Annotated in this window: 41 protein-coding genes, 2 tRNA genes and 1 other RNA gene (2 of these 44 cut by a window edge); 18 read left to right on the plus strand and 26 right to left on the minus strand. The window is 60.3% G+C overall.

Translation table 11 applies throughout. The features are described 5' to 3' along the window. The 5 genes from HMPREF2927_RS02615 to HMPREF2927_RS02635 all read right to left on the minus strand — a co-directional run. Positions 1-2,388, minus strand: the 5' portion of a protein-coding gene (locus HMPREF2927_RS02615) for an HAD-IC family P-type ATPase (protein WP_070685255.1). 171 nt of this gene lie to the left of the window's left edge; 2,388 of the gene's 2,559 nt are visible here — the first part of the coding sequence; its start codon is at positions 2,386-2,388; the stop codon falls past the left edge of the window. Positions 2,389-2,646: 258 nt separating this feature from the next. After that, positions 2,647-3,417: a heme ABC transporter ATP-binding protein gene (locus HMPREF2927_RS02620; RefSeq protein ID WP_070685257.1), complete on the minus strand. Its 771-nt coding sequence runs from the start codon at positions 3,415-3,417 to the stop codon at positions 2,647-2,649. Then, positions 3,414-4,493 (minus strand): FecCD family ABC transporter permease, encoded by a 1,080-nt coding sequence (locus tag HMPREF2927_RS02625; protein ID WP_070685259.1) that lies wholly within the window; start codon positions 4,491-4,493, stop codon positions 3,414-3,416. Before HMPREF2927_RS02625 ends, HMPREF2927_RS02620 begins: the two co-directional genes overlap by 4 nt. Further along, the gene (locus HMPREF2927_RS02630) at positions 4,493-5,656 is read right to left on the minus strand and encodes a heme/hemin ABC transporter substrate-binding protein (protein ID WP_070685261.1); all 1,164 of its coding nucleotides are present in this window, start codon (positions 5,654-5,656) and stop codon (positions 4,493-4,495) included. Before HMPREF2927_RS02630 ends, HMPREF2927_RS02625 begins: the two co-directional genes overlap by 1 nt. Before the next feature lie 183 nt (positions 5,657-5,839). After that, complete coding sequence (locus HMPREF2927_RS02635) at positions 5,840-8,188, minus strand: HtaA domain-containing protein (RefSeq protein ID WP_070685263.1); 2,349 nt, start codon at positions 8,186-8,188, stop codon at positions 5,840-5,842. Between the two features lie 238 nt (positions 8,189-8,426). Between HMPREF2927_RS02635 and HMPREF2927_RS02640 the strand changes: the two genes are divergently transcribed. Continuing rightward, positions 8,427-9,089: a biliverdin-producing heme oxygenase gene (locus tag HMPREF2927_RS02640; protein ID WP_070685265.1), complete on the plus strand. Its 663-nt coding sequence runs from the start codon at positions 8,427-8,429 to the stop codon at positions 9,087-9,089. A 138-nt stretch (positions 9,090-9,227) separates the two neighbouring features. On the opposite strand, the gene purL is transcribed toward HMPREF2927_RS02640, so the two are convergent. The 7 genes from purL to HMPREF2927_RS02675 all read right to left on the minus strand — a co-directional run bounded on the left by purL (position 9,228) and on the right by HMPREF2927_RS02675 (position 19,558). Continuing rightward, entirely contained in the window at positions 9,228-11,546 is a 2,319-nt protein-coding gene (gene purL, locus HMPREF2927_RS02645; RefSeq protein WP_070685267.1) for a phosphoribosylformylglycinamidine synthase subunit PurL, read from the minus strand. A 25-nt stretch (positions 11,547-11,571) separates the two neighbouring features. Next, positions 11,572-12,384, minus strand: coding sequence for a phosphoribosylformylglycinamidine synthase subunit PurQ (gene purQ, locus HMPREF2927_RS02650; RefSeq protein WP_070685269.1), 813 nt, complete (start codon positions 12,382-12,384; stop codon positions 11,572-11,574). Between the two features lie 5 nt (positions 12,385-12,389). Next, positions 12,390-12,641 (minus strand): phosphoribosylformylglycinamidine synthase subunit PurS, encoded by a 252-nt coding sequence (gene purS / locus HMPREF2927_RS02655; protein ID WP_005507194.1) that lies wholly within the window; start codon positions 12,639-12,641, stop codon positions 12,390-12,392. Positions 12,642-12,864: 223 nt separating this feature from the next. Continuing rightward, on the minus strand, positions 12,865-13,818 hold the full coding sequence (locus HMPREF2927_RS02660; RefSeq protein ID WP_070685271.1) for a 3-methyladenine DNA glycosylase: 954 nt from the start codon (positions 13,816-13,818) through the stop codon (positions 12,865-12,867). Between the two features lie 116 nt (positions 13,819-13,934). After that, on the minus strand, positions 13,935-15,230 hold the full coding sequence (locus HMPREF2927_RS02665) for an aspartate kinase (protein ID WP_070685273.1): 1,296 nt from the start codon (positions 15,228-15,230) through the stop codon (positions 13,935-13,937). Positions 15,231-15,417: 187 nt separating this feature from the next. Further along, on the minus strand, positions 15,418-16,590 hold the full coding sequence (recR, locus tag HMPREF2927_RS02670; RefSeq protein WP_070685274.1) for a recombination mediator RecR: 1,173 nt from the start codon (positions 16,588-16,590) through the stop codon (positions 15,418-15,420). Positions 16,591-16,768: 178 nt separating this feature from the next. Beyond that, entirely contained in the window at positions 16,769-19,558 is a 2,790-nt protein-coding gene (locus HMPREF2927_RS02675) for a DNA polymerase III subunit gamma and tau (RefSeq protein WP_070685275.1), read from the minus strand. Between the two features lie 217 nt (positions 19,559-19,775). Between HMPREF2927_RS02675 and ffs the strand changes: the two genes are divergently transcribed. The 3 genes from ffs (at position 19,776) to HMPREF2927_RS02690 (ending at position 20,622) form a co-directional block, all read left to right on the plus strand. Further along, an RNA gene (gene ffs / locus HMPREF2927_RS02680) (signal recognition particle sRNA small type) lies at positions 19,776-19,872 on the plus strand. Between the two features lie 199 nt (positions 19,873-20,071). Continuing rightward, a tRNA-Ser gene (locus HMPREF2927_RS02685) sits at positions 20,072-20,160 on the plus strand. Positions 20,161-20,298: 138 nt separating this feature from the next. After that, positions 20,299-20,622, plus strand: coding sequence for a type II toxin-antitoxin system VapB family antitoxin (locus HMPREF2927_RS02690; RefSeq protein ID WP_070685277.1), 324 nt, complete (start codon positions 20,299-20,301; stop codon positions 20,620-20,622). 90 nt (positions 20,623-20,712) lie between these two features. On the opposite strand, the gene HMPREF2927_RS02695 is transcribed toward HMPREF2927_RS02690, so the two are convergent. After that, positions 20,713-21,408 (minus strand): TetR/AcrR family transcriptional regulator, encoded by a 696-nt coding sequence (locus tag HMPREF2927_RS02695; RefSeq protein ID WP_049340301.1) that lies wholly within the window; start codon positions 21,406-21,408, stop codon positions 20,713-20,715. A 109-nt stretch (positions 21,409-21,517) separates the two neighbouring features. Continuing rightward, on the minus strand, positions 21,518-22,585 hold the full coding sequence (locus tag HMPREF2927_RS02700; protein ID WP_070685279.1) for an alpha/beta hydrolase family protein: 1,068 nt from the start codon (positions 22,583-22,585) through the stop codon (positions 21,518-21,520). A gap of 271 nt (positions 22,586-22,856) precedes the next feature. Here HMPREF2927_RS02700 and HMPREF2927_RS02705 point away from each other — a divergent pair, with 271 nt between their 5' ends. The 6 genes from HMPREF2927_RS02705 to HMPREF2927_RS02730 all read left to right on the plus strand — a co-directional run bounded on the left by HMPREF2927_RS02705 (position 22,857) and on the right by HMPREF2927_RS02730 (position 29,868). Continuing rightward, positions 22,857-23,585 (plus strand): queuosine precursor transporter, encoded by a 729-nt coding sequence (locus HMPREF2927_RS02705; protein ID WP_070685281.1) that lies wholly within the window; start codon positions 22,857-22,859, stop codon positions 23,583-23,585. 107 nt (positions 23,586-23,692) lie between these two features. Next, positions 23,693-25,147 (plus strand): amino acid permease, encoded by a 1,455-nt coding sequence (locus tag HMPREF2927_RS02710; RefSeq protein WP_070685283.1) that lies wholly within the window; start codon positions 23,693-23,695, stop codon positions 25,145-25,147. 233 nt (positions 25,148-25,380) lie between these two features. After that, positions 25,381-26,886, plus strand: coding sequence for an amino acid permease (locus HMPREF2927_RS02715; RefSeq protein WP_070685285.1), 1,506 nt, complete (start codon positions 25,381-25,383; stop codon positions 26,884-26,886). 345 nt (positions 26,887-27,231) lie between these two features. Further along, the gene (locus tag HMPREF2927_RS02720) at positions 27,232-27,783 is read left to right on the plus strand and encodes an acyl-CoA thioesterase (protein ID WP_083311148.1); all 552 of its coding nucleotides are present in this window, start codon (positions 27,232-27,234) and stop codon (positions 27,781-27,783) included. 85 nt (positions 27,784-27,868) lie between these two features. Beyond that, on the plus strand, positions 27,869-28,975 hold the full coding sequence (locus HMPREF2927_RS02725; RefSeq protein WP_070685287.1) for a phosphoglycerol transferase: 1,107 nt from the start codon (positions 27,869-27,871) through the stop codon (positions 28,973-28,975). Positions 28,976-29,166: 191 nt separating this feature from the next. Beyond that, the gene (locus HMPREF2927_RS02730; RefSeq protein WP_070685289.1) at positions 29,167-29,868 is read left to right on the plus strand and encodes a RodZ family helix-turn-helix domain-containing protein; all 702 of its coding nucleotides are present in this window, start codon (positions 29,167-29,169) and stop codon (positions 29,866-29,868) included. A 149-nt stretch (positions 29,869-30,017) separates the two neighbouring features. On the opposite strand, the gene HMPREF2927_RS02735 is transcribed toward HMPREF2927_RS02730, so the two are convergent. The 5 genes from HMPREF2927_RS02735 to HMPREF2927_RS02755 all read right to left on the minus strand — a co-directional run bounded on the left by HMPREF2927_RS02735 (position 30,018) and on the right by HMPREF2927_RS02755 (position 35,697). Next, positions 30,018-30,527 (minus strand): SRPBCC family protein, encoded by a 510-nt coding sequence (locus tag HMPREF2927_RS02735; protein WP_070685291.1) that lies wholly within the window; start codon positions 30,525-30,527, stop codon positions 30,018-30,020. 32 nt (positions 30,528-30,559) lie between these two features. Next, positions 30,560-31,870: a tRNA guanosine(34) transglycosylase Tgt gene (gene tgt, locus HMPREF2927_RS02740; protein WP_070685293.1), complete on the minus strand. Its 1,311-nt coding sequence runs from the start codon at positions 31,868-31,870 to the stop codon at positions 30,560-30,562. Between the two features lie 114 nt (positions 31,871-31,984). After that, on the minus strand, positions 31,985-32,923 hold the full coding sequence (locus HMPREF2927_RS02745; RefSeq protein ID WP_070685295.1) for a Dyp-type peroxidase: 939 nt from the start codon (positions 32,921-32,923) through the stop codon (positions 31,985-31,987). 148 nt (positions 32,924-33,071) lie between these two features. Next, positions 33,072-34,340: a glycoside hydrolase family 76 protein gene (locus HMPREF2927_RS02750; protein WP_070685297.1), complete on the minus strand. Its 1,269-nt coding sequence runs from the start codon at positions 34,338-34,340 to the stop codon at positions 33,072-33,074. A 163-nt stretch (positions 34,341-34,503) separates the two neighbouring features. Continuing rightward, positions 34,504-35,697, minus strand: a complete 1,194-nt coding sequence (locus HMPREF2927_RS02755; RefSeq protein ID WP_083311150.1) for a pseudouridine synthase — start codon at positions 35,695-35,697, stop codon at positions 34,504-34,506. A gap of 574 nt (positions 35,698-36,271) precedes the next feature. Here HMPREF2927_RS02755 and HMPREF2927_RS02760 point away from each other — a divergent pair. Next, complete coding sequence (locus HMPREF2927_RS02760) at positions 36,272-36,856, plus strand: TetR/AcrR family transcriptional regulator (protein WP_070685299.1); 585 nt, start codon at positions 36,272-36,274, stop codon at positions 36,854-36,856. A gap of 274 nt (positions 36,857-37,130) precedes the next feature. On the opposite strand, the gene HMPREF2927_RS02765 is transcribed toward HMPREF2927_RS02760, so the two are convergent. Next, positions 37,131-42,734 (minus strand): DEAD/DEAH box helicase, encoded by a 5,604-nt coding sequence (locus HMPREF2927_RS02765; RefSeq protein WP_070685301.1) that lies wholly within the window; start codon positions 42,732-42,734, stop codon positions 37,131-37,133. A 148-nt stretch (positions 42,735-42,882) separates the two neighbouring features. Here HMPREF2927_RS02765 and HMPREF2927_RS02770 point away from each other — a divergent pair, with 148 nt between their 5' ends. Continuing rightward, positions 42,883-43,470, plus strand: a complete 588-nt coding sequence (locus HMPREF2927_RS02770) for a malonic semialdehyde reductase (RefSeq protein WP_070685303.1) — start codon at positions 42,883-42,885, stop codon at positions 43,468-43,470. 163 nt (positions 43,471-43,633) lie between these two features. Here HMPREF2927_RS02770 and HMPREF2927_RS02775 read toward each other — a convergent pair whose 3' ends face one another. From HMPREF2927_RS02775 to HMPREF2927_RS02795, 5 genes are all read right to left on the minus strand, one after another. Next, complete coding sequence (locus tag HMPREF2927_RS02775) at positions 43,634-44,563, minus strand: DUF4232 domain-containing protein (RefSeq protein ID WP_070685305.1); 930 nt, start codon at positions 44,561-44,563, stop codon at positions 43,634-43,636. A 2-nt stretch (positions 44,564-44,565) separates the two neighbouring features. Beyond that, positions 44,566-44,886 (minus strand): 2Fe-2S iron-sulfur cluster-binding protein, encoded by a 321-nt coding sequence (locus HMPREF2927_RS02780; protein WP_070685307.1) that lies wholly within the window; start codon positions 44,884-44,886, stop codon positions 44,566-44,568. Positions 44,887-45,168: 282 nt separating this feature from the next. Beyond that, complete coding sequence (locus tag HMPREF2927_RS02785) at positions 45,169-46,443, minus strand: cell wall biosynthesis glycosyltransferase (protein ID WP_070685309.1); 1,275 nt, start codon at positions 46,441-46,443, stop codon at positions 45,169-45,171. Further along, positions 46,443-48,038 carry a DNA repair protein gene (locus HMPREF2927_RS02790; protein WP_070685311.1) on the minus strand — a complete coding sequence of 532 codons (1,596 nt, stop codon included), beginning with the start codon at positions 48,036-48,038 and terminating at the stop codon, positions 46,443-46,445. Before HMPREF2927_RS02790 ends, HMPREF2927_RS02785 begins: the two co-directional genes overlap by 1 nt. A 399-nt stretch (positions 48,039-48,437) precedes the next feature. Then, positions 48,438-48,513: transfer RNA gene (locus HMPREF2927_RS02795), tRNA-Arg, on the minus strand. Positions 48,514-49,013: 500 nt separating this feature from the next. Here HMPREF2927_RS02795 and HMPREF2927_RS02800 point away from each other — a divergent pair. The 3 genes from HMPREF2927_RS02800 to HMPREF2927_RS02810 all read left to right on the plus strand — a co-directional run bounded on the left by HMPREF2927_RS02800 (position 49,014) and on the right by HMPREF2927_RS02810 (position 53,523). Further along, the gene (locus tag HMPREF2927_RS02800) at positions 49,014-50,864 is read left to right on the plus strand and encodes a phosphoenolpyruvate carboxykinase (GTP) (RefSeq protein WP_070685313.1); all 1,851 of its coding nucleotides are present in this window, start codon (positions 49,014-49,016) and stop codon (positions 50,862-50,864) included. 375 nt (positions 50,865-51,239) lie between these two features. After that, a complete protein-coding gene (locus tag HMPREF2927_RS02805; protein WP_070685315.1) occupies positions 51,240-51,710 on the plus strand; it encodes an RrF2 family transcriptional regulator in 471 nt (156 codons plus the stop codon). A 631-nt stretch (positions 51,711-52,341) separates the two neighbouring features. Beyond that, a complete protein-coding gene (locus tag HMPREF2927_RS02810) occupies positions 52,342-53,523 on the plus strand; it encodes an FAD-binding oxidoreductase (RefSeq protein WP_070685317.1) in 1,182 nt (393 codons plus the stop codon). 155 nt (positions 53,524-53,678) lie between these two features. On the opposite strand, the gene HMPREF2927_RS02815 is transcribed toward HMPREF2927_RS02810, so the two are convergent. Then, positions 53,679-55,085 carry a phosphomannomutase/phosphoglucomutase gene (locus HMPREF2927_RS02815; protein ID WP_070685319.1) on the minus strand — a complete coding sequence of 469 codons (1,407 nt, stop codon included), beginning with the start codon at positions 55,083-55,085 and terminating at the stop codon, positions 53,679-53,681. 137 nt (positions 55,086-55,222) lie between these two features. Here HMPREF2927_RS02815 and manA point away from each other — a divergent pair, with 137 nt between their 5' ends. The 3 genes from manA to HMPREF2927_RS02830 form a co-directional block, all read left to right on the plus strand. After that, entirely contained in the window at positions 55,223-56,410 is a 1,188-nt protein-coding gene (gene manA, locus HMPREF2927_RS02820; RefSeq protein ID WP_070685321.1) for a mannose-6-phosphate isomerase, class I, read from the plus strand. 298 nt (positions 56,411-56,708) lie between these two features. Next, positions 56,709-56,978: an ACT domain-containing protein gene (locus tag HMPREF2927_RS02825; RefSeq protein WP_070685322.1), complete on the plus strand. Its 270-nt coding sequence runs from the start codon at positions 56,709-56,711 to the stop codon at positions 56,976-56,978. Between the two features lie 10 nt (positions 56,979-56,988). Further along, on the plus strand, positions 56,989-57,671 hold the 5' portion of the coding sequence (locus HMPREF2927_RS02830; protein WP_070685324.1) for a PFL family protein. 673 nt of this gene lie beyond the right edge of the window; 683 of the gene's 1,356 nt are visible here — the first part of the coding sequence; it begins with the start codon at positions 56,989-56,991; its stop codon lies off the right edge, out of view.

A 57,671-nucleotide genomic window follows, 5' to 3' on the forward strand; every position in this document is an offset into this window, starting at 1 on the left:
CACCAGAATCGGCACGAACAGCGCCGCGAAGAACACCGCCAGCAACGCGCCAAACAGCAGAACACGAGCACGGTTGAACGGACGAGCCACCGCAGCCAAGTTCCACAGACCCATCATCACCAGGGTAATGAACGAAGCCGTCTGAATCTGACGGATATCCTCAACACCCATGCCGCGAGCCGTGAACGTCACCGCCAACAGCATCGCAACCACAATAATCGAGTTCGGAACCGTGTAATTCAGCACGCGGCGCAAGAAGCCCGGCACGTAACGGCGCGAATTCGGCAGCAGAGTCAACGCGAAGGACGACGCACCCACAATCAAGAAGTCCGCAGTCGAGTACTGACGCGGCAAGAACGGGAAGGTCAAACCGAAAATACTGAACAGAACACCCAGAAGAATCGCGAAACCAGTCTTCGTCAAGAACAGGTTCGCCACCATCTCAATGTTCGTAATGACCTGACGGCCCTGCTCCAACGCAGCCGGCAGAGACGAGAACTTACCGTCCAGAAGAACCAGGCGAGAAACAGCCTTCGTCGCCGGAGCAGCGTTACCCATCGCAATACCCAAGCTTGCATGCTTAAGCGCCAGAGCGTCATTAATGCCGTCACCGGTCATCGCCACCACATGGCCGCGCTCCTTCAGAGCAATCACCATGTTCTTCTTCTGCTCGGGCGACACACGACCGAAAATATTGTGAGTAACCGCAGCCTCAGCAAGCTCCGGACCGTCCTCAGGCAGAGTCGACGCATCAACCGCGCCCGCAGACGTATCCATGCCCGCAGTCTTCGCAGCCGCAGCTACAGTGAACGGGTTATCACCCGAGAAGACCTTCAGAGTCACACCCTGACGGTGGAAATACTCCACAATTTCAGGCGCATCCGCACGCACATTCTCACGGAAAATCACGAACAGAACCGGGGCAGCATCCGACGGGATCTTCTGGATTGGCTCATCCTTCTCATTGCGAACCACCGCAGAAGCATGCGCCAAAACCATCGTGCGCAGACCCAGCGCCGCCAGCTCAGCGGCACGCTCACGCTCAGCGGTGCCCTTGGCGAGAAGTGCCTCCGGAGCACCCAGAAGCCAAGCACCCGAATCCTTAAACTCAATCGCGCTAAAACGCAGCGCCGACGAGAACGGCACAATACCGCTCACCGAAGCCGAGGAAGCATCCGGGAAACCGCCGGTCAGAGCCGCCGCAGTCGGGTTCGCGTTCTCATCGTGACCGAACCACGCCAGCGCCTCATTCCAACCGGCGGGCAGAGAAGCACGCCAGGAAGTGTGCTCAGCCGAGTCAGCATCGGGGCCCTCAGCCTCAGCAACGGTGTCCAGCGGGCGCACCGAATCAAAAATCACGCCACCCTCGGTGAGAGTGCCGGTCTTATCGAAGCAGACCACGTCCACACGAGCCAGAACCTCAACCGCAGGCTGCTCCTGCACCAGGATGTTGTGTTTACGACCCAGCGCCACAGCCGCCGCCGCAAACGCCAGAGTAGTCATCAGTGCCAGGCCCTGCGGAATCATCGAAGCAACCGAAGACACCACCGCAATAGAAACCTGCTCCCACAGGTGGTTCTGCTGCACGGTCTCCAGGCCGCCAGCGGCCTGAATCTGACCCCACGACACCACAGGAATAATGACCGCAAGACCCACCGTAATCCAGCGGACCACACGGTTCAGCGCATCACGCAGCTCGGACTGAATACGTGAGAACTGGCGCGCCTCATCAGAAATCTTGCTTGCACGAGAATTAGCACCCACGTGAGAGAGCAGGACGCGGCCAGTACCACCCAGCACACTCGACGCCGACAGCACCATATCGCCGGGGCGCTTAGCAATCGGGTCGTTCTCACCGGTCAGCAGGGACTCATCCAGCTCCAAAGAATCGGAGGTGAGTACAACAGCATCCGCCGGAACCTGATCGCCGCGCTTGAGGATGACAACGTCACCCTCAACCAGCTGCTCCATCGGAACCTCAACGCTTTTGCCGTCACGCACGGCAGTAGCGGGGGAGCGGTCCAGCAGGGAGATGCGGTCCAGCTCAAGCTTCGCCTTGTACTCCTGCACAAAACCAATCACCACGTTAGCGATAACAGCCCCCAGGAAGAGCAGATCAGCCCAACGCTGGTACATGATCACCACGGCACCACAGGCACCCAACACAAAGTTGAAGACCGTGAACAGGTGCGCACGCATAATGCTCCACAGCGTGCGAGAAGACTTATTGTTCTGGGTATTGACCCTACCCTCAGCAGTCAGGCGGGCAACATCATCGCTGCTCAAACCGTGCTGGGCAATATCGAAAGATCCGCTATGCGGTGTTTCAGAATATTCGGGAATGTAGCCGGCAACGGCAGGCGCTGCCGTTTTCTGCTGAGGATCCATGCGGGGGTCTCTTTCTCGAATGGATGGAATGCTGAACTGAATAGAGTTCAGTATTGCGGACACTACCTTTCAGTGTATCCGTGCAGGAGGGGATAAAGATAATCTCCGCCCTGTAATGAACTGATATTTACAGCCATTCCAGAACGGAGATTTAATATATGCGAATACTGGCATATTTTGAGGTGGAAAGTGTTTGCGGGATGGTTCACTAACGCCCTATAAAATCAGCGCGCCAGCAGACTCAGCACGCTAGCAGACTCAGCGTTCCGGCAGAATCAATAAACGATTCGTCACCGGATGCCTCAACACCTCAATCGGATGCTGATACACCTCAGACAACAACTCCGCCGAACACACCTGCTCAGGGGCGCCCGAAGCAACCACCTCACCACCACGCAACAACACCATACGGTCAGAATACGCAGCCGCCACATCCAAGTCATGCAGCACCGTCAACACGGCAGCACCCTCAACAGCCAACTCACGGCTCACCCGCAACGTCTGCTCCTGATGCGTAATATCCAACGCCGCAGTCGGCTCATCCAAAAGAATCAGCGGGGTCTGCTGAGCGAACACACGCGCCAAATGCGCACGGCCACTCTCACCACCGGACAGAGTCGTAATATCGCGATCCGACAAATGAGTCACCGACGTACGCTCCATCATTGAAGCAACCACGGCGTCATCCTCTTCAGCGCGCTCCGTGCCCTTCCACGGGGTGCGGCCCATCTGAACCACCTCATGCACCGTGTACGAAAACGCCACATTCAACTTCTGCAACAGCATCGCACGCTGACGCGCCATCTGACGGGCAGGAATTGAACCCAGAGGGGCGCCATCCAACAGAATCTCACCGCCACTGGGGGCAATATCACCAGCAATCACACCCAACAGAGTCGACTTACCGGCACCATTAGGGCCAATCAGCGACACAACCTCGCCCGCAGCAACAGACAAAGACACATCATTCAAAATCTGACGCCCACCAGCGTTAAAACACACACCGGACAGGCTCAACAATTCACTCACGAAGCACCTCCGCCCTGACCCAGGGAACGACGCAACAACACGAAGAACGTCGGGCCGCCCACCAAAGCCGTAAAAATACCAATCGGCAAATCAGCAAAAGGTACCAGCGTACGCGCACCCAAATCAGACAGCGCAATCAACAGCGCGCCGCCCAATGCCGAAGCCGGCAACAACACACGATTCGACGGACCCAAAATCATGCGCAACAGGTGAGGAATAATCAGACCAATAAACGCAATAATGCCCGCATACGCCACCGCAGCACCCGTCAACAAAGCCGTCGCCGCAATAGACACCGCACGCAGGCGCTCCACGTTCACACCCGAATGCTGCGCCGCACGCTCACCCAACGCCAGAACATCCAGCGAAGAAGCCATCACAAAACACGCCACCAAGCCAATCAGAATAACCGGCCACACGCTCGCCACAGCCTTCCATGTGGAACCGTTCAGCGAACCCATCTGCCAGAACACAATCTGATCGCGGCTCGTCGTATCAGCAATAAACATGAGGAACGCAATAATCGCATTCGCCACCGCAGTCACCGCAATACCCGTCAAAATCATCGACAGGACCTTCGCACGACCCGAAGAACGCGACAGGAAATACACCAGCGCAGTAGCCGCCAACGCACCCACAAACGCGAATGCAGGAGTCGTGAAAATACCGAAGAACTGCAGGTTCAACACAATCGACAAACACGCGCCAACCGCCGCACCTGAGGAAACACCAATCACGCCCGGCTCAGCCAACGGGTTACCAAACACCGACTGCATCACCGCGCCGGAGGTACCCAAAGCGGCGCCCGCCAGCACGCCCAACAGCACACGCGGGAAACGGATATTCCACAGAGTGCTATCCGCCAGCTGCATCGCCGGGTTCTCCGGTGCCAGGCCCAGGCGGCGGCCCACAGAAGCAACCACCTGATCAATCGGGATATTGTACTGACCCAAACCCGCAGACAGCACCATCACAACGCACAGCGCCACCGCCAAAAACGTAAACGTCAGACCGGCACGACGCCGACGCGAAGCGCGATAATCCCGCGCACCCGTAGCACTCTTCACGGCAGCCACTACTGGGCCCCCGCAGGAGTCGAGTACGCAGCCTTAGCCAGCGAGAGCAACACCGCCGGAGTATTCGGGCCATAGGACAGAATCTGGCCGTCGCCCATATCAATAATGCGCTTATTCTTACCAGCAGTCGTCTCACCCACACCCGGGCGAGCCAAGAAACCATCCAAACCGCCGGTGGACTTAATGCCGCCGCTCATGGTCAGAATGACATCCGGGTTCAGCTTCACCAGCGCCTCACTGGTCGCCGGAATAATATTCGTCGCGTTCTGCTCAGACGCCACATCCTTGCCGCCAATAGCCTGAATCAAATCGTCAGCGCCCGAACCCTTGCCGAGCACAAAGAACACGCCAGCAGTACCGCGCACGTACAGGAACGCGAACGACACCTGCTGTGCACCCTTCGGGGCGACGTCCTTGAGCACCTGCAGGGCATAATCCAGGTCCTGCTGCACGCGGGTAGCAACCTGCTCGCCCGCCTCCGGAACACCCAGTGCCTGCGAAACAGCCTTGAGCTGCGGAATGATCTTATCCATACGACGCTCATGATCGAAGACCACCACGGTCACGCCCGCTGCGCGCAGCTGATCCACAATCTCAATCGGGCCGTTGCTCTTATCCCACAGCACCAGGTCCGGGGAGGTCGCCAGAATCGCCTCAGCGTTCAGGTCGTGACCGTTCTGGGTCACCAGCGGCAGGTGAGCCAGCGACTGCTCCGTCGAGGAGGTGACACGGCCAACCAGACGACCGCCCAGGCCCAGCGCAATCATCTGCTGAGCCAGAGTGCCGTACAGGTCCAGTGCCAGCACACGGTCAGCGGACTTAACGGTCACCTCAGTGCCGTTGAAATCCTTGAACGTCACGGGGAAAGCCGGAGTGGGGGTATCGACCATCGGCTGAATTTCGGGGGTATCCGCGGCGCTATTGGGGCCGCGCAGAGCCTTCTGATCTGGGGCAATAGAAGAACGCAGCTGATCGGCAAGGCTCTCCAAAACGGTGCGGGTGCTCTGCTCATCCACCACAGCCTGCGAAGTACTTGAAGAAGCGGCAGGGTTCTGAGTACCCACACCGCAAGAGCTCAGCAGGAACGCGGAAGTGATGGAGAACGCCGTATACTTCACTGCATCGCGGCGGTTCAGGGCAGAAGAAGAAAGGGAAGAAAACATCGTCGTCTCACAGAAAAAAGGGAACTAGAAAAACTGGGGTAGGCGCCGGGGTAAAACCTGGTACCTGAAGCGGGGGTGCAGTGAAAATCTGCACCCCCGCATGGGCCGTGTCGGCTCACCGGTGAACCTTATGGTTGAGTCTCACGGGCAAGCCGACAGCGTGGGCATCCTCGTGAGGTGCCGTTATGCCTTCTTGCGGCGGCGAGTGTATACGACGGTACCCGCGCCGGCTGCAACAGCGATGAAGCCTGCAACCAGGGTGCCCTCAACACCGGAGGCGCCGGTGGAAGCCAGAGGCTTGCCGGTGACCGGGTCGCAACCCTCACCCTCGTAGACAGTCTCGGACACGGTCTTGGTGGTGGTCTTCGCGCCGTTAATCGCCGCGGAGAAGCTCAGCGGAGCCATGTCCTTACCGGCGTCGTAGAAGCCAGCAAACGCCTTCGCGCCCTCAGCGGTCAGGGTGGTTGCCGCACCGTTGACGCTCACAGCGTCAGCGGAGCTCTGCAGACCCGAAAGATCCACCTTCAGCAGTGCCACCTCACCGTAGTTAGTTGCCTTGCCGGAGGGGTCATTGCTGTTCATGGTCGCGTAGAGAGTGCCGGAATTACCGTTAATCTCAAGGCGCGGGTTCGCAATGGTGGTGTCCAGAATGCCGTGGTGACCGGTGAAACGAACCGAACCGCTGAAGGAGATGGAACCCTTACCGCCCTTGAAGGTGCCGGTGCCGTTAGACCAGTTGAACGCATCCGAAGAGTAGGAGGTGCCGTTCAGCTCCCAGCTACCGTTCGCGATGCCGCCGCGCACGTAGTTGCGGAAGGAATCACGCACGCCCCAGCCAAGGTTTGCGCTCTTAATGGTGCCGTCGGATGCGCCCTGCTCCTGCACCTCGCGGGTGCGGGTGACGGGTACGCAGACAGGCTGTGCCGGGTTGTTGCTGACAGAACTGTTCGAGGAGAAACCGCCGTTAGAAATGCTGCCGGAGGTGCCTGCCGAACCATTAGAACCGGAGCCGTTAGCGCCGGAGTTACCGGAGGCGTTCGAGGAGCTGTTATCGGAGGAGCCGTTCTCAGAACCCTTGTTATCGGAGGACTTATTCTCAGAGACGCGGGGAACCTCAACGGTGTTCTCCGCGGTCTGCTCGCTGAGCTTTACGGAGAAGCTCAGCGGCGCCATGGCGTTGTCGGCACCGCGGTACTGGCCCGCGAAGAGCACGTCGGAACCTTCAGCGGTGAGCGCGACTGCTGCGTTCTGTGCGGAGAAGACGCCGTCCTTCACGCTCGCGCCGGAGAGGTCCACCTCGGCGATAGCCAGGCCGGTCTTAGAAACGGACTTGCCGTCGCGGGTCAGCGCGTCAACGTCAGCAACCAGGGTGCCCTTGCCGTTGACGACGACCAGGCGCATGTTCTTGATGGTGCTCTTGAGCTGACCGTTGTGGCCGGTGAACTCTGCGGTGCCCGCGAAGTTGATCTGACCGGTCTTGGTCTCGGGGTTGTACACGCCGGATGCCTGAGTGTACTTGAAGCCGCCAGCCGCGGTCTTCTCCATGCCCTCAACGTTCACGGAGCCGTGCGCGAAGCCGGTCAGGTACTTCAGGAAGGACTCGCGGATATCCCAGCTGAGGGTGCCGGACTCGACGACGTTGCCGGTGACCTTTTCTTCACGCTTGGGCTCGGTGGTTGCGGCGGGGGAGGAGGGAGCTGTGGAGGTGGGAGCTGCGCTCGGTGCTGCAGAAGTGGGCTCTGCGGGCTTGGGTGCCTCGCTGGTCGGTGCGGAGGAAGGCTCTGCGGTCGGCGCAGCACTCGGCTCGGCGCTGGGTTCAGTGCTGGGCTCAGGGCTCGGCGCGGGTGCTTCCTTGGTCACGATGGTTGCGGAGAAGCCGAGTGCATCCAGCTCCTGACCTGCCTTGTAGAAGCCCGCGAAGGCGCCGGTTGCCTCTTCGGAAAGCTTGACGCGGGTGCCGTTTTCCTCGTCAACGCTGGGCAGGGTGATGGTGTTACCCTCAACCTTCAGACCGGAGGCGTTGAAAGTGCCGAGGGTCATGTTCTTGGTTTCGACCAGGTCGTTCGGGGTGGTGTTGCCGTTGTAGGGGCGCGACTGAACGTTGGCGCGCACGGTGCCCACGCCGTCCTTAATGGTGACGGAGAGGTCGGAGATGATGACTTCCAGCAGACCGTGGTGAGCGGTGTAGTGAATCGAGGAGCCGGTGAAGGTGACCGAGTATTCGCCGTTAGCTACGGTGCCTTTGGCGGAGGTGAAGTGGTAGGAGCCGTCTTCGTTGGTGGTGACGCCGGTCAGTTCCTGGGAGCCCTGGGAGAAGGCGCCGTTGATGTAGGAGCGGAAGGACTTCTTCAGGCCCCAGTTGACGGTGACGTCCTGCAGGCTCTGCTCTGAAGCTGCGGTTACCTCACCGGCGCTGACGTGGGAGTTGGTTTCAGCTGCGAAGGCTACGGGTACGCCAGCGACGCCGCTGAGACCGATGGTTGCTGAAGCCAAGAACGCCCAAGTGCGCTTGGTGAGAGAGGGGGTAGACATTCGGTGTCTCCTTGGATTCTGTGATTGTGGTGTTCGTATCAAGTCTAGCCCTATTAGCCTATGTTTGTGTAACTTAATGCCTAGGGTGACTTGTGTATGAGGTTTACCTTAGCAAATTTTTTTGTGAGAGCTATTGCCAAAACCGGTTTTTGGTGACAATATGTCATTAACAGGTTTTGGTGACATCGTGTCACTAAAACATTTATTGTTCACCCACAAGCCACTTTAGGAACTCACCATGACTGTGACCGCCCCCGAAACCACCCAGGAACGCTTCTCCGCACGCCTGAAGGAAAGCACCAAACATGTCCATGACAACGCCGAACACTCCACCTTCATGGAAGACCTCATGGGCGGCTCCCTCAACACCGAGGCATACCTGCGCCTCATCAACCAGTACGTGCACATCTACGAAGCACTCGAAGCAGTCTCCGAACACTACCGCGCAGAACCCAGCCCCATCACCGAACCCTTCACCCACCCCGGCCTCGACCGAGCAGAATACATCCGCGCAGACATCCGCGCACTCGGCCAGGAAGGTGACATCGACGCGCCCCTGCCCGCAACCGCAGAATACGTAGAGCGCATCCGCGCCACCATCAACTCCCCCGAACGCTACCTCGCACACCACTACCTGCGCTACCTCGGCGACCTCTCCGGCGGCCAGGCAGTCGCAGCGCTCGTCACCCGCCACTACGGCATCCCCGCAGAAGCACTGAGCATGTACCGCTTCACCGAACTGCCCAAGCCCAAGGTCTTCAAGGACGGCTACCGCGAACTGCTCGACAACGCACCCCTGACCGACGAACAGCGCGAAGCCCTCATCGAAGAATGCATCGAAGGCTTCCGCATCAACGCCTCGCTGTTCGCACAGCTGGGCCGCAAGGTCGCCGAGGCATAAACACCGAACACCTCAACGCTCAACGCCTAAACACTCAAGGCACAAGTTCGCTGGCACAAGCCAGCGGGCATAACAAAAGGGGCGGATGCTTTCACAAGCATCCGCCCCTTTCGGCGTTAGTCTCAAACTAGTCGAAAACTAGCCCTTCGCAACCTCACCGAAGTAAGAAGCGAGAGTACCCTCGTGAGCTGCACGCAGCTCATCCAGGTCAATGGAAACCTCATCCTGGAAGTCCAGAGCGTTCGACTCAGCATCCACCACACCAATACGTGCGAAGGGGAACTGGCGAGCGGTGCACATATCTTTGAAGCGCACCTCCTCAGAACGCGGAACCGAAACCACAACACGGCCCAGGGACTCCGAGAACAGCAGGGTGAACAGGTCCACGCCGTCACGCTCAGCAACCTCACCCAGACCAATGCGGGCACCGGTGTTGAAACGCAGGCAAGCCTCCGACAGAGCAGCAGCCAGACCACCAGCAGACACGTCGTGCGCGGCATCAATCATGCCGTCACGAGACATGTTCACCAGCATGTCACCCAGCTGACGCTCCAGAGCCAGATCAACCTTCGGCGGCTGACCGCCCAGGTGACCCTTGAAGCGAGCCCACTCGGAGCCGTCCAGCTCATCGCGAGTGGTACCCAGCAGGTAGATAGCCTGACCGTCATGCTCAGGAGCCCAACCCGACGGGGTGCGGCGGGTGACGTCATCCATCACGCCCATCATCGCCACCACGGGGGTCGGGTTAATAGCCTTACCACCGGTCTGGTTGTACAGGGACACGTTACCGCCGGTCACCGGAACACCCAGCTCCATGCAGCCATCAGCCAGGCCGCGAACAGCCTCAGCGAACTGCCACATGACGTCCGGATCCTCGGGAGAACCGAAGTTCAGGCAGTCAGACACAGCTACGGGGCGTGCACCAACGGTCGCAACGTTACGGTACGCCTCAGCCAAGGACGCGCGAGCACCCTCGTACGGATCCAAGTAGGTGAAACGCGGGGAGGCGTCGGTCGCCAGAGCAACACCGAGGTTGGTGTTCTCGTCCACGCGCACCACGCCGCCGTCGTCCGGCATGGACAGGGCGGTGTTGCCCTGAACGTAGCGGTCGTACTGGTTGGTGATCCAGGACTTGGAGCACATGTTCGGGGAGGCCATGAACGCCTTGATTGCCTCGCCCAGCTCCTTACCGCGCGGGCGGGAATCGTCGGCAGCCGAACCGGTGAAGTGGTTAGCCTGAACGTCATCCTGCCACTCGGGGCGTGCGTAAGGACGCTCGTAGGTCGGGCCGTCGTGCGCAACGGTGCGGGGGTCAACATCCACGATGACCTCGCCGTCCCACTCGATAACCAGGCGGCCAGAGTTGGTGACCTCACCGAGGAAGGAGTACTCCACGCCCCACTTGTTCATGATCGCTTCGAAGCGCTCCACGTTCTCGGGGGAGACAACAGCCATCATGCGTTCCTGAGACTCAGACATCAGAATCTCGCCGGGGGTCAGGGTGGGGTCACGCAGCAGAACCTTGGTCAGGTCGACGTGCATGCCGCCCTCACCGTTAGAAGCCAGCTCGCTGGTTGCGCAGGAAATACCCGCAGCACCCAGGTCCTGAATACCCTCAACCACGGAGCCCTTGAACAGCTCCAGGCAGCACTCAATCAGAACCTTCTCAGCGAAGGGGTCGCCCACCTGAACGGCAGGACGCTTCGAGGGCTTGGTGTCATCGAAAGACTCGGACGCCAGCACCGACGCACCGCCGATGCCGTCGCCACCGGTGCGTGCACCGAACAGAACAACCTTGTTGCCCACGCCCGATGCGTTCGCCAGGCGGATGTCCTCGTGACGCATAATGCCCACAGCCAGTGCGTTGACCAGCGGGTTTGCCTGGTAGCAGGAATCGAACTCAACCTCGCCGCCGATGTTCGGCAGACCCAGGGAGTTACCGTAACCACCAATACCGGCAACCACGCCGCCAATAACACGGGCGGTGTCCGGGTGATCAATCGCGCCGAAACGCAGCGGATCCATCACAGCAATCGGGCGTGCACCCATGGAAATAATGTCACGCACAATACCGCCCACACCGGTCGCAGCACCCTGGTAGGGCTCCACGTACGAGGGGTGGTTGTGGGACTCAATCTTGAAGGTAACAGCCCAGCCGTCACCAATATCGGTCACACCGGCGTTCTCACCGATACCGACCATCAGGTCCTTCTTCATCTCATCGGTGACCTTTGCACCGAACTGCTTCAGATGAACCTTAGAAGACTTGTAGGAGCAGTGCTCGGACCACATGACCGAGTACATTGCCAGCTCAGCCGCGGTAGGACGGCGACCAAGAATCTCCTTAATATCCTCGAACTCGTTCTCCTTCAGACCCAGTTCAGCCCAGGGGAGTTCGGTGTCCGGGGTTGCCGCCGCGTGCTCGACGGTGTCGAGGTTAAACTGCTTTTCGCTCATAACTTCTTAGAATCCTTGTCGTGCGTTAGCGGGCGTTAATCAGGTTGGCAAGAACGGAGGTGAACACGCCGAGACCATCGGCGCCACCGCGCAAAGAAACCTCACCAAAACCGGAAGAGGAAGGACCGAAGCCAGGCTCCACAGCGTGCTCCGGGTGCGGCATCAGACCGACCACGTTACCGCGCTCATTGCTGATACCAGCAATGTCATTACGGGAACCGTTCGGGTTGAAACCAACGTAGCGGAACACCACGCGACCCTCAGCCTCCAGCGCTTCCAGAGTCTTCGGGTCAGCAACATACTGACCGTCCTGGTTCTTCAGAGGGACAACAATCTCCTGGCCAGTAGCGTAATCGCTCGTCCAGGAGGTGGAGTTATTCTCGATGCGCAGAACCTGGTCACGGCAAATGAACTTGCGGTGATCGTTCTTAATCATCGAACCGGGCAGCAGGTGAGACTCAGTCAGAATCTGGAAACCATTGCAAATACCTAGAACAGGCAGGGGAGCGGAACCGGAGGTACCAGCAGCGTTAGCGGCATCAATCACCGAACGCATCACGGGAGCCTTCGCAGCAATAGCGCCAGCACGCAGGTAGTCACCGTAGGAGAAACCGCCAGGAATAATGACGGCATCAACGTTCTTCAAATCAGCGTCGTCGTGCCACAGCTCAACGACGGTACCGCCAGCCAGACGGACAGCACGCGCAGCGTCACGGTCATCCAGGGTGCCAGGGAAAGTCACCACGCCAACGCGTGCGTCAGCGAAAGCGGGGTTCGGGGAGTAGATAGAGAAGTCGCCAACCAGGGGGACTTCAGTGGGTGCGAGGGACTCTGCCATAGGTATTAGTCCTCCAGAACCGAAACGTTCACAACGTCTTCGATGACGGGGTTCGAGAGCAACTCTTCAGCAGCCTTGCGGGCAGCCGCGAGGTGCTCCTCGGTTGCCTCACCCTCGACGGTCAGCTCGAAGCGCTTACCCTGGCGAACATCAACGAAGGAATCAACGCCGATACGGGGCAGCTCGTGAGAAATAGCCTTACCCTGCGGGTCAAGAATTTCGGGCTTGAGCATAACATCAACAACAATACGGGCCATGTGTGGGCACTCCTTGGGTGCGTGGGTTCTGTATGAGCCGTATCTCATTCTACCCCAGTACAGCGGAAAGTGAGATGACGAGACCACCAATTACCAAATAGAGAGCCCCAAGTCACCCTTTTCTCACGCACTGGGCACCAAACCCACAGGCCACAGCACCAAAAACGCAATCAGCCCGCGCCACCAACCAGCTACTCACCGCACGGTCTACTCGCCGCCCAGCCTACTCACTACTTAGCGGCGGCAGGTAGCGCTCGCACACCTGCAACAGGCGCTCACGCAGCTCAATCGAACGCTCCGACAGCTCACGCTGAATCCGCACGTACTCAGCCTTACCCTCGGTCGTCTCCACCGGAATCGGTTCGTATCCCCAGTCGCGAATATCGTAGGGGGCTGCGCGCATATCCAGTTCGCGCGCATCCCACGCCAGGTCGAAACAATCCATGACCAGAGTCGAATCAACCAGCGGAAGCAGCTTATACGCCCATTTGTACACGTCCATATTCGCGTGCAGGCACGCGGGCTGCTCCAGCACGCGCTGCGTCTCGCGGGTCGGCTGCAGCTCGTTCATCGGCGCAGCCTGCGGCATGAAGAAACGGAACGCATCAAAGTGCGAGCAACGGATGCGGTGCTCCTCCACCACGCGGTCCGTACCCTCCGCACCCAGGCGCAGTTCCAGGTAGTCGTGGCGGATATTGTTCTCCACCGACTTGTACGCCATCGCCCACTCGTGCATGCCGAAGCAACCAAACTGACCCTTCTTTGCCGCGGTGTTGCGCAGGATCTCGTGGGTGAAGGCGAGGGCGGTAGCGCGGCGCTCCACAAAATCGGTGACGTCCACCGTGACGGCGGATGCGGCGTCCGCCTGGGCACGCGCAACCTCGGGGGTGCAGCCTGCGTCAAGGAGCTCCTGCTCGGTTGCGGGTCGGTAGAAACGCCAGGAGGCGCGCTCGGGCGCATCCAGCAGAATGACACCGGCGCCGGGATGCCAGCGCTTGAACTGGCCGGGCTTGAGTGTGTAGTAGGTGAAGAGGAAGTCTTCCACGGGGTGCACTTCGTGGCGGGCGCGACGCTGCGCAAACGGGTCGGCGTAGCGGCCGGCACACGCCTCATGTGCTGCCTCTGCGGCACGCCATTGGCGGGCATCCATCACCTGGGAAAAAACAACACTACTCATGCTTCTAGGGTAGAGCACCCGCACGCCCACAAATACACAGACAAAAGGGAGGGGCGGCGCCGGATCAAACCAGCACCGCCCCTCCCGAAGCGTACAGCTCACAAACGAGCTAAACCCTAGCGGCCAGTACCACCGTAAACAGTAGCCTCACCCTCAGCATCCAGACCGAACGCAGTGTGCACCGCACGAACAGCCTCATCCAGCTTGCTCAGCTCAGTAATCACCGAAATACGAATCTCAGACGTCGAAATCATGTCAATGTTCACGCCAGCAGTCGACAGCGCATCGAAGAAAGTGAACGAAACACCCGGGTTAGTCTTCATGCCCGCGCCAACCAGCGATAGCTTACCCACAGACTCGTTGTAAATAACCTCCTGGAAGCCCAGCTCAGCCTGCGCAGCCTTCAGCGCCTTCAGCGCAGCATCGCCCTGAGCCTGATCCAGAGTGAAGGAAATATCGGTCACGTTCGGGCGGTCAGTCGGCACGTTCTGAACAATCATGTCCAGGTTAACCTTCGCCTCGTTGAGCAGACCGAACACCTTCGCTGCCGAACCGGGAACATCCGGAACACCAACAACGGTAATCTTCGCCTGGCTACGATCGTGTGCAACACCAGAAATCAGGGGCTGTTCCAAGGGAATCTCCTTCAGATGGGTGGGGGTCAGTTCCGCGGAGTCCTCCGGGATTACAATGGTGCCTTCAAGGTTCGAGAACGAAGAACGCACGTGAAGCTTCAAATTAAAACGGCGAGCATACTCGACACAGCGCAGGTGCAGAATCTTCGCACCGTTCGCCGCCATCTCCAGCATCTCTTCACTGGTGACAGTATCCAGCTTATGCGCGGTCGGAACGATACGCGGGTCGGCAGTGAACACGCCGTCCACATCCGAGTAAATCTCGCACACATCAGCCTTCAGAGCAGCAGCCAGAGCAACAGCGGTCGTATCAGAACCGCCACGACCCAGAGTCGTAATATCACCGCTCTGACGGTGAACACCCTGGAAACCAGCAACAATCGCAATATTGCCAGCTTCAATCGACTCACGGATACGCTCCGGGTTGACCTCCACCAGACGTGCAGAACCGTGCACGCCGTCGGTAATCATGCCAGCCTGAGAACCGGTGAAAGACTGGGCCTTAGCACCCAGGTCGTTAACAGCCATCGACAGGATGGCAGTCGAAATGCGTTCACCGGCAGTCAGCAGCATGTCCAGCTCACGGGAAGGAGTGACATTGCTGGTGACCTCTGCGGCAAGGTCGAGCAGCTCATCGGTGGTGTCACCCATAGCGGACACCACGACGACCACATCGTTACCTGCCTTCTGAGTGTCCACGATGCGGCGGGCAACGCGCTTAATACCCTCCGCATCCGCTACGGAGGAACCGCCGAACTTTTGGACGATCAGGCTCATAGAATTCTCCAGGTCAGTTACTTGTGTGCCACCGGCAGACGCCGGCTCCTCATTTATAGTAGACGGCGTTCAGTGCAAGCGGCGAACTGTGCACCCGTATGTATTGCCCCGTGAAATATTACGTAGTATTACGCGGTGGTGACGCGGGATGCTGAGGCGGGCACAGCACGCCCGCGGAGGCTAGTTTTTAGGTCCACGGGTTCACGTACGTGACACCCGGCAACGGCGGAACATCCGGCTTCGGGGTGCGCAACGGGGCGTTCTGAATCGAGCGGATCTTCTCCTCATAGTCCGGGGTGCGGAACACCTCCGGCGCATCATCTGCCTGCTCGGCTACGGGTGCCTCAACCGGTTCGGAGGCGGCGCTCGCCGGAGCCTCCTCGCCGGAGTCTTCACCCAGGTCGGGGGTTGCTTCTGCTTCTGCGGATTCAAGTGTAGAGCCCGCATCGGAATCGGTGGGGGAGCCCTCACGGCGGGATTCCTCGTTACCGGATTCCTTGTCGCCTGATTTCTCAGCCTCCTGCAGAACCTGCTCAATCAGCTGCTCATCCACCGTGCCCTGCACACCCTCAGCGGCGGGCGCCTCCGTGCGGGAGCCGGCAGAATCTTCAGAATCCAGGTCATCAAACATGCTCGAATTCCAGCGGCGACGACTCTGCTTCGCCTCCTGAGCCTGAACCTGAGCCGCCTGCTCACGCTCCTGCTCCTCCTCGCGGTTCACACGCTCAAAATCCTCGGCGGCAGTATGAGCCACCGCCGTGCCCTCGCTAATGACGCGGCGGCCCTCCAGCGCGCGGCCCAGGGTAATCTCGTCCGCGTACTCCAGATCGCCACCGACCGGAAGACCCGACGCCAGACGCGATAGGCGCACACCCAGCGGCACGAGCATGCGCGAGAGGTAGGTTGCGGTCGCCTCGCCCTCAAGGTTCGGGTCCATCGCCAGAATAATCTCCTGGATACGCTCATCCGCCAGGCGGGACACCAACTCACGAATACGCAGCTGCTCAGGCCCCACACCCGCCAGCGGGTTAATAGCACCACCGAGCACATGGTAGCGGCCGGTGAAAGAACGGGTACGCTCAATCGCCACCACATCCTTGGATTCTTCGACCACGCACAGCACGGACGGGTCGCGGCGCTCATCGCGGCAGATTGTGCACAGCTTCGTCTCGGAGACGTTACCGCACTCCTCGCAGAAGCTGACGCTGGTCTTCACCGTGGAAATGGCGTTGGCTAGGCGCGCCATATCGACAGCATCCGCATTCAGAATGTGAAAAGCGATGCGCTGAGCCGACTTGGGGCCCACACCCGGCAGGCGGCCGAGCTCGTCAATGAGGTTTTGAACTGCTCCCTCGTACATGGCTTCTCCTTCAGATGCGGTGCGTTGTGCTGGTGCGTTGGTGCGCTGTTCTTGGGCGACGTTATGAGTATGCACCCAACCCCTGACAGTTTAGGGGCGTATCGCGTAGCGAGTATGCGGCTGGAATGAGTGCGCCCGCCATCGGTGCGATGGCGGGCGCGGCACCTACAACCCCGGATTAGGGCTGGTGCAGGGGGCGTTCATCGATGACGGTGCCACCAATAATTTTTTCGATAGCGCGCAGACCGATGAAGGTGCTGTTTTCGACCTTCTCATCATCCTCAGAGACGTAGTCCTCATCGGATGCGGCGCGTGCCGGGCGAGCCGGTGCCACCGGTGCGCTAGGAGTCGGTGTGGCAGGTGCGTTAGAAGCCTGCGATGCCGGCTTCTCATCGCTTGCCGGAGCAGTATCGGCCGGAGCTGCCTGCGGTACCTCTGCCAACGGACCAGCCGGTGCGAGGGCGCCCACCGGGGCAACCGGAGTAACGAGGGGACCTGCCGGTGCTACAGGCTCAGCGGGCATTGCGGGTGCAGTCGGCATTGCGGCCGCAGCAGGTGCCTCAACCGGTTCAGTGTAGGCAGGCTCATCCTCAAAAGGGGGCTCCTCCTCATACGGAGGTTCCTCCGCGTGAGGAGGCTCCTGCGAGAACGGGGGTTCCTGTGCTTGCTGGGGTTCAGGAACGCCCTCCTGCTGCGGAACTCCACTACCGGAGGCAGCAAAGGAATCACGCTCACCAAAACCGCCCGCCGGAGCAGTCGGAACCTGCTGACCTGCCGGAACCTGTGGAGTAACCGGGGGCTCAGGCGCAAGCGGACCAGCCGGAGCCAGCGGCGCAGCCGGTGCAGCCGGGGCAACCTGCTGAGGTGCCTCCTCGGGGGCGCTCTGCGGAATCGGGGCAACCTCCCACGCGCCCAGGGGCGCATCCACGCTCGTGGACTCGGGGGTGTTTGCACCGGTCAGCGGCTGACCGTGGCGACGCCACGCATCCTCACCGCCGCGCGGACCATCAGCCAGAGGCGCCGGCTGAGCGGGGTACGGGGGAGTCTGCTGAACGGGCGGCTGAGGCGCCTGCGGGGCGGGAGCCGCCGGAGCCGCAGGCTGTGCCGCGGGCGCTGCAGGTTTGACCTGTGCGCCGGGCTTCGCCACCTGAGCGTGAATGGTCACCTGACGGCGCAGGAACTCACTCACGCGGGCGGTCAGCTCGGGCACAAAGCCCTTGACCGCGCGCAAAGTCGCAATGTCGGCGCTCACGTACAGGGTCGCGCCGTCCATGCGGGCGGGGCGAACCTTCATCAGCTGCTCCGCCGCACCCGGAACGCTCATTCGGTTAAGAATGGCACGCCAATTACCCTGAACCGCTGCCAGCGGATCGTTCGGGTTAAGCTTCAGAGGTGCGGAGGGGGTACCCGCCGCAGCGGCATCAGCTACAGAAGAAGCGGGGGTATCCGGTGTCGCCGGGGCGTTACCCGCCAGGGGAGCGCCAGCCGAAGCTGCAGGTGCCTGAGTTGCAGGGGCCTGCGCGGTCGGTGCCAAGGGGGCGGCGCTAAGGGGTGCGCCAGCCAGCGGGGGAGCACTCGGGCTGGCATGCTGAGAACTGTCCTGCTGAGGGGCAGAATGCGGGGCAGTCGCCTCCTGAGCAGGGGCGCTAGGAGTCTGCGCATTAGGCGCCTGAATCTGAGGAGCCGGGGTCTTAGGCGCCTGGGTCTTAGGAGTCAGGCCAGCCGCCACCATACCCGCCGCACGAGCAGCAGACATGCCGCCCTCCGCCGGAACCGAACTAGCAGTACCAGAAGCCACGCGACGCTCCAAAACCTGTAGGCGAGAAGCCAACGCCGCAACCTCCGCACCACCGGCAGAACCCTCCACAGCAGGCAGAAGCAGACGAGCACACAGCAACTCCAGCTGAAGCTGCGGATTCGCCGCACCCGTCATACCATTCAGAGTCTCATTCGCCGTACCCGCAGCAACCGTCAGCTCACGCTCGCCCAAAGCCTGAGCCTGCTGAGCCAAACGCTCCAACTGATCCTGCGGAACACCCTGCAAAATCTGGCCGGCAGCCTGTGGAACAGCCTTCACCACAATCAAATCACGCAGACGCTCCAGCAGATCCTCCACAAAACGGCGAGGATCCTGACCGGTAGCCACCACACGAGATACCGCACCAAAGAGAGTCGGCGCATCCTTCGCACCCAATGCCTCAATGACCTCATCCAGAAGCTGCGCGTGGGTATAACCCAGCAGCGCCACCGCACGGTCATACTCAATACCGTTCTGCGAAGACGCACCAGCCATCAGCTGATCAAGAATCGACAGCGAATCACGCACCGAACCGCCACCAGCACGAATCACCAGCTGCAACACACCCGGTTCAACCGGCACCTGCTCCTGATCGCACAGACCCTGCAGGAACGGCAGAAGAACCTCCGGCGGAACCAGACGGAACGGGTAATGGTGAGTACGCGAACGAATCGTACCCAGCACCTTATTCGGCTCAGTCGTCGCGAAGATAAACTTCACGTGCTCCGGCGGCTCCTCCACAATCTTCAGCAGCGCATTGAAACCCTCACGGGTCACCATATGCGCCTCATCAATAATGAAGATCTTGTAACGGTCACGGACCGGTGCCAAAGTAGCGCGCTCACGCAAATCACGGGCATGATCCACACCGCCGTGGCTCGCCGCATCCATCTCAATCACGTCAAGAGAACCGCCACCATCACGCGAGAGCTCACGGCACGAATCGCACACACCACACGGAGTAGGAGTCGGACCCTGCGCACAGTTCAAGCAACGCGCCAAAATACGCGCCGACGTGGTCTTACCACAACCACGCGGACCCGAAAACAGGTACGCGTGATTCACACGGTTCTTCTCCAAGGCGACCATAAGAGGTTCGGTCACGTGCTCCTGCCCGATAACCTCAGCAAAGGTTTCGGGGCGATAACGACGATAAAGGGCAGTGCTCACGGCAACCTCTTCAACTCGGGGGTGCGGATAGGACAATCCCTACCATTTTAGACGCTTTACCCCCGGCCCGAGTGGCCGACAGTCACCGGTGAACACGCCACCACACCACCGCCACCGTGACGCCTACCATGGACGCTTACCCGGGTGGCAAGGTACGCCCACAGAAATACCGCGGACGCGCCGAATTCCCAAGAACCCAAAAATCCGGTACACTGGTTCTTGCCTCTTACGTGGCGTTATCTTGGAAAACTCCCCCAGGACCGGAAGGTAGCAAGGGTATTCGAGCTATGACGGGTGCGTAGGAGGTCTTTTTTACCCAAAAAACGGGTAACTACATAGTCATGCACCCGTCTATGCACTGCGTGCCCGCTCCGCTGGCGCTCCGCCCAAAAACAGGGGCACGAGCATCCATAAATGTGCTTTCTGTTACTTTTCCCATCTAGGGCTTGCATGCTTCGCAAAAGCATAGTAAAGTTTTATTCGTTGCCTACGCAATGCGTAGAAAACATAGCTGGAGGATTCGCCTAGCGGCCTATGGCGCACGCCTGGAACGCGTGTTGGGTTAACAGCCCTCGGGGGTTCAAATCCCCCATCCTCCGCCACCGATCCCCGGTCTTAGATTCTAAGACCGGGGATTTTTTATACCCCTTGGTACTATTTCTTCAGAACCCCACGGTTACATCAGAACCTCACGGTTACACGTGCCGCCGAGGCGCCCCATACCTGCAGAAAGCACCACCATGATCTTCAAAAAAGTAGGCGACAGTCGCCCCTACCCCCAGCACGGCATGACCCACGCCGACTGGGGAGGAATCCCGCCGCAGCAGGTACGCCTCGACACCCTCATCACCACCCAAAAAACCCTCAACCTCGAGACCCTACTCGCCGAAGACTCCACCTTCTACGGCGACCTCTTCCCGCACGTGGTCAAATGGGGAGGCGAACTCTACCTCGAAGACGGCGTGCACCGCGCACTGCGTAACGCCCTGCACTGCCGCGCCGTCATGTACGCGCGCGTACTGGACCTGGACTCCATCTCCCCGGCACTGTTTCCCGGCGCGTAAAAACCCACCCGAATACAGAAAATGCCGCGGACCGATGCGAGAAGCATCAGGTCCGCGGCATTATATGTCGCTATTCAGCCCGCTAAACCATTAGGAAGCGACCTTCAGGTTTGCCTCCTGCACCGGAGACTGCTCAGGCAGAGACTCCTCGGAGTCCAGACGAACAGGGTTACCTTCGGCATCGAAACGTGCACCCAGACCCATCTGAATAAAACGGATAGTATTCAGAATCTGGCGCTCACGGGTTTCCTCATCCGGTGCATCCTCGGCGCGACCGGCGCTTGAAGAGAGGGAACCGTGCACGAGCATCGCCAGTTCGCGAATGTCGTTCTTCGGAATGTAGTTCTCGGCAATGGCGGCAGAAAGAATATGCGCGAGCACCATCTGTAGCTCGTGAACGTGCTTGCCGAGCTTCGCGTAGGACTCGGGGGAGAGCATGGAGCGCATCGCAGGGCCCGGAGGCAGGTGGCGGCGCGCCAGGTCGTTGATCTGCAAGCGAATGTAGACCGCGAGCTGGTCAATCGGGTTTTCGATACCCTCCAGGCCGACGCGCAGCTCGTTGAGGAAGCGTTCGGTCTCGTCCAGGGCGTAGGCGACCAGCAGTTCGCCCATGTCGGCAAAGTAGTTGTAGACCGCGGTGCGGCCGATGCCGGCGTTCTTGGCGACGTCGGTCATGGTCAGGCCGGAGAGGCCGCGGTTGTAGAGGATCTCGCCGAAGGAGTTGAGGATGGCGCGCTTGGTGTTTTCGCGCTGGGCGGCGTTGGTTGCTGCAGAAATACGGGGCATAGTGACACTCTACCCCAAATCGTCAGCAAATGACGAATTTATCGAATGTGTCACCAAGAAATTTGCCCAATCCATGCGAATTTTCACAAATATGACAGAACGACCGGCACTACAAGAAGCCCAAACGCGTAGCCGCCGCCAAATCAGCACCCACCAACGACGCAATCGGATACCCCGTATGGCCACGCCCCGGAGTCACCTGCAACAAAGTCCGCGCCCCCAAACCCTCGTAGAACGCGCTACCCTCCTGCACCGCAATCCGCGCCGACCAACTCCCCTCAGAACTCGTCGCCATACGCCACCGACCCGACGGCGAACGCCCATCCAGCACACCCACATGCCAGCTCATCAACAGATGCGCATGCGAAGAAGGATTCAGCGCAGCCCGTTCACGCACCCGAACCGGCACGCCGTCAGCACCGCCTCCACCGATGAAGGTCGCGCCGCCTCCTCGAATCCAGTCAATATCGTGCGACAACAGCTCGTAGCTGAGAAACTCCGCACCGCCCGAATAACCCGCAAGCCAGACGCGGCTCATATCCACCTTGTACGCCAGGGCAATCTCCTCAATGAGGGCGCGAACCATCCTGCCGTTCGAGCGGGCACGAACCCACCAGTTATAGGTCAGCGGAGGCGCATAAGAATCACCATCGGCCAGCCGCGGCTCCCGCAAACTACCCGGCGACAGCACCGGCACCGACAGCAAGTTGAACTCAGCCGCCACCTGCGCCAACTCGGTACGCAACGGGGAGTCACGGCGCAACAGGCGGCTACCCACACGGGAGAGATGGTCGCCATCAAAATAGAACAGCACACCGGGCGCAGACTCAGACTCGGACAGAAGGTGCAGGTTGTCGACCCGATAGTAGATATTGCGCCCGCGATGCGTAAACGACCGGTAGCCGAGCAGCTCAGACGAAGCCAGAAACATCGGCTCCAACAGGGAAAGACCGGTGCGCACAGCCTGCGCCGCATAGGTGACCAGCGGATGCAGACGCGGAATATGCGCGCTCAGCCGCCGCTGGTTACGGTGCCGCCGCCTCCGCGCTCGCCGTATAGAGCCCCGAATCGAGCGGCGCACCGAGGCACGCAGCGCACGCCCCGCCTCCAGCGGGGACGCCACCTGCCCGGTACGGTGAGCTCCGCTGCGGTGAACTCTGCGGATCAGACTCTTCATATCTCCATTGTAGGTGCGGGGGTTCTACTGCCGCCGGGATGAGGAGGGTCCGCAGGCACCCGCACCGGATAGCCGGACGGATATAGCGTCCACACTCTTGAACGAAGCCCACAAACCTGCCGCCGGCACGGCATATAGGTACTATTAGATAGGCTCGGGTGGCAGACGAGCCGGTGAGTAGCGCCCTGCATAGCGTGCTCACCCACCACGCGTGAGGGCTCGTACCTTACGTGAAGAAACACATCGCATGAAGAAAGACTTGGGGAAAGTAATGGCTAAACCCGTTAGCGAATCTAAGGCTCAGACGAGCACCGTTACGGTGCCCTGGGCTGGTCGCCGCGGCTACTTTGATCTGCTGCTGGGCGCATCCTGCGTCATCCTGATCATTTCGAATATTGGTGCAACCAAGGGCGTGGAGTTCGGTCCGCTGCCCTTCGAACTGCCCCTCATTGGTAACACCATCGTCACCGACGGTGGTTTCTTCCTTTTCCCTCTCGCCTACGTTATTGGCGACCTTCTTTCTGAGGTGTACGGCTTCAAGCGTGCCCGCCGCGCGATTGTGGCCTCCTTCGCCTCAGCCGCTTTTGCTGCCCTGTGCTTCCTGCTGATCGTGCACCTGCCCGCTGCGAGCTTCTACACCGGCCAGGAGGCGTTCGCGCAGGTTCTCGGCCCGGTTTGGCAGATTTTTGCGGGCTCCCTGCTCGGTTACCTCTTCGGTCAGACCCTGAACGCCTGGGTCATGGTGGCAATGAAGAAGGCAAGCAAGGGCCGTTTCCTGTGGCTGCGCATGATCGTCTCCACCCTGGTCGGTGAGCTGCTCGATACCGTCATCTTCTGCTCCATTGCGGCACCGGTGCTCGGCATCTCCACCATGGAAGCATTCATCAACTACGTACTGATCGGCTATATCTACAAGTGCCTGGTCGAGGTGATCCTCATGCCGATCAGCTACCCGATCATTGGTTGGTTCAAACGTCACGAACTCGAGTACGTGGCATAAGCTAACCTCCTGACAGCTGATGTGCAGAGCCGCCCGGCCTAACGACCGGGCGGCATTGCCATTTCAGCTTTATTCAATACACAGCATGTCTAAGAAAGAGATACGTTATGTCTAAACTGCAGGGGAACACCCCCGAGCAGTCGGAGAAGAACGACTCGTTGAATCGTTCCCTCTCCCACGGCCAGTTGACCATGATTGCGATGGGCTTGGCGCTGGGTACGGGCCTGTTCCTGGGCTCCTCCTCCGCCATTAAAATTGCGGGCCCCAGCGCAATCCTCTCTTACGCTATTGGTTCGATGATTGCGGCAACCATTGCTGCGTGCGCGGGCGAAATGTCCGTGCGTCACCCCGTCCAGGGCGGTTTCGGCACCATTGCGAGCCGATACCTGAACCCCTTTAGCGGCTACCTGACTCGCTGGGCGTATTGGGCGTGCACCGTGCCGCTGGCTGGTGCTGAGCTGGTGGCGGTTGGCCACTACATGGCGTACTGGTTCCCGGACGTTCCCCTGGCTGTGTTCGTTGCTCTCTTCGGTGCGATTATTCTGGTGCTGAACCTGGTGAGCGTGAAGTCCTTCGGCGCCCTGGAGTTCCTGCTCTCTTCGATTAAGGTTTCTGCCGTCATCGTGTTCATGGTGATTGGTGTACTGCTGGTGTTCGTGGGTCTGCCCGGTCACACTGCGGTGGGTACCGCAAACCTCGTGAATGACGGCGGCTTCCTGCCTAACGGCCCGGCATCCATCTGGATTTCGATGGCTGTTGTCATGTTCTCCTTCGGCGGTGTGGAAATGATTTCCCTCTCCGCAGCGGAGGCGAAGGACCCGGCACGCTCGGTGGCAACCAGCGTGAAGGCAATGATTTGGCGCCTGTCCACCTTCTACGTGGTGTCCATGGCAATTATTCTGTGCCTGGTGCCCTGGCAGACCGCCGCACAGAACTCGGAGCTGACCGAGTCGCCGTTCGTGCTCGTCTTCTCTGAACTGGGTATCCCCTTCGCAGCGGACATCATGAACTTTGTGGTGCTCGTTGCTGCGCTCTCTGGCGCTAACGCCTCCCTGTATGCGGCAACCCGCCTGCTGCACGCCCTGGGCTCTGACCGCATGGCTCCCGCAGTGGCTGCCCGCACCTCCTCGCGCGGCGTACCGGTCGTGGCTCTGCTCATCTCCTTCACCGGCGTTGTCGTGGCAACCGTGATGGCTGTTGCCAAGATTGGCGACATCTTTGCCCTGCTCATGGCGCTGGTGACCCTGTGCATCCTGATTGTGTGGATCATGATTCTGCTGACCTACCAGGCGTACAAGAAAGACCAGAAGGACGCCTCCTCTTTCATCGTGCTGGGTGGCCGCGTCACCGCTGGTCTTGCCCTGGCGGGTGTTCTGGCGACCCTGGCGGCAATGTTCATGCTGCCCGGCTCGGGTGTTCAGGAATCGATCATGGTCGGCATCGTCTTCTTCGTGCTGATTTCTATTGGCTACGCCATCTCGTCGAAGGTTCAGGGCGGCTACAAGCGCCCCGATTTGGACGCTATGCATGCCGACGAGAACACCAGCGTGGCACAGCACTAAATAGCGTGAAAGCCTCGCGAGGCTAAAACATAAAAGGCACCGGATGGGGGGAGCACCCCCGTTCGGTGCCTTTTCGCTTTTGTACCCTAGAAGGCGCTGTTCTGAGCGGTGTGAGTGTGCCCGTAGAATAGTTAACTATTCGTACCCATCAACGAGGCTAGAAGCCGCAGACGCCGGGTGCGAGCACACATTGCACATCACGCCCCTAAGGCGTACTGACGGAAGGCACCTTCGTGTCCCACAACGACGATACCCGCAGCCACGCTGCAGCGGGGACCGCCGGATCGCGCACCCTGAAGCGTTCTCTGTCTCACGGACAGATGACCATGATCGTGATGGGTTCCGCGCTCGGTACGGGCCTCTTCTTGGGTTCGGGCACCGCCATTGCGATGGTTGGTCCCGCGGTCATTCTCACCTACGCTATTGGTTCTGCGCTCGCTTCGGTGATTGGCGCGGCAACCGGTGAAATGGCGGTTCGCTACCCTGTCCGCGGCGGTTTCGGTACTATTGCTACCCGCTATCTGGGCCCCTTCGCGGGCTTTTTGACTCGCATCGCATACTGGACGGCTACTGTTCTGATTGCTGGCGTTGAGCTGGTGTCGGTGGCGACTTACCTGAATTATTGGTGGCCGCAGCTTCCGCTGTGGGCGGGTATTGCCGCGTTTGGTGTGGCGCTGATTGTGCTGAACCTGACCAGTGTGAAGTCTTTCGGCATGCTGGAGTTCTTCCTGTCTTCAATTAAGGTCATTTCGATTGTTGCCTTCCTGCTGGTGGGCCTGTGCCTGATTTTCTTCGGTCTGCCCGGCCACGCCGCGGTGGGTACCGCGAACCTCTTCAATGACGGCGGCTTCATGCCGAACGGTCTCCAGTCGGTATGGCTGTCGCTGGCTGTTGTGATGTTCTCCTTCGGCGGTATTGAGATGATCTCGATCTCTGCTGCGGAGGCGAAGGACCCCTCCCGTTCGGTGCGTTCCTCGGCGAAGGCGATGATGATTCGCCTGGCGACTTTCTACGTGCTGGCGGTGCTAATTGTTGTTGCTATCATTCCGTGGCGTTCGGCCTCGGGCATAGGCGATGCGGTGGATGCTTCCCCGTTCGTTCTGGTCTTTGAACAGCTCGGCATTCAGGGCGTGGCGCACTTCGTGAACTTTGTGGTGCTGATTGCGGCACTGTCGAGCGCGAACGCAAACCTGTACGCGGGTGCGCGTCTGCTGCACTCCCTGGCGGCTGACGGCATGGCGCCTCGCCAGCTGGCTCAGGTGAACCGTGCTGGCGTTCCGGCTCGCGCAGTGTGGGCGTCGACCAGCGGCATGGTCATTGCTATTCTGCTGGCGCTGTACAGCCCGAAGGAAGCGTTCCTCTCCATGATTTTCGTGATTATGGTGTGCGCGCTGACCGTGTGGGTTCTGATTCTGTTCGCCTACATCGTGTACAAGCGTGTTGAGCCTGCAGTCAATGGTTTCCGCCTGTGGGGTGGCCAGTTCACCGCGGCGGTTGGCGTTTTGCTGCTCTTCGCGGTGTGGGTTGCGCTCTTCATGGTGCGTGGTTCTATGGTTCCGGCAATTGTGGGTGTGGGCTACTTTGTGGTGTTGAGCCTGCTGTACTTTGCTCGTATCCGCCACACTCACGTGATTGATGAGCAGACCTTTGTGGAGGCTCAGCAGGCAACTGCCGAGTACGACACCATGAAGTACGACGCTGATCATGCCCTGGAGACTGCGGCGAAGCTGGGCCGTTAAGGTTCTGTGGCTGCCGTGAGGGTCGGTGTTGGGGCCTGCAGAGACTCCAACACAGTAATAAACGAAAAATACGGAAAATTTCTGGAATTCCTCGTAACAAAACCGTAAAAATGCAGTTGGCCCTCAGGGTGGGTCTATCATAGACAGTGAACCGTATGATCTTGTATGCGTTCAAATGTCTGTGTGTTGGATGAGGCTCGAAAGCATCGTAGCTTTCGAGCCTCATCGCTTTAACTACCAAATATATTTCTAGCCCCCGAATCATCATCAGCTGATTCATTTGCTGTACCTTGCGGATTCGTACGAATAGCCGCCTCACAGCGGCGGGGGAGTAGAGTTAAAACCATGCAAAGCCAGGAAAAGAACCGCGAAAACACCCCTGAAAAGACCCTCGCCTCTGAGGTCGGTACCACCGATGAACTGCTGGTGCACGTACCCGCACGCTGGGGCGATATGGATGCCTACGGGCACGTCAACAACGTTGCCATCCTCTCGGTCATGGAAGAAGCCCGCGTGGCGCTCTTCGGCCCGCCGCCCTCCTCCGGGCAGAAGCCCACCGTGGCACCGCAGCCTCCGATTCCGCTTTTCGACCTGGTTGCCGAGGGTGTGCAGGCGCTTATTGCCGAGCACGGCATCCGCTACCTGGCTCAGCTGCCTTACACTGGTGAGCCCGTGCCGGTGCGCCTGAGCGTGGAGAAGGTCAGCGCCGCATCCGTGCGTATTGGCTACTCGATTCTCTCCCCGGTGGACGGCCGCGAATGCGTGCGTGCCTTTACCGTGCTGGCGTTCTGGGATTCGGCTGTGGGGCGTTTGACCCGTCTGAGCCCCGAGCAGCGTGAGCTGTTGAGCTCCTACCTGCCGCAGAAGTTAGGGGTAGATACCGGTGCTCCGCTGTAATAAACCGGTCTTGAACGGGGTCAAGCGTATGCTTTAAATACCTTCTGCAAAGGGTGCAAAAGGTTCATTCCCGGGAGAGATAACAATGTCGTTTCACCACACTCAGGCAGGCCTCGCCAGCTGGGGGTGCCGCACGATGCGCGCCACCGGATGCGCTGCCGCCCTGCTCCTTGCTCTGACCGGCTGCTTTGGAGGTTCTCAGAGCGAAAACTCTTCGTCGAGCCCCAGCCCCTCCAGCACGGCTAACCACTCGCAGTACCCGCTCCCTTCCTCCACCGCGTCACCGACGAAGAAGACCGAACCGACCGTCACCGAGACCCAAGTGTCAGCCCCCGCAGAGAGTGCCGAGGCGAAGGCGTCTGAATCCTCCGCACCCGCTGAGGCGAAGGCAACCTCTGCCGCGAACCCTACCGCCGCTGAGACTCCCCGCGTGCCCGAAAAGGTGGAGGCTGAACGCGCCTCCGCCGGCGAGCGCTGCGGACACATCGGACGCAAGGGCTACCTGAAGACCGGCGCGGAAATCATGGTGCTGCGCGGTACCGTGGACTGCGCCCACGCCCTGGACGTGCTGACCGAGTACATCACCACCCCGCGTGCCGACGACAATCTGACCGAGCACCAGGTTGCGAAGGTTCAGGACGCCACCTGCTACTGGAACCCGCAGTACGCGATGGCTGAGAACCGTCGTGAGGATCGCGGCGCCCCCGAGTGCACTATCGGTGAGGATGTCGCCTTTGTGGCTCGTCTGGAAAACCCGGATGCTCCCCCGATTCCCTTCCTCATGGAGCCCTCCTACTACGATTCCGGTGCCGGCTACTACCGTTTCAAGAGCGATGACGAGCGCACCCTCTGCGAGCTGAACCCCGCGGATGGAACCCTGGTGTGCGAGCGCCGCACCGGTGAGCAGACCGGTGACGGTGCGGTCGGTCGTACTTTTGCAGGTCCGGTGGAGGTGACTCGCATGAACTTCCTGACCGGCGCTAGCGAGGTGAATACCGCGAATGACTCCTCGGCTCTGCACGCGGAAACCACCACCGCAAACACGAAGATGATGCACACCTGGGATGTGGTGACTGTGCCCGCTGCTGATGGTAATCAGCTGACCTGTTTCGGCGAGATTGAGAATAGCTCGATAAGCTGCCATGACGGAAACGGCCACACTATTCTGGTGCGTGGCAGGCACGAAGGCTAAACACCCGCGCCAGAGTCAATGAGTTGTGAAGAGCTAAGGAGGGGCTCCCCGCAATGCCGGGGAGCCCCTCCTTTCGTGCTCTTGGGGCTGCCTCGCGAGTTCTTGAGATGTCATATCCGTATAGCTGGCTCACAGGTAGCGTCTTTAGAATACTGGTTAGGAACCCGAACCGATGACGCAGAAAGGTCACCATGCATCCGGCACAGAAGCACCAGACTTCTACCCAGGCTCGTTCTACTACGCTCCGCACCGCTCAGCGCTACAGCCCCGTAGCGCTCGGTGCTACGCTCCTGCTGGCGCTGTCGGCATGCTCCGGAGGCGCTACCACCGCTTCCCCGAGCGCCACCGCAACCCCTAGCCCCAGCGCTACGAGCGCGAAGGCAACCGCCAGCCCCACCCGCACCGCAACGGTCACTGAAAGCACCCCGACTGCCGGTACCGTGCACACCCCCACCGCGGCGGCTACCGTGAGCCCCGGAACCATCACCACCGCAAGCCCCGCGGCGACTGGGCAGGCGAGCGCGGCTGCGAGCTCTTCTGCTTCGGCGAAGTCGAGTGCTTCGGCAAGCGCGTCGAGCACCGCAAGCTTGTCCAGCTCGGATGTTCAGTCTGCGGGCGGTAGCTGCGGCAGCATGGACGCTACCGGCTACCTGAAGCACAACGCTACGGTTCAGGTGACCTCGGGTGCGGTGGATTGCCTGTTTGCGCGTGAGTTGATCCGCCAGTTTGTGGTGCAGAACCCTGCCGAGGTGACCGATAAGGCGAATGGTGAGCGTACCGTCATGTCGGCGCGTTGCTACTGGAAGCCGGGCGACGGCGTGGATCGTGCTACCCCCGAGTGCGTGTCCCTGGATGGTGGCAGCACCGTCATTACCGTGAAGCTGACCAACTAGTTTACGACTCACACCCGGCAGGGCACACCCCAGAAGGAAACACCCCCGCAAGGCACGGGTATTAAACACAAGCGCCGCGTTGACGAATGATTCGTCAACGCGGCGCTTTCGTGTCTCGAAGCTATCTCAAGCAGCTGGCGCGGCGGGTTTTAGAACTCTCCGCGGGCACGGGCGGCGAGCACGTCATCCAGGCGGGCGAAGGTCGAACGCCAGGTGGTGCGCACCTCCTCGTGGACCGAGGCGGGCATGGGACCAATCTCAATGACGATGCGGGTACCGGAACCCACGCCGTCGGCGGTAATCACGGTTTCGGGGAAGAAACGGTGACGCTGGTACACCAGCACGCTACCGGGGTTGCCCAGGTGGTCGGGCAGCTGCTCGGCGTATTCGAGCTCCTTGAACGGTTCAATGCTCAAAAAGCGGCTCTGCAGAATGCAGGATACCGAGGGGTCAACCTCGTTGATCATGGACAGGCGCTGAATGCCGCCGACGACGGGCTCTACGACAACGTCGGTGGGGCGCACGTGCCAGCCGGCGGGGCCGTACCAGCGGACCAGCAGTTCGGGGTCCAGGTAGGCGCCAAAGACATCCTCGACCGGGGCTGCGATCTCGTGGTCGAAGACGAGAAGCTCCTCATCGGGAACATGAGTGATGCTCATAGGGTTCTCCTTAAACGGGTTGAAGAGCGGGTTTAGGGCTTCTTGCCGGAGTAGTAGTTGCCGAGGAACTCGTCACGGTACTCGAAGTAGGTGCCGTCCTTGATGGCTTCGCGGGCGTCGTCCACCATGCGCACGATGAAGCGCTCATTGTGGATGGAGGCGAGGGTTGCCGCCAGACGCTCGTCCGCCTTGAAGAGGTGACGCAGGTAGGCGCGGGTGTAGTGGGTGCAGGTGTAGCAATCGCAGCCCTCGTAGATGGGCGAGAAGTCCGCCTTGAAGCGCGCGTTGGTGATGTTGTAGCGGCCGGTGGGGGAGTAGACGGCGGCGTTGCGTGCCACGCGGGTGGGAGAGACGCAGTCGAAGGTGTCTACACCGTTCTCGATGCCGACGAAGATGTCGTCGGGTTCGGAGATGCCGAGCAGGTGGCGGGGCTTGGATTCGGGCAGCTCTTCGGCGCACCAGCGCACGATGGTGCCAAGGTTTTCCTTCTCGAGTGCACCACCGATGCCGAAGCCGTCAAAGGGCATAGAGCCGAGGTCCTGGCATGCCTTGCGGCGCAGGTCCTCGTACTGTGCACCCTGAATGACGCCGAACAGCGCCTGATAGGGCTTGCCCACGCGCTCTGCGGTCAGGCGCTGGTGCTCAGCAATGCAGCGCAGCGCCCACAGGCGGGTGCGTTCAAGCGCCTCCTCCTGGTAGCCGCGGGAGTTGTAGAGGGTGGTCAGCTCGTCGAAGGCGAACATGACGTCGGCACCGATCTGGTGCTGAACCCGCATGGACACCTCGGGGGTGAAGCGGTGAATCGAGCCGTCAATATGCGACTTGAAGTTCACGCCGTCGTCATCAATGTGGGCGAGGCGTTCCTTGCCCTTTGCCACGTCGTCGTCACCGAGGGGGCGACCGTCGGCACCTTTAGCGTCCGCGACGGTACCCATATCGATTACCTTCTTGAAGCCGGAGCCCAGGCTCATGACCTGGAAGCCGCCGGAGTCGGTGAAGGTGGGGCCGTCCCAGTTCATGAAGGCACCCAGGCCGCCTGCCGCGTCGAGGATTTCGGGGCCGGGCTGCAGGTACAGGTGGTAGGCGTTGGAGAGCAGAGCCTGAGCGCCGAGCTCCTTCATGGATTCGGGTAGGACCGCCTTGACGGTTGCCTTGGTGCCCACGGGGGTGAAGGCGGGGGTCTGGATCTGTCCGTGCGGGGTGGTGATGATACCGGCGCGTCCGCGGAACTGTCCGCCGTTAGCTTCTACACGTTCAGTGCTGGGGGAGGCGGTGTCCGCCAGGCGGCTGGTGATGGTGAAGCCAAAGTCCTCGGTGGGGAAAGAGTTATCTAGAACGCTCATTCTTCTCTCGATTGTTTGCTTTCCGTCTGAATGTCTACACCCTAGCCTACCGGAAAACCCCGCCTCTCTTGCCGGAGGCGGGGTTCACGAGAATTTAGCTGAGGGTAGCTGATCTTAGCCTGCGAAGTCGCCGAGCATATCCACGGTCGGCACGAAGAAGAGGGTGCCGGTCACCGCGGTGCTGAAATCCAGCAGGCGGTCGTAGTTGGCGCCGTCCACTCCCAGGAACATGTTCTTCAGCATCTTCTGAACGGTCGAGAAGGTGCTGGCGTAGCAGATGAAGTAGGTGCCCAGCTCGTTGTTACCCACGGTGCCGAAGGGCATGTTGTCGCGAATAACCTTGAAGTCGTCACCGATATTAGCGATAGCGGAGTGTGAGTTGGCGGGTTTCTCATCCTCGCTCATCTCGATGTCGTCGTGCTTGGAACGGCCAATGACCTTCTCCTGCTCGGAGACAGGCAGGGCGTTCCACGCGGTCATGTCGTGGATGTACTTCTGCACGAACTGATAGCTGCCGCCCCTGTACATGGGGTCGCTGTCACCGATGATGCCGAAGTATTCGCGTGCCGCGGGGGTCTGCGGGTTCTCGGTGCCGTCCACAAAACCGATGATGGAGCGGCCGTCCCAGTAGCGGAAGCCGTGCACCTCATCCAGTACCTCGGCAATATCGCGCAGTGCCGCGGTAATAGCGGACGCCATATCGTAGGCGACGGACGGCTGGGTCGCGCGGATGTGGAAGTGCAAATCACCGGGAGTGGACACCGCGGTATGCTTAGGGCCCCTAATCTCCTCGAACTCCACGAGCTCCTGCGGCAGCGGCTTGGGCAGATCCAGGGTCAGCCACGCGCTGTGGCTGATACCCAGCACAATGCTGGCGTTCTCGGGCGAGTAGCGGTTTGCGGCGGTGTGGTTGAGGTTAATGACGAGCCCGCAGAGGTTCTGGAACCCCTCAATGAGCGCATCCTGGCTGATGCCTTCCTTGAACTTCCACACCATGAAAATGGTGTTAGCGTTCGGGCTGGCAGTGACCTGTTGTGATTCTGAAGCAAGCATAAAATTCACCGTACGCCCGTGTGCACGCCCCCGCAATGAACCCAGCCCTAACCTTCTGCGCTACTGGGAGAATGCGCCGATGCGAGAACGCACCGCTGGAAGAAGATTAGGGCTGGGGTAAAGCGCAGTAGCTTTTAGAAGCCGCGCTTTAGAAACTGTGGGAGGCGAGGTACCGCGCATGCGCCAGACGCGCCGCCGTCTCAAAAATAGTCCACGCCTGCACCTGAGCGGACAGCTCCACCGGCGCGCCGGGTTTCACAACCTTGCTCATCGGCTCGGTGAACCGCGGGGAGAACTGCACGAGCGCCTTACCGCGAATCTCATTCGGGTCAATGCCGTACTCGTTCATCGGCAGGTTGGGGTCGAACTCGCGGCGGCCCTCCCACAGGGCGCGTGCGGTCGAGTACACCAGGGTCGAGGCGAGCGCTCGCGCCTCATCACTGAGCAGCGGCGAGGATGCCGCCATGCCCAGGTAACGCACGAGAATGCCGGTGAACAGACCACCGTCGCCGTCGCCGTGAGAGATGAGGATGCGGCGGCGCGCACCGGAGAGGAACTCCACCTCTTCGGTCATGTGCTTGACGATGCCGACGATGAGGCGCTCGGCGCGTTCTGCGGGATCCACCTCGCAGGGCACACCGGAAGCTGCGAGGCTCAGCAGGGCGCCCAGGGCGGTTCCCTGGTTGTAGGTGAATTCGCTGCGCTCGTACTCGTACTCGTACTCGTCGCCGCGCACGTTCACGCCGTCAATATAGAGCGAACGTTCTGCATCCCAGAGGGTTTCGTTCATCCAATCCATGAGCGCTGCAGCAGTCTTCGGGTCGCCCGCACGCGCATACGCCAGAGCGGTCGGGGCGGTTGCCGCAGCATTCACAAAATCACGCTTGGACTTGCGCCAACTCATGCCACCCACCGGGGAGAAGCCCTTCGCCAGCTGCTCGAAGAGGGCGGCGCCAGCATCCTGGGCGGCAATATCATTAGCGCCGGTCAGTTCAATGCAGAAGGAATTCATGCGGCCCACCGCGAGGGTCAGCCACGCCATATCGTCGAAGTAGTCGTTCGCGAAGCGGCCGTAATTACGCACGTTAATGCCGTGCAACAGCGCGCGGGCGCGGTGCAACTGCTCCTGGGCGGCAGTAATATCGCCCTCGCGCAGGTGACGCTGACCGGCATCAATCACGCAGTCCAGCAGGTGTGCCTGCCACCAGTAGTGCCACGCGTTCAGGCGCTGGCTCAGCGGGCGCGGGTCGGGAACCTGCACCGAACCGATGAGGGCGCCGGGAATACCGAGGATGCGGTGCACGAAGGTGTCGGTGACGCTGTCGGCTGCGGCAGCGGCGTGCGAGGAGGTGCGCTGGGCATACTCGCTCATCGACTCCAGAGACTGCTCGTTGTGGGAAGACGGCTGGGAATTCATGGACCCTCTGTAGTTGCGGTGAAGTATTACGTCTGAAATTATCCCACTTTTTGCCCTCTGAGCGCCCGGATGCTGTGGGCGGGCTCTCGGGTGTGACCCCTTTTCGAGAGCCCGCCGAGAAGATGCACCGCAGGGAACGGAGTGAGCACCACTCAAAAACCGGTTAGGAGGCGGCAGCCAGCGAACGCCCGCTGTATAGATCCACCGGTTCGCCGGTGATGGGGTGCTCAAAGTGCAGGCTGTACGCCAGCAGCTGCAGCGGGTACTCCGGGCGGTCTGGCGCGTCGGGCAGCACCTGCGGGTAGAGCACATCGCCCAGAATGGGGGAGCCCAAAAGGTTCAGATGCGCCCGCAGCTGGTGCGTCTTACCGGTGTGAGGCGCCAAATCATAGAGCGCCCATTCTCGTTTTTCGTTCAGCATAGGCTCGGCACGCCACCCCTCAACCGCTTGCGCACTCGGGGTCAAAGTCCGCAGAATCTTCACGGTCGTCAGCGTATTCGGCTCCACACCCTGCGCCGCGCACTCTTGCTCAGAAAGCTGCTGAACCTGCAACTGATCGCGAATCTTCTGAATATGCGAACGCACCTGCAGACCCTCCGCACTCAACGCCTGCTCGGCGGCGGCAGCATCGGCAGGAACCGGCGCCACGGCACGGTAAGTCTTCGACACCTGACGGTGCTGAAACATCATCTGGAAGGGGCGGCGCGCCTCAACGGTCTTGGCAAAAAGCAGCACGCCCGCGGTCGGGCGATCCAGGCGGTGAATCGGAATCAGTAGGGGGTTTTGCTCACGCACCCGCAGCTTGGTCAGCGCGGTCTGCGCAATATAGGAACCGCGCGGGGTGGTCGGCAGAAAATGCGGCTTATCAATCGCCAGCACGTGCTCATCCTCGTAGAGCACCGGCATGTCGGAGGGTAGCTGCGGCTCATCGGCAAGCTCACGGAAGTACCAGATGCGCTCGCCCGGCATATAGGGGCTATCGCCGGTCAGAATCGTGCCGTCGTCCAGGCGCACCTCACCGGTGTTGAAGCGGGTGTGAATAATCTGCGGGTTGTTCGGGTAGAAGCGCGCAATCAGGTAATCCGCAATGGTTGCCGGAGCCGTATTGTTCGGGGCGGTATTGTTCGGTGCAGTGTTGCTCGGGGTGAGCTCGGCGGGGAGTTCCTCCACGAGCGGCAGAATCAGCTGAATCGGGTCGATACCGTTCTTCTGAGCCAGCGGAGGGGTCAGCAGACGGCGATGCGTGCGGCGTGCAGGTTTTGCCTGGTAGGCAGCAGACTGTATTCCCTGCTGTGTTTTGGGCTGAGAGCTGGACTGTGAGCTGGGTTGTGGGTGTACGGTGTTCTGTGCGGGCATGGCTCTACTCTACCGCCTGAACCCTATCGCCTGAGCGGGGTTAGAATCGAGGTAAGCTGAGCCGGACCGCCTGCCGGATGGGGCGGCTAGAAATATTGCCGTGGGCTTGGGTGTGGGGTTGCGGAAGACAGTTTTGTCTGACACTCATGAATGTTTGTGCGAATATGTGGAACAGAAAACGAAAACTTCACAAATTTTTGAAATTATTGGACATTTAATTTAAAAAAACTACATTAATTTTACAAAAAACAGCGTTTAAGTGCGGTATTTTCGAAAATGCTGTCAAATCATAAATCAATAACCCTCAATTTAGCCCCTTTGGTTTTTCTAAGTATAAAAGATGTAAAGCAATTAAAGACATGCTAACCTGGGCACCCTACGTCATAAACGCCTTAATAAAGGCTGAAAGTAGCCTTAAAGCGGTACGATTAAGACACAGAAGTTCGATATTTCGAACGAATGGGTCGAAATGGGGCAGAAACAGCGCAAGGATGCAGAGGTTAAAGGAACACTCCCAAATACAGCGGTGCAATCGGACAATTCCAAAGCACCGGAAAATGCGATAGGAGAGGTTATGGAACATTCACAAAAGAATGCGGAGCCTCGCACCGGTGCCCTGCGTATGGAGCCGCACGAACGCGAGGAGCAAATTCTGAAAATCGCTGCAGAACATTTCGCTCGCCGCGGCGTGCTCGGTGCCTCCATGAGCGCTATCGCCCGCGATGCAGGCATTACCCGCGCCCTGCTCTACCACTATTTCCCCGGCAAGGGCTCCCTGGCGGCCGCTGTCACCCGACGCGAAGCCAACGCAGTCCTTGAGGCCCTGGGCGAGCATCACGAAAACCCCGAAGAGGCGTTGCGCAATGCGCTACGCACGTACTTCCTCGTTGTAGCCGGCGTTCCCACCCCCGGTGGGGAGGACTTCCCGAACAACCCTACCGACTACCTCGAATGGATGCTTGAACGCACCGGCATGCCGATTAATGACCGCACCCGCGTCATCCTCGGAGGCTGGTTGCAGCTCGTCGACTACTTCGCCATGCACGTCGTGCAGCTCAACCCCCGCGATCAGCGCACCGTTCGCTCCCGCGGGCTCGGGCTCGAAGAAGCTATCGACCTGTGCCTGGGTGCCGTGGACACCCTCACCGGCGGCTACTAGCCGCCTCAAGAGGTGACAGGTCAGCGTAGGACTTCCCGCTCCGATGTTTGGTTATGTGCTCCACGGCAAAGGCGACGTGGACATCCGGGCGGTTATTCCTCCGCCACGCCGCCTGCGACGTGGTGGACTCCGGGAACACCACCCGGTTCGTGAGTAGGGAAACATAATGCCCCGCACCCTCTTCCATGAAGGTGCGGGGCATTATGATGCTCAGGTTGAGGTTAAAGGAATTGATTTAATCTGAGGTTGAGCTTGAGGCTCTTTCTGGAGAGGGCTAAATGGAACGGCGCAGCGACAGGCCGCGAACCGTCGCGTAGAACCCCTGCGCCTGCAGTGCTGCACGCAGCGCCTCCACCGGATGCTCCACAACCTCGCCGCCGGATGCGCCCAGCGTGGATGTGCTCACCGTGTGGGTGCCCAAAAGCTCCACATCGTTGACCTTCTCCACCGAAATCTTCTCCGCACCACCGGCGGACACCAGGCGTGCCAGGGCGGGGGCCGCCGCCTCCAGAAGTACCGGGTCGGTGGTGAAAGCCAGCAGGGTCTTCGCGCCACGCTCCACATACAGCACCGGTGCGCCGTCCACCAGCACCACGCAGGCACCCGCCTTGCGTGCCGGACGGTGCTTTACGGTGCCCTCGCCCTCGTGTGCAAAGGAGGGAATCGCGGGCCAGCTCAGTGCCGCACCGTACGGGTTCGCCGGGTCGGTCGCCGCCAACAGGATCACCGTGAACGTGCCGTACACCTGTTCCGTATCGGTACGCTGCGGTGTGTAGGCGCTGGCACCAAACCCCTGTGTCGCACCAAAACCCTGTGGACCTGCGGGAACACTGAGGCTATCGGCGGTAGAACGCAGCAGGTCCACCGTCGCGGGGGCGGCAAACTGCGCCGCACCCAAACCCTCAATAAAATAGCCGCGACGCACCAGCGCACGATCCTCAGCCGCCGAATAAATCCGGTACAGCTGCGAGAACCCGCCTGCAGAATCCTCCACCTGCAGACACCCGCGAGTCAGCACACCGTAGCGGTCCAGCAGCAGGTCGGCGCGTGCGAGCGCCGCAACCGTCGCCTCCACCGGCTCCTGCAGGAGCGTGTCCACGCGCGAGAAGCGACCGCTATCCTGCGGGGCAACGGCGGGAGCGGCGCCATGGAACCCGCCGCGGAGGGAATTGTCTCGCAGGGAACGCAGACCGCGCCCGGCGGCAGGCGCAGAGTAGCTGCTGGAACCATAACTATCAGCGCCGTAACCGCCCGCCAAGCCGTTACCCATGGAGGCGCGCGCTGCCGCAATACGACCCGCACCGCGGCGACCCACCCGCGACAGACGCGCAGGGGCTGCCGGAGTCGGATGCGCACTGCGGACGCCCGCAAGCATCGCCCGAACCGGCGCGAAACTATCGTTCGTCACCGCACCAGCCCACACCAGGCGCCACAGCGCCGCCGAAACCTCCGCCGCATCCGGGAAAGTCACCACCTGACCGGCAGATGCCGCGGCGCTCATCAGCTGCTCCACCCGCTCACGCAGAGCCGGCACAAACAGGCCGCCGTGAGCCAGCGCCTCATAGATGGCGTGCTCCAGCGTGCCCGGATCCTGCAGCGCCTCCCAAAGCTCCGGGTTCTCCACGCGCAACAGCTGCTCCGGGTAGTCCTCACCCAGAGTCAGCGAGGAACTCTCGCTCAAATGCAGGCGAATCCAGCCGTCAGACTTCTGCGCGCTACCGCCGCCGAGCTGCCCGGCGCCGGTGAAGAACACCCTGCCGCTCGCCATAAGCTCGTCCAGCATGTGCGGTTGGTAGCCGGGCACGCGCGCCGGAAGAATCAGTGTCTCCAGTGCGGAAGCCGGTACGCGCACACCCGCCAGCTGGTCGATAGCGGTGAGCAGATCCTCCGTGGCGGAGGCCGAATCTTGTCCCGTATGTTCCGCTCCGTCCTCTGCCGCCGAGCCGAGGGGCGCCACCCTCTCGCCCACCACCGTGGCGGCGCGGCGGGAGGGCATGAACGCACCGTAGGCGCTCGCCTCCGGCAGGGTCTGCGCAACCCGCACGGATAAAGAACGAACGTTCTGCCATGAGGGTAGGAAAGCGCCATAGACCTGCGCCGATACCGGCTCAATCTCCTCACGCAACGCCGCCAGAGAACGGGCACGAATCGTGCGCAAAACCTGCGCATCCACCCACTCAACACCGGCAGACCCCAAAGCACGCAGCACCTCGGGCAGAAACTCGCCGGAGCTCAGACGGCGCTGCTGCTGAAGACGCTGCAACACCGGAATCAGCACGCCCACACCAACCGGGGTCAGGCGCGAAAAATGCTCCGCCGCCTGCTGTGCCGTAAAGGGAATATGGGTGCGCGCATAGCGAGAGACCAGATTCTCTAAAGGCTCCGCGACCGGCTCCAAAAGGGCTACAGGAAGCGCCGCGGCGGGCATAATGCCCAGCCCATCGCGTAGGCGCGCGGCATCCTCAACCACCGCATAGTACAGCTGCGGCTCGGCGGAACCGTCGGCAGCTCCCATGAACGAGAACGCACGGCGCGAGCGCACCAGCTCTTCCGCCAGCTCACGCGCCTCAGTCGTGCTGGCGTGCGCGCCGTACTCCTCGCCGGACTCTTCGCCGTAGTTTTCAGAATCCTCGGACTCGCCGAAATCTTGAGAACCGTGTGCCGCAGATTCAGTCCGCGGGTTGTCAGCCCGCAAGCGCAGACTCAACTCCCGCGCGCTCAACGGACCCAGCTGACGCAAAAGATCCGCCACGCCCTCCACGCCGCAGGCGCGGTAACGCTCACCCGTGCGCTGCAGACGCTGCTGAGTCTGCACCAGAACCGCCGGATCCAGCAGGTCACGCAGACCGCTCGACCCCAGCAACTCAGCCAGCAACGCCGGGTCCAGCGACAGCGCGGCGGCGCGACGTTCGGCGGCGGGCGCATCGCCGTCGTAGAGGTGCTCGGCAACGTACTCAAAGAGCAGGGTTCGTGCAAAAGGCGAAGGGTCATTCGTCTCAACCTCCAGCATGGATACCGCCCGGGACTGCAACGAACGGTGCACCTGAACCAGCGCCGGAACATCGTACACATCCTGCAGACACTCGCGCGCCGTCTCCAAAAGCACCGGAAAATCAGGGTACTTACGCGCCACATCCAGCAGTTGCGCCGCACGCTGACGCTGCTGCCACAGCGGGGTGCGCTTACCCGGATCACGGCGCGGCAACAGCAGGGCACGCGCCGCATTCTCACGGAACCGAGACGCAAAAAGCGCCGAATCGCCCACGCGTTCGGTGACAATCGCCTCCAGCTCGTCAGGGTCGAAAAGGAACAGATCAGCGCCGGGCGGCACATCCTCCATAGCGGGCAGACGCAGAATCAAGCCGTCATCACTCGCCATGACGGAAGCATCCACCCCGTACCGCTCCTCGATACGGGCGCGCACCGCCAGCGCCCAGGGCGCGTGCACCCCGTAGCCGAGCGGCGAGTGCAGGACCACGCGCCAATCGCCCAGTTCGTCGCGGTGCCGCTCCACAATCATGCGGGTGTCGGAGGGGACCGCCCCGGTGGATTCGCGCTGCTCACGCAGATAGGCGAGCAGATTATCGACCGCCCAGGTGTCCAATCCGAGCTGTTCGAGCTGCTGGCGGGCGGCGGCGCTATCGGTGGCGTCTAGGCTGGAGAGGGTGCGCGTGAACGTACCCGTCTGCACGCCCAGAGCGTAGGGGCGGCCCATGCGGTCGCCGTGCCAGAAAGGCAGGCGCGCGGGCTGACCGGGTGCGGGGGAGACCCGCACCGCGTCGTGCGTAATTTCTTCAATGCGCCAACTGCTCGCGCCGAGGGTGATGACCTCGCCGGCGCGAGATTCGTACACCATTTCTTCGTCGAGCTCACCCACACGCTTGGGGCCGCGCTCCTCGTCGCCACTGACCAGGTAGACGGGGAAGAGCCCGCGGTCGGGAATCGTGCCGCCACTGGTGACGGCGAGGCGTTGCGCACCCGGGCGGCCCTCAATACTGCCGGAGGGCGCCTGTTCGGTGGGGGTGCGATCCCAGATGATGCGCGGGCGCAGTTCGGCGAACTCGTCGGAGGGGTAGCGTCCGGCAAGCATTTCGAGTACGGAGTCGAAGAGGGCGCGCGGCAGTTCGGCGTAGGGTGCGCTGCGGCGTAGCGCCTCGTACCAGGAGTCCACGCTGATGGGGCCTAATGCGCAGGCGGCGACGGTCTGCTGTGCGAGTACGTCCAGGGGGTTGGTGGGGATGGCAAGCGGCTCGAGGGTTCCGCTGCGCATTCCGGCGAGGGTGACGGTTGCGCCGAGCAGGTCGCCGCGGTGCTTGGGGTAGAAGAATCCGCGCGAAATTTCGCCCACGCGGTGCCCGGCGCGGCCCACGCGCTGCAGTGCGGAGGCAACCGAGGGAGGGGCAGCCACCTGGATTACGAGGTCCACGTGGCCCATGTCGATGCCCAGCTCCAGGGAGCTGGTGGCGACCACGCAGCGCAGGGTTCCGCCCTTGAGCGCCTCCTCGATGAGGGTGCGCTGTTCCTTGGACACGGAGCCGTGGTGCGCGCGGGCAAGCGGCGGCACCTCGGTGATGTCGCAGATGCCTGCCGTGTAGTCTTCTGGGTCGATTCCCTGCTGTGTGAGTAAGCGGCGCAGGTGAATATCGTTGAGTGCCGCGGTGAGCTTTTCCGCTAGTCCACGCGAATTAACGAAAACAATCGTAGAACGGTTGTTCTCAATATGGTCGACGATGTGCTCCTGCACACGCGGCCAGATGGAGGTCTCGAGGCGCTCGCTATCGGGGGTGTCTCGCAACGTCTTTTCGTGCAGTGCCCCTTCTCGCAATGCCTCTTCCGAGATGGAGAGGGTGTTTTTGGGTGCGGTGTTATCGCCCTGTCGCAACGGGTTTGCCTGCCCGGTTTCTTGCGCGGGTTCCTGTGCTGGGTTTGCCTGCCCGGGGAATACGCCAATGGCATCTTCGAGCGTGTAGGGTGCGCTTGCCGGGATGTCTACGGCGCTAGAGATAGGCTGTGCCGCGCCCTGCGGCGAGCCGGCAGAAGCGGAGTGTGCAGCCCCGCCGCCTGGCGCCTCCGAGGGTGCGTATTCCGAGGGTGCGTATTCTGACGGGGCGTAGAGTCCTTGCCCGTAGTCGTTGGCGCCTCCGAGTGCCGCCATATCGGGTACGGGCACGCTCAGGCGCAGGTCCCATTCTTTGGCGACTGGGCGGCTCATGATGGTTACCGGCTGAATGCCGCCGAGGAACCGGGCGACCGCCTCCGGGTTTTCGACGGTTGCGGAGAGCCCAATGCGCTGTGCGGGCTTTTCGAGGAGCGCGTCGAGGCGTTCGAGGGAGACCGCCAGGTGTGCGCCGCGTTTGGTGGCGGCGAGGTTGTGAATCTCGTCCACGATCACGGTGGTGACGCCCGCGAGGGTGTTGCGGGCGGCGCTGGTGAGCATGAGGTAGAGGGATTCGGGGGTGGTGATGAGAATGTCGGGCGGGTTGCTGATGAGTTGGCGGCGTTTGCGTGCGGGGGTGTCGCCGCTGCGCACGCCCACGCTGATGTTCGGTTCGCCCGTGTTGTTTCCGCTCAGGCGCGTGATTCCGGTCAGTGGTGCGCGCAGGTTGCGTTCGACGTCGGCGCCGAGTGCTTTGAGGGGTGAGATGTAGAGGATGCGCGTGCCGCCTGCGGTTCCGGCTTCGTGTTCGCGGTGCAGGGCATCGAGTGCCCAGAGGAAGGCGGCGAGGGTTTTACCGGAGCCGGTGGGGGCGATGATGAGGGTGTTGTTGCCGTTGCGGATGCTCTCCCAGGCGCCTTCTTGGGCGGCGGTGGGTGCGCTGAAGGTGGCGCGGAACCAGTCGCGTACGGGGGCGGAGAAGTGGGAGAGTGCGTCGGTCATGTATCTATTATGGCGGGGTTTATGGTGTGCGCCTCTTGAATTGTTGGGGGTTGGGGGAGGAAGATGTGCTTGACAGTGTCTCTACAGAGTATGTAATGTTTTACTTGTAAAGTAATAGACCGAGGGAACAACCCAAAGGAGCCTCACCATGACCCGCCTGACCGAAGAACAGCTCATCAGCCTCTTCCACGAGCCGCGCACCGTCTCCTCCTTCACCGAGGAACCCGTCACCGACGAGCAACTGCGCCGCATCCAGGAACTGACCTTCTACGGTCCCACCGCCTTCAACAACCAGCCCCTGCGCATCACCTGGGTCAAGAGCCCCGAGGTACGAGAGCGCCTCGTCGCACACCTGGTAGACGGCAACAAGGCTAAGACCCAGGCGGCACCGGTGACCGCAATCCTCTCCGCAGACGCGAACTGGGTAGAGCACGCCGACACCTTCAACCCCAACGCTGCCGGCTTCATCAAGGGCTTCTATACCACCGAGGAGCTTGCCACCCCCGCCGCTGAGCTGAGCGCTCACCTGCAGGCAGGCTACTTCATCACCGCAATCCGCGCCCTCGGCCTGGACGCTGGCCCCATGACCGGCGCAGACTTCGCCGGCATCAAGAAGGAATTCTTCGCGGACAACGCAGAGATCCCCTTCCTAATCGTCAACATCGGCCACGGCGAGGCTCCCGCATACCCGCGCGGTGCACGCTTCAGCCACGATGAGGTTGCTCGCTCTCTCTAAGAGCGCGCGCTACGGTATAGCTAAAGCTAAACCCTAGATTTAGGCTATATAGATAGTTCGAGGGCGGTTCCCCATCGCGGGGGAACCGCCCTTGAACTATATGTGCACAAGCGAACTATAGGTGCACACAACGTGCCTGAGTATTTACATCTGCAACGCCGCGTTAGCGAGCACCAAACTGACCCACCGACAGCTGCGGAACAGACGAGGAGCAAGCGGCCGTATCCAACGGAACGATCACGCCACCGGAACCGGAGGGAAGACCCACCAGGAAGCCCTGAACCGGTCGGCTACCGCAATCGTCACCGAAGCGTGCCGGGTACACCGAACGCAGTACCGCGGTGGTGCTATCGCCGGGGTTGAGGGTCACACCCGCAGGGTTCATGTACTCACCGGAGGTGGAAGCCTCACGGCCAACCCAGGTGCCGGAAGGACCCGCATGCACCACACGCGGGTAGCCGCGCAGGGTGCAGGAAGAATCCGAAGAGTTCTGGAAGTACAGGGTGTAGTTTCGGGCGCCGGGGGAGCCTTCTCCCACAGCAACCGAAATGTTCAGGTCATCCAGATCGCACTGGGTCGGGCCCTCAGCAACAGTATTGCTGGAGGACCTAGAGGACTTCTCCGAGGAACCCGAGGAGTTCGAGGAATTGGAAGAATTCGATGAGTTACTCGAAGAGTTAGAACCTGATCGTGAAGATGAGTTCGAGCTCTTCTGAGTTTCCTGCTGAGAATCTGCAGAGTCGTCTGACTTGTTCTGATCGGAACCCTCGTGGGAGGACTCAGAAGAATGAGAGTCAGAGTTCTGCTTCGACTCGCGAGTCTGGGTGTGGGAAGAAGACTCGGAGTGCTCAGAGGAAGAGCCGTGGTTCTCCGCCTCGGGGGAGTTCACCACGGTAATGGAGCCCGGGGTCACCGATGAGGTAGCCCCGTCAGAGGCTACTCGAATCGTGCCGGGTTTGACCGAAGCCGAGGCACTCGGTTGTGACGAGGTGCCTTCGGCTTCCTGACCGGCCTGGGACGCGCCGCATCCACTGAGCGCGAGCACGCAGCAGAGGAGGGTGGTTGATGCGAGTACCTGAGCCGATTTGAACATAGTTACATCGCCGCCTGCATTTGAATCGTTGCTCCATCCATACCGGGGGCGTACTCGACCTGGCAACACAGGCGGGAGTACTCGTTGGCGACATCGTCAACCATGTCGAGCAAATCCTGCTCAGCTTCGGTACGTTCACCGGAAGCTTCGAAGTGCTCGGGGTCGATGAAGCCGTGGCAGGTAGCGCAGGATGCGTTACCGCCACAGGTTGCGAGGACCGGCACACCGTTAGCCTGGAGGGCTTCCAGGAGGGTGTGGTGGTCTTCCCACTGAATGTCGTAGTTTACACCTGCTTCGTCAGTGACCTTAATCGTTACGCCCATGCGTTCTCCTTCTTCTGTAGTGATGCGTTTCTATTGTAGGGGTAGGGGCTGTTATTCACCGTACTTTGTGGTGCATTCCCAACCCTACCGTCACGCATATCACGGGAACGCATATTAATTTTTATGCTTAATAGCATGTCTGTATTGTCCCTAGTCTACCTCTTAAATCCTTGATAACGCAGGATATAGGCAAATATGAATACTGCCCCCAGATGCAAAGACATGCTGGGGGCAGTATAAAGAACCGGTTGAAGGTGAGAGTGCCTACGTATCGGCGGGATGCTATTCTGCGGGCTTCTGCTCAGCCGTGTTTGAGTCTTCCTGCGGGTCGTTACCTGGCGGATTCTCGGTGTTGCTTTCAATGTTCTGGGAACCCGCCCGCCCGGAACCGCGCACAATACCGCGTACACTATCGCGCGGATCAGCGTAGCGCAGGTCGATACCGAAGGTATTGCGGATCTGGCGTGCCGAGTTCAGGTGCCAGCGCTGCGAATCTGAGGGGGTCACGGAGGTGACCGCCTTCTGACCCGGAGCCAGCTTCTCGTGGCGAATGTCGTAGTGCTTACCGCCCATGGTGATGGTGAAGCCGTGCTCCTGCAACAGCTGCACGAACGCATCCACATCGTGCGGGATCTTGCGGCCGCGCTGCCTCTTTGTACCGCTCATCCTCGGCTGCGACTCGAAGGGGTTGCGGCTGGGCGCGGTGCCGCGACTAATACGAATTACCTGCTGGTCGGAGTGCGAGAACTCCACCTGATAGCCGTTGAGCGAGTACACGGTGCGGCTACTGCCGGGAATCGGGCGGCGGTCCTCGGCCTCATCCAGGATGCGGGCAATGTACTCGCCGGTCAGGCCGAGTACCTTCAGCTGTGCCTGAGCATCGGGGGAGAGCTGGTAGCCTCCAGCGAGAGCCTGCAGCGGGCGTAGCGCGAGCACCTCGGCGGTTAGGGGGTTGAGCACCACCTGGTAGCCTTCCTCTTCATGCGTGTAGAGGGTGACTTCGCGGCCGTAACGGTTCTCTTGCGCGCTTTCTTGAACCACTGTGCTTACAGGGGATTCGATGATGTCCAGTAGCAGCTCGTAGGTGAGCCCGTGGCGCATCATGTAATCCATCACGCCGGGGAGCACGCCGTAGATGCGGCGGCGCGGCGGCACGTCACCGTAGAATTCTTTCTCGATGCGCGCGGCAATACGCTGGTTCTCCAGCGGCACCTCGGTCAGCGGAATGAGGCGCTGGTTGGAGGGGCGAATCTTGGCGCGTGCGGCGGCGGGCTTGGGCGCCTGACGGTATGCGTCCACGAGTGCCTGCTGCTGCTCCATGAATTCCTGGGCAATGAGCGGTAGGAGAGTGAAGTAGAGCTCTGCCGCTTCGTGCTTGAGCGCGCCGTTCTCATCGAGTAGGGACGCGCCGTCCTTGGAGAGCAAATCCCACGGCTTATCGCTTGCACTGTTCTCTTCGGAACCCTGATTATCCCGGTAGCTATAGGCGGCGAGGGAGGCAAGCTCCTGCAGGCGAACGTACACCTCAAGAGGAACGGTGATCTGCTTAGCGGACATTATTTCTCCTCCTCGGTGGTGTTTTCTGCCTGGGCTGCCTTATCTTCCGCCTGCTTTGCCAGGGTGTTGCTGAGCTCCTCGAGCTGCACCTTGCGCAGGTTCTCCGCGTGCAGAACATGGAAATCCGGGGTCTTCGCCAGGGCAAGAACGGTCCGCTCATCGGGCGAAACCGCAATCTCCAGGCCCTGCGCCGCGTAGATACGTGTCCAGCCTTCAGCCATGCGCACGCTCTCGGGGCTGCTCAGCGCCTGAAGCATTAGATCGAAAACGAACTGCGGGTTCTTCTTCAGGAAGGTGCGGGCGCGCTCGCTGAATTCGAGTTCCAGGGCGTTGAGCGAGGTGTATTCGCCCTGAGCCAGGGATGCCTGTGCCGCCTCGTTGTAGTCGGCGTCGTATTCGTCAATGACGGTAATAATTTCTGCGGAGGCGGTGTTCACATCAACGCGGTAGTCGTCGTGCGTGAAGCGGATGGTCCAGTCGTTGATGCGTTCCGCTTCGCCTTCGCGCAGGATGGTGCGCACGAGCTCTTCGCTAATGTTTTCGCGTTCGAGGCGGGCGCGCAGGCTCGGGCGCAGTCGGTAGCTGCGTTCACGGTCCTCGGCGGTAATGGCGCGAGGTGCGGCGGCTACCGGTTCTGCTGCCGGAGTGCTCGGGGCGGGTGCGGCAGGCATCGATGCACCCGGTTCCGGTGCAGCGGGCTTCGGCGTGCTCGGCTTGGGAGCTGCGGGTGCGCCCGGTAGGGACTGGCTGAGTACGGGCAACTCCTCAACAGGCGCCTGCTCGCTAGATACTGCCATATGGGTAGCTTCTGCGACTTCGGCAGCCTGTTGGCGGGCACGCAGACCCTCCAGGTACTCTTCGATGCGCGGCGGTCGGTAGGTTAGCGTGGACTTGCGGAACATACCGGGGGAGGGAGCACCGGGAGTCGGTGCCGCAGGCTTCGGCACAGCGGGCTTGGGTGCTGCAGGTTTCGGTGCAGCGGGCTGGGGTGCTGCGGGAGCAACCGTGGCCGGCGTCGGAACCGTCTCTCCTGTAGTCGCCTCTGCGGGTGCCTCCACAGGTGCTTCTTCCGGCACGCTGGGAGCCGGGGTGGGTGCCTGCGCCGCGCGGGCGGCAAAGAGTGCGGGGGAGGGCGCCGGTTTCGGGGCTGCAGGCTTGGGCGCAACAGAAGCGCTCACTTCCGCGTCCTCAACTACTGCAGGTTCGACGGGGCTAGTTTCAACCTCAGTCGTAGGCTCTACAGTATTTTCAGCTGACTGCTCTTGCAGCTCACCCTGTTCCTCATCAACAGGCTCTTTCTCACCGCGACGCAGGGCGGCAACGAGTTCCTGACGGGAAGTATAAGGAATGATTTCCTCGGGCGAATCGATATATCGCGGGAAATTCTCGTAGAGAATCCTCGCCGCGGCCTCAAAGAGCTTCTCCGCGGTGGTGTTGGCGGCGGGTGCGCAGGGGCAGAGGAGCTCCTGGCGCTGCGCGTCGTAGAGGGACCAGTGGGCGCATCGTTCGGTGGGTGGGAAGTAGTCGAGTGTTCCCAGGTCGGCTATATCGATGAGTGCACCTATCAGGGACTGCGGAATGGATAGCTGTGCCATAGTGCTCCTTTGCGTTGTCTACTCTCCAACCTATGCGTGGAGGGTCCTCTATCCATCCTAGGCGTTTTTTGGCGGGTGTGCCCCGGAGCACGTCATCTGGGAGCATAAATCTGCGGATTCACAGGTTGGGGCGCTTTTGGATGTGGTTTTTGGCACGGATGGGGCAGCGTCAGGTGGTGGAGCGTCCTTGCTGCACCTAGCTAGAGCCTGCGGCGTGTCGTGCTGTAGCGTGTCGTACTGCAACATGTCGTACTGCGCGGTGGCTTGAGCTCTGCCCGGGGCTTGTGGCTGAGCGTTTTCTGCGCGCTTGTTCCCCAAAGACATCTTCCCGGGCGTGTCTTCCGGGGCATGTCTTCTGGGCATACAAAAAATCCCCGGTTCCGAAGAACCGGGGATCGGTGGTGCGCCCGAAGGGATTCGAACCCCCAACCTTCTGATCCGTAGTCAGATGCTCTATCCGTTGAGCTACAGGCGCATGTTCCTCGCTTCGGATTTCTTCAACCCGTCGCGGCAACAGGTACTACTATACGGATGTCCTCAAGGGGGTGCAAGCCGAAAAACTCGAAATTGACCCAAAATCCCCTCCGCAGGAATCGAAAGTGCCCCGTTTTACCGCATGATTCCGGGGTTTTTGTGCTCGCAAAATTTTTTCAAAATATTTTCTCGGCACCCTAAAACCGGCGCTGCAGGTCCCTGAAATCCCCCGGATGATCCCGCCGTAAGCCCTAAAAATTCTTTACAGAAATCCTCTCGTACTCTAAGAATGTGATGCGCAGAACGTAAGAAATGGCGTTATAGAAAGCTCTACAGACCATTAATGCGTTATTCTGTAAGCATCACGAGGAAGTGGAGACTGTCCAAGCGTGCATATTCACGATTATTTGCACGCTTGTAGTGTTTAACTGCTTCTTTGTTACCGCAGACCTAACCGGATCAACGTAGTATCCGGGCCACCGATTGAAGGGGAAAACGTCAATGGCTGACACCTCAACTCGTACTCTCTCTGCTGAGCTCGAAAAGGAGCTGCAGAGCGCACCCACTACCCACCAGGGCCTTCTGGATTGGGTTCGCGAAGTTGCGGCCCTGACCCAGCCCGCACACATCTACTGGGTCGACGGCACCCAGGAAGAATATGACCGCCTGGCACAGGAACTGGTTGACGCCGGTACCTTCGTTCGTCTCAGCGATCACGAATTCCCGAACTCTTACGCAGCTTTCTCCGATCCCGACGACGTTGCACGTGTCGAGGAGCGCACCTTCATCTGCTCCGAGACTGAAGAAGGCGCAGGCCCGACCAACAACTGGCGTGACCCCGTCGAAATGAAGCAGACCCTGACCGGTCTTTTCGAGGGCTCCATGCGCGGCCGCACCATGTACGTCATTCCCTTCGTCATGGGCTCCCTGAAGGCTAAGAACCCCAAGATTGCTGTTGAGCTCAGCGACTCCGCATACGTTGTCTGCTCCATGCGCATCATGGCAACCATCGGTAAGGACGTTCTGGCCAAGCTGAACGAGACCAACGGCTTCTTCGTCAAGGCTCTGCACAGTGTTGGTGCACCCCTGGAGCCCGGTCAGGAAGATGTTCCCTGGCCCTGCAACCCCGAGAAGTACATCGTCCAGTTCCCTGAGACCCGCGAAATCTGGTCCTTCGGCTCCGGCTACGGCGGTAACGCACTGCTCGGTAAGAAGTGCTACGCACTGCGTATCGCATCCGTTATCGGTCGCGACGAGGGCTGGATGGCAGAGCACATGCTCATCCTGAAGGTCACCAACCCCGAGGGCAAGGTTCGCTACATCTCCGCAGCGTTCCCCTCCGCATGTGGCAAGACCAACTTCGCAATGATGGAGCCCACCATTGACGGCTGGAAGGCTGAGATGGTCGGCGACGACATCGCATGGATCGAGTTCGACGAGAACCACCAGGCACGCGTGGTCAACCCCGAGGCTGGCCTGTTCGGCGTGGCACCGGGCACCGGTTACTCCACCAACCCGAACGCTATGAAGGCTATCGCCAAGGGCAACACCATCTTCACCAACGTTGCACTGACCGACGACGGCTCCGTCTGGTGGGAGGGCAAGACCGACGAGGCTCCCGCACACCTGATTGACTGGACCGGTCAGGACTGGACCCCCGAGTCCGGCCGCCCGGCAGCTCACCCGAACTCCCGCTTCTGCACCCCCGCATCCCAGGTCGACATGCTCGCTCCCGAGTACTACGACCCCGAGGGTGTGCCGCTGAGCGCTATCGTTCTGGGCGGTCGCCGTAAGACCACCATCCCGCTGGTTTCCGAGTCTGAGAGCTGGGAACAGGGCGTCTTCCGCGCAGTTACCCTCTCCTCCGAGACCACCGCGGCTGCTAAGGGTGCTGTCGGCGTGATTCGCCGCGACCCGATGGCAATGCTGCCCTTCATCGGCTACAACGCTGGTGACTACTTCAAGCACTGGCTGGACCTGGGCAAGAAGCACGGCACCGAGAACATGCCGAAGGTCTACTACGTCAACTGGTTCCGCCGCACCCCCGACGGTGGCTTCGCATGGCCCGGCTTCGGCGAGAACTCTCGCGTTGTGAAGTGGATCTTCGACCGCCTCGACGGCAAGGCTGGCGGCCAGGAGACCTTCCTGGGCACCGTTCCCACCAAGGAAGACCTGGACCTGAGCGGTCTGGAAATCTCTGAGGACGAGCTGAAGGCTGCTCTGGCTGTCTCGAAGGAAGAATGGGCTGCTGAACTGCCCGGTATCGACGAGTGGCTCGAGAAGTTCGGCGACAAGCTGCCCGCTGAGGTTCGCGAACAGCGCGACGCTCTGGCAAAGGCCCTGGAGGACTAATCCTTCGAAGGAACTAAAACTCTTCGCTGAGCCGTATGGTTGAGCATTTGGAAGGGGCGGAATCTCTCGGTGAGATTCCGCTCCTTCCTTCCGTTTTGGGGAAATTTGAATCCTCGTCAGTTGGGGGGAGTGATAAGTTTTCTCGCAAAGGTGTGAGTGTAAGGCTATGCAGTCCACTTGCTCTTGAGAAATACTTTAAAATCCTCGCCGGGGTGGTTTGGTGCAGAAGCGGTTATCCATAATTTCTTGCCTCTCTTGCCGCCCCTATACAATTCCAATGTAAGATTTTTGAATGTTCACAGCTTTCACGAGCTGCGTATATCCGCTGCTGCATGTACTGATATGTAGCGGCACGAGAGATGAGAAGGAGTATCCATGCGTTTGACAGCATTCTCGGATGTCTCGCTCCGCGTTCTGATGCTCCTGTCTGCTCTGGAGCCCGGTCAGAAGCTTTCCACCCAGAAGATCTCTGAAGGTGTGGACACCCCCTACAACCACGTGGCAAAGGCTGTGGCTTTCCTCGTGAACATGGGTTACCTGGACTCGACCCGCGGTCGCGCCGGTGGCGTTATGCTTTCCGACGCTGGTCGTTCTGCGACCGTCGGCACTGTTCTTCGCGCTACTGAGGGCGATATCCCCATGATTGAGTGTGAGGATGAGAACGGCCACTGCCCCCTCGATAAGTTCTGCCGCCTGCGCAACGTGCTGGCGAGGGCTCGTGAGGCGTTCTATGCTTCGGTGGACTCGGTTGTGATTAGCGAGCTGACTGCCGGTGCACGTCCCGTTGGTCCGGTATTTGTGGAGCTAGGCTTTGCGCCTCCGGAGAATGCGCTGCCTGTGCGCTAAGCCTGCACGCTAAAGGAATACGTGGTACCTGTGGAGCTTTCCGGTGGGAGGCTCCATAGAGTTTTTAACACGAAGTTTAGCGTGTTTCTGCGGTTGATGCGGGGCTGCTGGGCGGTTCGCGCGGGGGTCTCTCGGCTTTCTTGTAGGGTTTTCGAGGGGAGTGGGGAGTATTTTGCCGCTGCTTGCGTGACTGCTGGAACCCGCGTGAGTCCTAAATTTGTGCAGTAAATGCAGAATATTGCAAATTTGCTTTTCAAATGCAGAAAATGTGACCATATTCATTTTTGCATCACATTGCATACTTTCCGTAGTAAATATATTTTCATGTCAGAATTTTTATGCAGACTTCGGGGCTAGTCACCCGGCGAACTCAAAAACAGTGCTGAAAATATATAGTGTGACGCGGGGCTCTCTCTTTGAGTCAAGCTGAACCATAAGTCTCGCCTAGACCCCTCAACACCCCCCAGGGAGTGACCTGCACTCAGCGCAAACACCCCGCAAAATGCTACGGTAAGGGTGCTTTATAAACACTCCGTCACCAACTGAGCTGTCCGAGTGAACGCCCCAGCATCACACATATCAAGGGCATCATCACAACGACCGAGGTGACCACACAGGAAGAAGGCAAGACATGCTCTCCGAGAAGTCCCGCCCCATTATTGAGGCAACGCTGCCCATCATTGCCGAGCGCATCAACGACATCACCCCCGACTTCTACCGTCGAATGTTCGCCGCTCGCCCCGACCTGATGGACGGCATGTTCTCCCGCTCCTCCCAGCTCGAAGGCACCCAGCCCAAGGCACTGGCAGGCTCCATCGCCGTGTTCGCTTCCTACATCGTCCAGAACCCGGACTCCTACCCCGACGAGGTCCTCTCCCGCGTTGCACACAAGCACGCGTCCCTGGGCCTGAAGGAAGAAGAGTACCCCACCGTCTACAAGTACCTCTTCGAGGCAATCGCCGCTAACCTGGGCGACCTGGCTACCCCCGAAATCGTTGAGGCATGGACCGAGGTCTACTGGCTCATGGGCAACGCCCTCATCAAGCTGGAGAAGGGCCTGTACGCTTCCCAGGCAAACGACGTCATGTTCGCGCCCTTCAAGCTCGTTGACCGCAAGGAGACCGGCGAGAACGTCGTCGTGCTGACCTTCGAGCCCGCCGACGAGACCCCCATGACCGAGTCCAAGGGCGGCCAGTACATCTCTATCATCGTTCCCGCACGCGACGGCCTGCGCCAGGCACGCCAGTACACCCTGCTGCCCAGCGAAAAGAACCAGCGCCGCATTGCTGTGAAGCTCGACCCCAACGGCGAGATGACCTCCATCCTGCACGAGCTGGAAGTCGGCGCAGTCGTCGAGCTTTCCAACCCCTACGGTGACCTGACCCTGGAAGGCTTCGGCGACCCCGAGGCACCGCTGTACCTCTTCTCCGCAGGTATCGGCACCACCCCCATGCTCAGCTTCCTCTCCGAGCTGGTTGAGAAGGGCTCCGAGCGCCCCGTGACCGTGGTCCACGCAGACCGCCGCCTGGACACCTGGCCCCTGCGCGAAGAGCTCGCCGAGCTCGTCGGCAAGCTGCCCAACGCACGCCTCGTATCCTTCATCGAGGGCGAGGGCGGCGACTTCACCGGCCGCGTCGACGTCTCCAAGCTGGACGTTCCCGCCAATGCTAACGTCTACCTCTGCGGCCCGCTGCCCTTCATGCAGGGCGTACGCTCCGCGCTGGTGGAGGCAGGCGTTCCCGGCAAGAACATCAACTACGAGATCTTCGGCCCCGACCAGTGGATGCTCCACGACCAGGCACGCGAGGCGTAAAAACCCCGTAAGTCGGCTCGTCCGCTAGGTTTCTTAAACCCGGCTAGGTTCTCCTTTGAGATAGGAGAACCTAGCCGGGTTTTTAGAACTCAAAATAAAAATCCCACCCCGCAGAAATAATCTGCGGGGCGGGATCTTTAGCAGCTAGCTAGTGCTTAGCCCTGGCGAACCAGAGCCAGAACCTCGTCGCGGACGCGCTCCATAGTCGCAACATCCGGTGCCTCAAGGTTCAGGCGCAGGAAAGGCTCGGTGTTCGAAGGACGCAGGTTAACCCACCAACCCTCTTCGGTGTTGGTGAAGGTGGTGCCGTCGGAGTCCTCAACAACCACGGGAGCGTTAGCGTAGTGTGCACGCACGCGGTCCACAGCGGCAGCCTTGTCTTCAATCTCGGAGTTAATCTCACCGGAAGCAACGTACGGGGAGTACTTCGCGCTGATCTCGGAGAGAGGCTCATCGCTACCACCCAGAGCAGCCAGCACGTGCATTGCAGCGAGCATGCCGGTGTCTGCGTTGAAGAAGTCCTTGAAGTAGTAGTGAGCGGAGTGCTCGCCACCGAAAACGCCGTTCTCCTCAGCCATAACAGCCTTGATGAAGGAGTGGCCCACGCGGGTCTTCACTGCGCGGCCGCCCAGCTTCTCAACCAGCTCAGGAACAGCCTTCGAGGTGATCAGGTTGTAGATGATGACGGGCTCTTCATTGCCCTCTGCCTTCGCACGAGTAATCTCGCGCTCAGCAACCAGAGCGGTCACAGCGGAAGGAGTGACGGGCTCACCCTTCTCGTCGATGACGAAGCAACGGTCAGCGTCGCCGTCGAATGCCAGACCAATGTCAGCACCGTGCTCAACAACAGCCTTCTGCAGGTCAACCAGGTTAGCCGGTTCCAGCGGGTTAGCCGGGTGGTTCGGGAAGGTACCGTCCAGCTCGAAGTACAGGGGAACGATTTCCAGGGGCAGGCCCGGCAGGATGGTGTCGCCCAGAACAGCGGGAGTGGTCATACCACCCATGCCGTTACCAGCGTCAACAACAACCTTCAGGGGGCGGATGGAAGACAGGTCAACCAACTTGCGCAGGTACTCTGCGTAGGGCTTGAGAACGTCCTTCTCAGAAACGGTGCCGACCTTCTCCACCGAAGGAATCTCGCCCGAATCCAGGTACTTCTGAGCTAGGTCACGAATGTCGAACAGACCGGACTCGGAAGACAGCGGAACAGCGCCAGCCTTGGACATCTTCATGCCGTTGTACTCTGCGGGGTTGTGGCTAGCGGTGAAGGTAACACCGGCAGCGTTCTCAACGCCACATGCGAAGTACAGAACGTCAGTGGAGATCAGACCAATTTTCTCAACATTTGCACCGCGAGCGGTTGCACCCTGGGCGAATGCATCCATGAATTCGGGGGAGGAGGGGCGCATATCGCCACCGACCAGGATGGTCTGGCCCTCCAGGCCCAGAACGTCTACGAAAGCCGCGCCAGTAGCGCGAACAGTCTCTGCAGTAATGGTTTCGCCGACGATGCCACGCACGTCGTACGCCTTGAATGAGTCATGTAGATTAATAGTAGTCACGCCTCTTATTTTAGCGGTAAAGAAGTGCAACTAGCCTCTATAATGGGCAGGTAAAACCTCATAAATTCTGCTGAATGTATGGGTTTTTTATCACGTCACTTGCTTCGAACAACTCACGTTGAGAGGTATTTTCCCCTATGGGTGAGATTTTTCCCCTAAAGAACCAGATTCAGAATTATGCGTGGGGTTCCCGCGAAATTCTTGGACGCATGCGTGGCGTGCCTGTCCCCACCGAACAGCCCGAGGCTGAGGTGTGGGTTGGAGCGCATCCGGCTGCGCCCTCCCGTGCGACCGTTGACGGCACCGAGTCCCCGCTCAACGAGCTGATCCAGGCTGAGCCCTCCCGTTTCTTGCGCCCGGACCGTACCTCCGACTGGTTCCCCTTCCTCTTTAAAATCCTTGCGATTGACGCCCCCCTGTCGATTCAGGTGCACCCCACCCCCGAGCAGGCTATTGCCGGCTTCGAGGATGAGCAGGCACGCGGCATCGCGATTGATGCGCCGCACCGCAACTACAAGGACCGCTACTCCAAGCCTGAAACCGTCATCGCCCTGACCCAGATGCGCGTGCTCACCGGTGTGCGCACCTCCGAGCAGCTGGCAGAGCTGGCTGAGGCGTTCAAGGCCGACTGGCTGGCAGAGCGTGTGGATCTCACCCCCAAGCAGCTGCTGACCGAGATTATCCGCATGCCCGAAGAGACCGCCACCGCAGCTGTTGAGCAGCTTGTCGAGGCGGCAGCACAGCTGACCGGCTCCGACAACGCACTCATCGCTGACGCAGCTGAGCTCGTGCAGATTGTTGCCGGCAAGTACCCCGGCGACCGCGGTCTGCTCGTCGCCTTCGTCATGAACTTGGTTCACCTGGCACCGGGCGAATCCGCCTTCACCCCCGACGGTCAGGTACACGCCTACGTCTCCGGTACCGCTATTGAGCTGATGAACCCCTCCGATAACGTGATGCGCGCGGGCCTGACCGCAAAGCACATCGACACCGAGGAGCTCATTAAGGTTCTCGGCGAAAGCCAGGACGCCCCCGTCATTCAGCGTCCCACCCCCGAGAACGCACCCATCGGCACCTACGCCATGTGGGACGAACGCATGAGCGTGACCCGCATCCGCGTTGAAGAGGGCAAGCCGCAGGAATACACCTTCGAGGGCATTAGCGCCGCGCTGAGCGTATCCGGCAAAATTACTATTCACGCAGCAGACGGCAACGGCACCGAAGAGTTTGTTCTGGGCGCCACCGAGTCGGTACTGCACGTGGGTGAGCCCTCGGCGGCAACCCTGAGCGGTAACGGCGAGCTGTATATCGCTTCTTATGTTTAGGAAATAATCCTCGATAACTAAAACTTCTAGACAGTTATAACTAGCCAGATATAAGGAGTGTCGAAAGATACTTCAAGACTGGCACATAATTAAGAATCCACGTTCTTCCCTGTATTTATTCAGACCGGGAAGGCGTGGATTTTTTATGCCCCGAATATGGGATGCAGGGGATATTTTTGTGTCTACCTTACACAGTGTGTTCTGGGTAACCTATAATTGCTCTTATAAATATGCGTATACCTGTGCCTTTATGCGCCTCTTCATTGGGTACGCAGCCCCAAACCACTAGGAGAACACCGTGAAGATTATCCTCACCGTCACAGGCATCGACCACGAAGGCATCATCGCCACCGTGACCGCAACCCTCGCCGAGCGCAAGGTCAACGTCCTTGACGTCTCCCAGACCATCATGGGCGAATACTTCACCATGATCATGCACTGCTCCTTCGACGAAGAGCAGCAGAACCTCATCGACCTGCAGGAAGCCATGATTGGTGTCGAGCACGAACAGAAGGTCCAGATTCGCATTCAGGCAGAATCCATCTTCAAGGCAATGCACTCCATCTAAGGCTCCACTTATGCGCAACACCAACATTCTAGAAACCCTTCGAATGATCGAGGAGCAGAAGCTCGACATTCGCACCGTCACCATGGGCATCTCCCTGCTCGACTGCGCCGATTCTGACGGTGAGGTAGCCCGTCGCAAAATCTACGACAAGATCACCAGCCGCGCCGCAAACCTCGTCAGCGTCTGCGAAGGTATCGAAGCTGAGCTCGGCATCCCGATCGTCAACAAGCGCATCGCCGTCACCCCCATCGCGCTGGTGGCAGGCGCCTCCAACGATGAGGACTACGTAGAATTCGCCCGCACCCTCGAAGCGGCAGCTAAGGCAGTCGGCGTGAACTTCGTCGGAGGCTTTAGCGCCCTCGTCGATAAGGGCATGACCCCCGCCGACGAAAAGCTGATTCGCTCCATTCCGCGAGCGCTCGCAGAAACCGACGTGGTCTGCTCCTCCGTAGACATCGGATCCTCCCGTGCCGGCATCAACATGAGCGCCGTCAAACTCATGGGCGAAACCATCCGCGCCACCGCAGACCTGACCGCGGACGCACACGGCTTCGGTTGCGCCAAGCTCGTCGTCTTCGCGAACGCCGTCAGCGACAACCCCTTCATGGCGGGTGCATTCCACGGCGTGCAGGAAGCAGACACCACCATCTCCGTAGGCGTCTCCGGCCCCGGCGTGGTACACCGCGCCCTGCA

The sequence above is a fragment of the Rothia sp. HMSC061E04 genome (genome assembly GCF_001813685.1).
Taxonomy (GTDB): Bacteria; Actinomycetota; Actinomycetes; order Actinomycetales; family Micrococcaceae; genus Rothia; species Rothia mucilaginosa.

Excerpts from the sequence above, each read along its gene's own strand:
- HMPREF2927_RS02755 (WP_083311150.1), bottom strand. The coding sequence starts at position 35,697 with ATGCCCGCACAGAACACCGTACACCCACAACCCAGCTCACAGTCCAGC.
- HMPREF2927_RS02640 (WP_070685265.1), top strand. The coding sequence starts at position 8,427 with ATGACTGTGACCGCCCCCGAAACCACCCAGGAACGCTTCTCCGCACGC.
- HMPREF2927_RS02760 (WP_070685299.1), top strand. The coding sequence starts at position 36,272 with ATGGAACATTCACAAAAGAATGCGGAGCCTCGCACCGGTGCCCTGCGT.
- HMPREF2927_RS02635 (WP_070685263.1), bottom strand. The coding sequence starts at position 8,188 with ATGTCTACCCCCTCTCTCACCAAGCGCACTTGGGCGTTCTTGGCTTCA.
- purL (WP_070685267.1), bottom strand. The coding sequence starts at position 11,546 with ATGAGCGAAAAGCAGTTTAACCTCGACACCGTCGAGCACGCGGCGGCA.
- HMPREF2927_RS02690 (WP_070685277.1), top strand. The coding sequence starts at position 20,299 with ATGATCTTCAAAAAAGTAGGCGACAGTCGCCCCTACCCCCAGCACGGC.
- HMPREF2927_RS02780 (WP_070685307.1), bottom strand. The coding sequence starts at position 44,886 with ATGGGCGTAACGATTAAGGTCACTGACGAAGCAGGTGTAAACTACGAC.
- HMPREF2927_RS02720 (WP_083311148.1), top strand. The coding sequence starts at position 27,232 with ATGCAAAGCCAGGAAAAGAACCGCGAAAACACCCCTGAAAAGACCCTC.
- HMPREF2927_RS02765 (WP_070685301.1), bottom strand. The coding sequence starts at position 42,734 with ATGACCGACGCACTCTCCCACTTCTCCGCCCCCGTACGCGACTGGTTC.
- recR (WP_070685274.1), bottom strand. The coding sequence starts at position 16,590 with ATGTACGAGGGAGCAGTTCAAAACCTCATTGACGAGCTCGGCCGCCTG.
- HMPREF2927_RS02805 (WP_070685315.1), top strand. The coding sequence starts at position 51,240 with ATGCGTTTGACAGCATTCTCGGATGTCTCGCTCCGCGTTCTGATGCTC.
- HMPREF2927_RS02630 (WP_070685261.1), bottom strand. The coding sequence starts at position 5,656 with ATGTTTTCTTCCCTTTCTTCTTCTGCCCTGAACCGCCGCGATGCAGTG.
- HMPREF2927_RS02785 (WP_070685309.1), bottom strand. The coding sequence starts at position 46,443 with ATGTCCGCTAAGCAGATCACCGTTCCTCTTGAGGTGTACGTTCGCCTG.
- HMPREF2927_RS02710 (WP_070685283.1), top strand. The coding sequence starts at position 23,693 with ATGTCTAAACTGCAGGGGAACACCCCCGAGCAGTCGGAGAAGAACGAC.
- HMPREF2927_RS02790 (WP_070685311.1), bottom strand. The coding sequence starts at position 48,038 with ATGGCACAGCTATCCATTCCGCAGTCCCTGATAGGTGCACTCATCGAT.
- HMPREF2927_RS02800 (WP_070685313.1), top strand. The coding sequence starts at position 49,014 with ATGGCTGACACCTCAACTCGTACTCTCTCTGCTGAGCTCGAAAAGGAG.
- purQ (WP_070685269.1), bottom strand. The coding sequence starts at position 12,384 with ATGGCAGAGTCCCTCGCACCCACTGAAGTCCCCCTGGTTGGCGACTTC.
- HMPREF2927_RS02775 (WP_070685305.1), bottom strand. The coding sequence starts at position 44,563 with ATGTTCAAATCGGCTCAGGTACTCGCATCAACCACCCTCCTCTGCTGC.
- HMPREF2927_RS02665 (WP_070685273.1), bottom strand. The coding sequence starts at position 15,230 with ATGAGCCTGATCGTCCAAAAGTTCGGCGGTTCCTCCGTAGCGGATGCG.
- HMPREF2927_RS02695 (WP_049340301.1), bottom strand. The coding sequence starts at position 21,408 with ATGCCCCGTATTTCTGCAGCAACCAACGCCGCCCAGCGCGAAAACACC.
- HMPREF2927_RS02725 (WP_070685287.1), top strand. The coding sequence starts at position 27,869 with ATGTCGTTTCACCACACTCAGGCAGGCCTCGCCAGCTGGGGGTGCCGC.
- purS (WP_005507194.1), bottom strand. The coding sequence starts at position 12,641 with ATGGCCCGTATTGTTGTTGATGTTATGCTCAAGCCCGAAATTCTTGAC.
- manA (WP_070685321.1), top strand. The coding sequence starts at position 55,223 with ATGGGTGAGATTTTTCCCCTAAAGAACCAGATTCAGAATTATGCGTGG.
- HMPREF2927_RS02770 (WP_070685303.1), top strand. The coding sequence starts at position 42,883 with ATGACCCGCCTGACCGAAGAACAGCTCATCAGCCTCTTCCACGAGCCG.
- HMPREF2927_RS02660 (WP_070685271.1), bottom strand. The coding sequence starts at position 13,818 with ATGAGTAGTGTTGTTTTTTCCCAGGTGATGGATGCCCGCCAATGGCGT.
- HMPREF2927_RS02810 (WP_070685317.1), top strand. The coding sequence starts at position 52,342 with ATGCTCTCCGAGAAGTCCCGCCCCATTATTGAGGCAACGCTGCCCATC.
- HMPREF2927_RS02735 (WP_070685291.1), bottom strand. The coding sequence starts at position 30,527 with ATGAGCATCACTCATGTTCCCGATGAGGAGCTTCTCGTCTTCGACCAC.
- HMPREF2927_RS02750 (WP_070685297.1), bottom strand. The coding sequence starts at position 34,340 with ATGAATTCCCAGCCGTCTTCCCACAACGAGCAGTCTCTGGAGTCGATG.
- HMPREF2927_RS02700 (WP_070685279.1), bottom strand. The coding sequence starts at position 22,585 with ATGAAGAGTCTGATCCGCAGAGTTCACCGCAGCGGAGCTCACCGTACC.
- HMPREF2927_RS02705 (WP_070685281.1), top strand. The coding sequence starts at position 22,857 with ATGGCTAAACCCGTTAGCGAATCTAAGGCTCAGACGAGCACCGTTACG.
- tgt (WP_070685293.1), bottom strand. The coding sequence starts at position 31,870 with ATGAGCGTTCTAGATAACTCTTTCCCCACCGAGGACTTTGGCTTCACC.
- HMPREF2927_RS02730 (WP_070685289.1), top strand. The coding sequence starts at position 29,167 with ATGCATCCGGCACAGAAGCACCAGACTTCTACCCAGGCTCGTTCTACT.
- HMPREF2927_RS02745 (WP_070685295.1), bottom strand. The coding sequence starts at position 32,923 with ATGCTTGCTTCAGAATCACAACAGGTCACTGCCAGCCCGAACGCTAAC.